Below are 45566 nucleotides of genomic sequence, written 5' to 3' on the forward strand. Positions count from 1 at the left end.
TCTTTAAAAAGATACAATCTTCTATTTATATTATATAGCAAATGCAGACAAAGTGTACAATCATGATTTTCTTTTTAGCTCTTCTTCTAATTCTTCTACTTGCTGTAATGTATCTCCTTTTATTAACGAGAAATCTGTTATATCTTCAACTCCTACCTGGAATTCTCTCTTTTTTATTTTTGTTAATTATCATAAAATTACCAATATTAATCTACTATTTAATAATAATATTTGATATTATATAAAAGTAGATTTTAATGGAATTTTCATCTAATATATTTTTGGTTAAAATAATTTTTCATACAAGGAGATTAACCATATTGAATATCATCGTGACTCCAGAATTATTAGAATCTTCCGTTAACAAGTTTAAAAGTGCTCAAGAGCAAGCACAAGTACAATTTACTAACCTTCGACAAGATATCTCATATCTTGAATCAATTTGGTATGGTTCTACCAAAGAAAAATTTTATTATGATTTTCAACAATCTAGCCAAGTAATGAATAAATATATTCACTGCCTTCAACAGATTGAAATTCAACTAAAAAGAGCGGCCGAAAAATTCAGAAAAGTAGATAATGAAACAGGAGCTGAGTTATCTACAAATGAGGGAAGTTTGCTCGAATCTCTCAAAAAGGGATTGATGACCTCATTATCTCCCACCGTTAAATTAGGTATAATGGCAGGTGTATTAAATGTTCTTCCTAACAAAAAAAGAAATGATTTAGTGGATATCGTCACTCGTAAATGGGTTAATGGTAAGGCAGGAGAAATATGGAATAAATTAATTCCCTTAAAAGACTTTTCAACATTAGAAAAAACTGCTGCATCATTAGGGAAATTAGATAAATCTTTTTCCCAATGGCTATTAACTCGAAATATAATAAATGATTCCTTTGATATAACCTATTTAACCAAAAATCTTTTCGAAAATGAAATAGCAAAACTAATAAAAGATTAATCCTTTCAGATGGGAGTATATTTATATTGAATAAACAACAGCATTCTAGCAAAAAAAAAGAAGGCTTTTTCGAAAATAGGATATTACCTATCATCACTGTTCTTTCAGGTGTCATTCTACTAGTGTACAAAGGGTTAGAATTTATTTCAAAGTATGTATTAATTTTAATCTTATTTACCCTAATTATTGCTTCGTTATACTTATTGTTTATGAAAGAAATAGTTGGTGCTGCTATTGGATTCATTTTTGCATCCCTTGGGTATTATATGTATAAAATCATTTTTAAACAAAAAAAAGAAATGACGCATAAACAAATCATAAAGAGGTAATTTAAAAGAGAATGTTTTTACGCATTCTCTTTTATATACTTATATGGAATTGCCTCTACAAATTTTTCTAATCGATTTACATTTTCCGTTAATGCACCTTTCACAAGAGAGAAATCTGTATTTAGTTCTTCTTTTTTTTCTTTAAAAAATGAAGACTTTTGTACATTTAATTCAGCCATCTCTTCTCCCCCTCTTTAAAAAGATACAATCTTCTATTTATATTATATAGCAAATGCAGACAAAGTGTACAATCATGATTTTCTTTTTAACTCTTCTTCTAATTCTTCTACTTGCTGTAATGTATCTCCTTTTATTAACGAGAAATCTGTCGTATCTTCATTGTCTTCTTTAAAAAAATCATTGTCATAATCTTTTATCACTACAATCACCTCTACGTGCTAGTGTAGGAATGATTGTCCGATTTTATTCAACTTTTTCCGATTTATTCCGAATTTATGTATAAAAGAGTAGGACAGAAAATTCTGTCCTACTTACTAAAATAACTATGATGTATAGTTAAATTATATACATTTTCAAAATCTCGATCTTGCAGGTTATTTTTCTTCCCATCAATAACAATGAAAACATCACTTACTATTTTTGCTGGTATAATCCCAACGTTTTCTATTTGAACAGCTTTTTGCTCATTCAACTGTTCAACGTGTTCTACGGGAACAATAATACTAAATTGCGAGCGAATACCACGAAAGTTTGTATTTAATTCCTTCGCGGCTTCAAAAACAACAATTTTCGCACCAACCTTTTCCCCATATGAATCTAAAAATGCATTTAAGCTTTTTGTATATTCCTCTTCTGTATGCCATTCCATCGTACCGAATACTGCTGGATTAACATTTTGAATAATTGTCGTGTATATTTCTCCTCTTGCTTTAGAAGCAATTAATGACCGTTTTATCGATTGAACAGTCTTGCCGATATCACTAAATTTCGCTCCCCATATTTCTGAAATATTAGGTGTTAAAATAAATGCGATATCAACGAAAATAACCATTGCAGTGAACATTAAAAGATTTTTCCAGAGGGTTAAATCAATTCCTTTTATCATGAAATATACGGTGACTGATATTATAAACAACCCATACCAGGTCTTTCTAATACGTTGCTTTTTCTCCTCGTATAACTCTTCGTTTCTCCAGTAAAAGAAAACAAGTACTAGAAAAACGATTGCTAAAATAAATAAGCCGATTCGAATGTTAGAGATCACCAATCACATCACCCTCCATTCAAAAACTACTCACGATATCATTACATGCACAAGCAGCTCTCTTTATGACAAAAGACGTGGACAAGCTTCTAAATTTAGCAATATCGCATATACATTAGAAGGTACCACGTCTTTTTATCATGAATCTACATTGTATATGTAGACAAGCACGCGTTACAAATTTTCATGTTAAAAAGAAATATGTTTCGGAATTTCCCCTTCAGGTACTTCTCCATCAATACTTAAGTAATAATGACGAATCGGACGTAAATTTTCGTCTAATTCATAAACAAGCGGAATGCTAGTTGGAATATTTAATGAAACCACTCCATCATTTGAAAGGTTGTCTAAGTATTTCACTAGCGATCGAATTGTATTACCATGAGATGAAATAATTACTTTCTCACCACTTCTTAATGACGGTGCAATTTCTGAATGCCAATAATTAAGCACTCGTTTCTCCGTATCCTCCAAACATTCAGTTAATGGGAATTCATCTTTTTGAAGTGTTTTATATCTTGGATCGTTCGCTTCATATCTAGGGTCATCTTCAGTAAGAGCAGGTGGCCTTACATCAATGCTTCTTCTCCAAATATGAACTTGTTCTTCTCCATATTTTTTTGCAGTTTCTTCTTTATTCAATCCTTGTAGTGCGCCATAATGTCTTTCATTTAGTTTCCACGATTTATGTACAGGCACCCAAGTAAGATCCATTTCATGCAGCACAATCCTTAAAGTTCGGATTGCTCGTTTTAATACAGATGTGTAAGCAACATCGAAAGTATAACCATTTTCCTTTAATATTGCTCCTGCTTCTCTTGCTTCACTTAATCCATTCTCTGATAAATCTACATCAGTCCATCCAGTAAAGCGATTTTCAAGATTCCATAAACTTTGTCCGTGACGAATAAGTACAAGTTTTATCCTTATTATTCCCCTCTCGGAAATGTGGATTTTTTTGTTCCATCGCGTACACGTATAAAGTATCTAGTAATGTAACTTTTTATCCATTCACTCTATGATTTATCCATAGTTGCCAAATGCATGGATAAAATTTGTTCTTTTTCAAACTATAAAAACAGATATATTTTCTCATTATTTTTGATCGACTGGTATTTCCCGTTTCGATATCCAAGCATCAAAACCTGATCGGCTATTTGCCATTTCATTCATAACTTGATGCCAATTTTCTTCGCATGATTCACCAAATTTTGAAAAAATAGCATCCATTTGCATCCTTTGAACATCGCTCAGTTTTTTCTCTAAATCTGTACCTTCTTCTGTTAAAGATAACTGTTTCACACGGCGGTCATGTGTAGCTTCATTACTCTCAATTAAATTCTTTTCCACAAGTTGTCGTAATGGTCCGTGTAGAGCTTGTTTACTTATTTCTAGCAGTGATAATAACTCATTTACACTTATCCCTGGAAAACGTGCAATAAAAAATAAAATTCGGTGATGTACTCGTTGTATACCGTACTCTTTTATAATTTCATCTGGCTTTTCAGTAAATGTTTTATATGCAAAGTAAAATAATGCTAATGCCTCATTCATCTGTTCTTCTTTATGCTGTGTCATCTACTTTCCCCCTGTATGTAAATTATACCACAATCTAGTATTGAATATTTTAATCAACGCATTAGAACTTATTTAGTTTATTGAAACATTCATTGCATAATTAGGAGATGATTCATTTGGAAAAACAATATACTGTAAGTACATATTTATTGGATAGACTACACGAATTAGGAATTGAACATATATTTGGGGTTCCTGGTGATTATAATCTCGCCTTTTTAGATGATGTAGTAGCACATGAAAATTTAAAGTGGATTGGCAATTGTAATGAATTAAATGCGGCATATGCTGCAGATGGATATGCTCGCATAAAAGGAATCGCTGCTCTTATTACTACTTTCGGTGTCGGAGAATTAAGCGCCATTAACGGTATTGCTGGCTCATATGCAGAAAACGTGCCAGTTATAAAAATCACGGGTACTCCACCAACAAAAGTAATGGAAAATGGAGCAATCGTCCATCATACGTTAGGCGATGGAAAGTTCGATCACTTTTCCATTATGTATCGAGAAATCACTGTGACACAAACAAATGTAACACCTGAGCATGCTGCTGGGGAAATTGACCGTTTTTACGTGCATGTTGGAATGAAAAAATGCCCTGTTCATATTAATTTGCCGATTGATGTGTATAATAAACCCATTAATAAACCTACAGAACCAATTTTATATAAACCGATTTTAAGTAATAAAGAAGCATTGGACAAAATGCTTCTACATGCCACTTCAAAAATAAATAACGCCAAAACCCTGTAATTTTAGCTGATTTTGAAGTAGATCGATTTCACGCTAAATAAAATTTACATCAATTCGTAGAAAAAACTGGGTTTCCTATCGCGACGTTAAGTATGGGAAAAGGAATATTCCCAGAAAAACCCCCTCAGTTTAAAGGGGTTTATACTGGTGATGTAAGTTCTCCGTATTTGCGAAAGAGAATTGATGAATCTGATTGTATTATTAGTATTGGTGATGGTTCTTTCCAAGTAACTGCCCAAGAGTTATCAACTATACTACGTCAAAATTTGAAACCGATTATATTTTTAATCAAGAACAACGGATACACTGTTGAACGTGCAATTTACGGCCAAAACGAATCGTATAATGACATACAAATGTGGTATTACACAAAACTCGCAAACGTATTCGGATTAGAAAAAAAAGTCTAACATGTAAGGTGGAAAATGAAATAGAGTTAGCAGAAGTCTTAACGAATATAACTTTAAATAAGAATCAACTTATCTTTATTGAAGTTGAAATGAGCCAAGCCGATCAGCCTGAATTGTTAGCTAAACTTGGAAAAAGATTCGGCCAGCAAAATTCTTAATATAAAAGCATAACCTAATTATACAATTGGTAGTGTAAAACTTGTTTTGAGAATAGTTTCGACACTCAAAATACATAAGGAAAAGGATGGAAAGCACCATCCTTTTCTATTTTAAGAGCCGTCTTCGACTAACGCCCCGTATGACAAGCAAAAATTCTTAATCCATCTTTACCTTTATAGCTTTTGTCGCAATAAAGGTTTTAATATGCTTATCTAATATCCTTGTTCCACCAAAATCATCCTCATAAAAACCTGTTATAACAAAACCAGCTTCAACTTGGCCTTGGATTTGGTCTTCTAGAGTATGCGCATATTCTATTGTTTGATTTGAATCGATGTAATCTTGAACTTCATCCTCTGGTAAATAATCCAATGTTGATGAAGGAATTGAATGTTTAACATCAAGAATACCTTTTTGTTCTTGGTTATCATCAAAAATCCATAGTAACGGATTTGTAAATCCAGAAATAAGAATACCTTTATTCTTTAAAACCCTAGAAACTTCATTCCATACAAGATGAATATCTTTTACAAACAAATTAGAAACAGGATTTACAACAATATCAAAATATTCATTCTCAAAATCACTAAGGTCTGACATATCTCCTTGTACTGTTTTTAAAGTCAAACCATCCCGTTTTGCTACCTTTTCATCTTGTTCCAATTGCTTCTTAGATATATCAGTAACTGTTACATCTGCTCCAGCAGCAGCTAGAACTGGTGCTTGTTGTCCGCCACCTGATGCTAAGCAAAGTATCTTTAATCCATCTAATGACTTTGGAAACCACTCTCTAGGAACTGATTTTTCCGTAGTCACTGTAATCTCCCATTCACCTGATTTGCTTTTCTCAATAACCTCGCTACTTACAGGCTGCGTGTATCTAGAACCTTCTTCAACCTTCTTATCCCATGCATTACTGTTTTGTTGTGTAATATCCATTGTGATTAGTCCTCCTAACAATCTAGTTGCATTTTATGTGTAAGCTTATTAACTATTTATGCTTTCCTTTTTCTATTAACCCGCCTGATAGTTAATACATAGTTGTCTATATTTATATTAACAGATAAATATTAATAATCACTAAAAATTCTAAAAAGACACAAAATTACACATCCATTCCATTCATTTAAAATAATCGTAGAATTGGTAAGTTTTAAACAACTCACTTCCACATAAAAAAAGCATTCCAAACCTGTTGACAGTTGGAACGCTTTTTTATGTTATTTAATTTTTCAAGATTTTAACTAAATCCATTAAACAAATACGCTACGCTTTTTCTTTTTTATTCAGCAAGAGTTAACTGCCAAGATACACCATACTTATCATTTAACCAGCCAAACTTTTTACTAAACGGATAAGAACCTAAAGGCATAAGAGTTGCTCCATCCTGCGCTAGTTTATGAAAGACCGTTTCAATCTCTTCTTCTGTCCCACAAGTTACATAAAGAGACATAGCTGGAGTGAATGTAAAATTATGATTTACATAGCTATCAATACACATAAACTCTTGGCCATTTAGCGTAAAAGTTGCATGAATTACGGTTCCCTCTTTACCAGGTCCATTTTCATCGTAGCGAGAAATACTTACAATTTCTGATTGATCAAATAGCGACGTATAAAAATTCATCGCTTCCTCAGCTTTGCCCTCAAACATTAAAAACGTAGTAATTTTTTGATTTGTGTTACTCATATGGAGACAGCCCCTTGTTATGTATTTATGTAAAACATACACCGGCTAACAAAAACCGAACGTATATTCTTGTAAATGTATTGTCTATAAAAACGATGAGTTTGTCAATTATCTACTTCCTTATTTCTTCTTAAATAATGCTGTCCAAAGAAATGACTCTCCAATCATAGTATTTGGTTGTTCAATTTGTTTCATCTTCCTAATTTCAATCACTTCAAACTCTTTAAATATCTCCCTTAATTTTTCATCCGAATAGGCAAGACCACCTTGTAAACTCCAACCTCTATATACGTCCCAATCTGTTATTTCTGATCCATTTCGCTCATCTAAATCACCTGCTGCAAAACATGTTAATCCGAAATAACCACCCGATTTCAATGAGTTTTTAATTAAATCCACATAATGTATCCTTCTATGTGGTGGAATATGATGTAAACAACCCGAATCGTATACAAAATCAAATTCATTTTGAACCTCTAAATTAAAAATTGAATCACAAATAAAGTGAATTCCTATTCCTTTTTCTAATGCCCTCTCTTTCGCCCAATTAATGCCTTCTATAGATAAATCCACTGCTGTTACATCAAATCCTTCAGTCACTAAATAAATTGCATTTCTTCCTGGGCCACATCCAAGTTCCAGCACTTTCCCTTTGGAAACCCATCCTGTTTCTATATATGAAACCAGATTCTCATCCGGAACATTTTCAAAAAACGGAACATCTTTTTCTCTATTCGCATAAAATTCATTCCAAAATGGTTCTGCCGATCTTAATAATGAATCGAGCATTTTAGTAATATCTTCTTGAGTATGCAAAGTTTCACTTTTCATTTATATCCCCCTAAATTTAATAGTCAGAAAATTATTATAAATATTATTGAACTTTCAAGCAAAGAAAAAACTCCTATACCCAATAGGAGTTTTTGTCTTTAAAATCCAAGTACAGCTAACCATTTTAACAACTTCTCTTCTCGCGCTTTTAAATCATCGTTCCTAAGCTTACCTAACTGTATTTCACTAACAATTTCACCGTCTGCCATAAAAAGAACTCTTTCTGTTTTCGCTGCTACCTTTACATCATGAGTTACTAACATAATAGTCGTTCCATCACGGTTAATATTTAATAATATTTGCATTACTTCTTCTGTTGATTTTAAATTTAGAGCACCAGTCGGCTCATCTGCAAAAATAACATTTGGATTATTAATAAGCGCTCTACATATAGAGACCCTTTGTAATTGCCCTCCAGATACTTCGGTTATATAATGAGACGCTATATCACTTATCCCCATTTTCCCCATTAGCTCCAGAGCACGTTGATTTACTATTTTCTTACTCTCACATTTCGCTAAATATGCAGACAAAATGATATTATCAAATAGATTCAAGTTTCTAAGAAGGTTGCTCTGCTGAAAAATAAATCCTATTTCAGTAAGGCGCAATTTGGCTAACGCTTCTTCTTTCATACAAGATATTTCTTTACTACCAATTTTCACACTTCCTGATGACATTTGATCCATTCCACTAATATTATATAGTAACGTCGATTTCCCAGAACCAGAAGGCCCCATAACCGATACAAATTCTCCCTCATAAACCTCTAAATCTATATTTTTTAGCACGTGATAATTTGCATTTCCATCTATTGAATATGTTTTGTTTAATTGCCTTACTTCTAAATTTTTTTTCAAGTGATACACCCCTACTCCCCATTTGACTTTACATCGTTTGTTTGCTTCATAGTAAAACTACTGAAAATTGTTGTTGCAGTCACAGATATAAATAAAATAGCTGGACATATTACATAAGAAACGATGGGATTTACGACAAACTTTATATGAGCTGCTCCCATAAATGAGCCTAACCAACTTACTAACATTTCACTAAGTGTAGCAGCTATACATGTCCCTGTCACAATGCCTAATAATACAATGACGATAGAACGTGTTATATACTGTATACGAATATCTTTTCTAGAAAAACCAATACTTTTCATTATTAATATTTGGGAGGAGTCTTTTGCTAATAACATTTTAAAAAACATCGCAGTAATTAAAACTGATATCAATATCGCAATCAAAATAGCCACTTGAGTCACGAGTCTTAATTGTTTAATTGTCTCTCCTAAAGTTTGCGTTAAATAATCATCCGTATCTGTTATTTTTGCAGAATTAAAATTTTGTTTATACTCCTTCACTTTTTCTTGCAGATTCACAGTAGGCTTCGTATCTACATTTACTACATACCATAATATATTTTCATTATTATTAGAAAAACTAGCTTTAGCTGTTTTCCCACCATTCGTTACATCTTGATACATACCACTAATCGTTAGTGTTTCTTCTTTCCCATCCACAAATAAAACGATATGATCCCCTACATTCTTTTTTAATTCATTTGCGTTCATATAAGAAAGAGCAATTTCATTTTCATTTTTTGGTGCCATACCTTGAATATAGTCTACTGGAAATTGAGTGAAGTCTCCTACTTCTATATTTAAGTTTTCATGTGTACCATCAGCGTTCACCATTTTAAATGTACTCGTTACAAATGCTGCATATTTTTCTACTTCTTCACCATTTCGTATATATGAAATTACATCCTTAAATCGTTTCTCTATATTTTCAGATTGCTGTAAATCTATTCGAATATCACTTTTTCCTGTTCCCATATAATTTACAAACTTCGGTGACTGAATCGTATACAAAAAGTTAACAGGTACAACAATCATGAACACGGCTATGATTAATACGATACTTACGCGATATAACTTAAATCGTTTTACTACATCTTGTATACCAATAAATATATTTACATTTGTAATATTAGTTTGAGAGAGAGAAAAAGAACTTTTTACCTTCCTCTTTCCTAGATTATCTTTTGATCGTAAAGCATCTATTGCTGTTATTCTCCTGAAATTCCGCAAAATGAGACGACAGAAAAGGATAACGGCTAGAAATAACAAAGCTGTGACTATTAATGGTACAACAAAATGTAAAACACTTGTATTTGCTGTCCCCATATAAAGTGAGATATTAGAGGTGAATATTTTTGAAACAAATAATGAAAGTATATATCCACATATACATCCGCTAGCAGAAATAACAACATATTTTGTTACATATAGTTTTTGAATATCTTTACTTTTAATGCCGATAGCTTTCATTACACCAATTTCCTGATAGTCTTCTTCCATTGAAGTAATAATCGTAAATCTAATACATAAAATTGCGATTATCATTAATAATGCACTTATTATGATAAGTACTGCAGCTATTATTCCATCTGTTAATGAATTGAGTGTTTTAAAGAGTGAATACGTAATAGAGGGACCTTTTTGAGGTAAGTTCGATGACTGGTATAGGTTTTCAAATTCATTTATTTTATCTACATCTGTTAGCTGGAATTCAATAAGATATTCGCTTTCTCCAAAATCCCCCTTTATTCTTTCGAAATCTTCATTGCTTATTACAAATCGTTTTGAACTAACAATTGATGGGTTCATTTGAACATCACGAACAAATGCTGAAATAGTAAATTCTAGTTCATTATTATTTTTAACAACCCATATTTTATCTCCAATATGCAAATTATATTTTTGCATATAATAAATGGGTACACCTATTTCCCCTTTCCTAACATCGACCACTTCATTATTCAAATTTAATAAAAAGTCAAAATTACTATTTTGTTTCACGAAGCTAATGTCCATTACACTATTATGTTCCGCTTGATTTTTCTTCTTTATAAAAATGTTGGTTCCATTTATTTGAACCATTTCAGCCGTTTGCTGTTTTTTTATAATAGGCGTTCTTTTAACAAATAAATCGATTGACTTTTGATTTATTTCTCCAGCATGCATTTGTACGAAATGCGGTGCGCTTGATACTTTAAACAATTGATCCATTGAATTCAATAGATTTATAACGTTACTTGAAGCACTAGCCATTAAAAGACTTGATAACATGATAAACATAAATAAAATGGTAATTATCATTTTATTTTGAGATAAATCTCGTTTTAACATTCTCTTAATCATATGAAGCTAGTTCCCTTCATTCCATAATATTTTCTTCGTCACTATCGCTATTATTATCATTATGAAACTAATTGCTAATATAGGTAAATAAATGTTCATACTGAATTCTTCAAACATAAAACCATAAACGACTTGCCCAATTGGCGCCATAAATTGAGATACTGCTATTATAATTGCCATTACTTTTCCTAGGTTTTCATTTGGTGTTTTCTTTTGGACTACAGTAATCACATAGATGGATACACTTGTCATGATCATTGCAATTAGAATAGAAGAAAGTATAAAGAGGATAAATGATGGATAGTATCCTAAATTAAGAATAAATGGCGTAACTGATAGTGTCATTGGTATTACTAATAAAGCTATTAAAAACATCCAGTAATACAGTGTTTTCATCTGTAGTTTTTTCGCAAAAAAACCTATTGATAATGCACCTAAAATAGTAGCAAAATCGATCAACCCCATTCCAATTCCATACCAAGTATCGCTACTTTCCATTGTTATTCTTATAATAATTGGAGCACCAACTACAAATAGCGGTGTTAGTATTAAATTTAGTAATGCGGCTAAAAGCATAGATTTCAAAATAAATGGTTGTTTTAAAACGTATATAAACCCTTCTTTCATATCCTTTACAATTGTCGGTATGATATGGCTTTCTTGCGCTCTTTTTATAAAAGGTATTGTAATAAACAATTCTAAAATCGCAGATAAAAAGAAAGCGAAGCAACTTATTATTACGAGCATTTTCAAACCAATTATGCCGTACAATATTCCACCTAATACAGGCGCAACTATATTAGATAGTGCTTGCACACCATTTACGATACCGTTCGCTTGTTCTAACTTTTTCTCAGGAACTAATTGCGGAATACTTGCCATTACAACTGGTGAGTACATTGCACTAATAACTGCTAGTAAAAACATAATTGTCCCAATCAATATAATAGATACAGATCCAGTAAATAATAAAACTATAAAGCTTAATACAATCGCAGCGTTAATAAAATCAAAAATGACCATTACATTACGGCGATTGAAACGATCTGCTATCGCTCCGCCAACAGGGGCTAACAAAAACGGAATACTCGTAACAGCATATAATCCTGCGAATATATCAGCACGCCCTGTTATATCTAGCACATATAACGACAGAGCAAAACGTAAAAGTGTTGATCCTAAAATAGTAATAATTTGCCCACTCACCATTAAGTGAAAATCTTTCATCGAAGATTTTATACTTGCTGGCATCTTCATCACACCCTTCATTCAAATTTAGACCGACTGCCGGTCTATAATACCCAAACAGAAAAAAGCTATTTCTGTTTCATTAAAACCTCGATCATATAATCAAAGGATCCTTCTTTCGCTCCAACAGATACTTCCATCATTTTAATATAAGCTTTCGCTCTTCTCATCATTTCTTCCGGCTTCCACTGGAATAAACCTTCATCAAATATGACTTGTGCTGAAGAGAGTAATAATTCAATCGTTTCTTGTGGGTATGGTGTAGAAAATACGCCTTCATCGATTCCTTGTTCTAAAATTTCCGCTAAAACAGGAGATAAATGTATAATGGATTGTACTAAACTTTTTTGATGCATTTCTGCATTATTGGGTTGATGAAATTGTTCAATCATTTTATCTTTTATGTCACCTGATTTTGGCGATTGCTCCATTAAAACTCGAAATAACTTTTCTAAAACTGGGATATTTGGATTAGAGATGATTACTTTCGCTTTAGCAACATCCGCTTTAATAATCCTCATAATGATTTCATCCATCACTTCTTCTTTCGACTTAAAATAATGATAAAACGTCCCCTTTGCTATCCCTATCTCTTTTAAAATGTCATTTACTGTTGTTTTCGTATATCCTTTAGTAACAAATAAACGTTCAGCAGTTTCTAAAATTTCCTTTCTGCGCTCCTCATACTCCTTTACAATTCGCATTCAAGTTCCCCTTCCCACCAGACCGACTGTCGGTCTATTTAAATTATATGTTTAGTTAATAAAAAGTTTCCTAATTATTGTACATATACAACATCCTACTTTTGATTTCCTTTATGAATTCTTAATTTTTCAATTCGGTGAATGAAATTTTAAAAATTACTTCTGTGCACCACCCTTGTACTTATATCGACTTCATTGTATAAAAACAAAAAAGAGCCGCAACGCATTGCGACTCTTTTAGAATAATAACTATTTAACGGCCACGTCTTTGCTGACCTTGTTTTGTACTACTTTTCTTATTACTTGGCTTATTAAATGATCGATTGTTATCATTTCTCGAACTATTTCTTGAATCGTTTCTTGGACCACCTTTTGAACCACTTCTAGAACCTTCACGGCTATCTCTTTGACGATATTGACCTGATTTCTTTGGAGCCGGCTTTGGTAACGGTTTTCCATTTTCATCAACACGTTTTATCTTCGGTTGTTCAATTATTTCTCTTTTCAGTGGTGCACCAAGCGTTTTTTCAATTTCTTCTAAATGTTTTTCATCTTTCGCTGCAACGAATGTAATTGCAAGACCTGATCCACCTGCACGTCCTGTTCGGCCAATGCGGTGAATATAGCTTTCTACATCTTCTGGAATATCAAAGTTAAATACGTGCGTTACACCATCTACATCAAGTCCACGAGCTGCTACATCAGTCGCAATTAAGTACTGAATTTTAGCTTCGCGGAAACTCTTCATAACTCTTTCACGTTTCGCTTGAGGTATATCACCATGAAGTTCAGCACAATTATAACCTAGTCCTTTTAAATTATCATAAAGCTTACTTGCTCTAACCTTTGTACGACAGAAAATAACAGCTAAAAATGGCTGATCACGATCCATAACAAAACGAAGTGCATCTGGCTTTGCACGATCTGTCGTCTCAATGACACGCTGTTCAATTGTATCTACCGTTACTTCTTCACTTTGTACTTGAATCATTTGCGGCTCATCCATATAACGTTTCGCCAATTTTTTAATATCTTTTGGCATCGTTGCTGAGAATAGCATCGTTTGTTTACTATCAGGTGTCTCATCTAAAATATCTTCAATATCATATAAGAAACCGAAATAAAGCATTTGATCAGCTTCATCTAGTACAATCGTTGAAAGATTACTTAAATCAATTGTTTCACGTCGTATATGATCTAATAGTCGTCCTGGTGTCGCTACAACAATATGTGTATTACCTTTTAATTTTCTCAATTGTTGCGCTACATCTTGCCCGCCATAAATCGCTAGTACATTAATATCTTCTCTTTGAACAAGCATTTTTTTAATTTCAGTTGTAATTTGCAGTGCTAGTTCCCTTGTTGGCGCAACAATTAAAGCCTGAACATCACTAGATTTTGGATCGATTTTTTCTAAAATCGGTAACACGAATGCAAGTGTTTTACCTGTTCCAGTTTTTGCTTGACCAATTATATCTTTACCAGACAGTATTACCGGAATTGCTTTCTCTTGAATTGGTGTTGCTTCTGTAATTCCATTTTCACGTAATGTATGATTAAAAGTTTCACTAATTCCTAATTCTAAAAAGTTTTTCAAATAGACCACTTCTTTTCCTTATTTTTCACATTAGCTTTCATTGTACCATTTGTTTGGCCAAATATGAAAAATAAAAAAATTCTTATCTTCTTTTTTTATATTCCTCGTGTACTAGATGAATAAATTCTTTTTGTTTTTCCTCCGAATTTATTAATGCTTCCATGTTAGTAGAAGACAAAATGAACTTTTTAATTTTTCTATTACTCCAAATTAATCTCGTATACTTTGTATCTTCGTGTAGCCTTCGAAACCACTCAAATTCACTTAATTTGGCAATATGATGTTTTAATTTCATGTCATTTCGAGGGTAAAATAAAATTATATCCATTATTACATCAAGCAATAAACTCATCTTCTCTCCTCCTATACATATATATTTCAAATTTATGGAAAGATAGTTATATGATAATAAAATTAACTACTACATTCATAAAAATTTTTTGCTTATTTTTCTTACTATATTTTCAATCCACCACAATTATAATGGCGAAATCTCAAACAGATGTAATCAGTGAATTCAAACATGCTTTACTCAAAAATGATAAAAAATTAATGCAGTCATATGTAACAGAAGGAGTTGAACTACCTACTTTCCAAAAGGAAAAACCTATTCATGAAATTAAAATAGTACCATCTCCAAAAGAAGATACTACAATTCTTATTTCTTATTTCAAAGGCACTAATGATGAATTTACTATCGGTTTCATTTTAGAAATAGTAACAAAAAATAATAAAATATCTCAAATGAATCAAATTTATGATGGTACCAATCCACTTATGAAAGAAGCTACTATCGTAAAAGAATATGAAATGAAGTATAAGGAACATATACTTACTCCTACAAAATTCCCGTTCGAAATTCACGAATTTCAAGGGTACATCTATAACGATTACTTAAACCTCCAATACTACAATGAAGATATTAATGGGATTTTTAAAATCACTGTTTCACCAGTTCAAAACAAATTAGGCTTCTATGTACATAGGGGAGCTACGTTCTACAGCTTAAAAAATAATATAAAAGCATTATATAATCCTCATTTTGATTCAGCATATGAACTTATCTTTCAGAAGAATGGTTTTCAATATACAATTGCAATTGGTAACAAACGCTATATACAAGGAAAATATAACGTAAAGGATTTAATCCAAATTGCAGAATCTATGAATTAAAAAAACGATTTTTTCGATATAGGAAAGATCGTTTTTTTATTATTTTAAACAGTAAGTTTCCCTCCATGATAACAATAATAAGTTACAGCTTTAAGGTTTTTAATCCTCTTTAAAGACTCTTCCGCTTTTTCTAAATCTAAACAAAAATTCAGATTAGCTATAACTAATTCACGATTCTCTTGAACCGCTGCATCTCCCGTAATTACACAGTTTAAATTCGGAAAATATAATGAAATATGCCCCGAAGTATGTCCTGGCGTCGCTACTATTTGACATTCATTATTCAAAATCATTTGGCCATCATTTACTTTTTCATCGACGGAAATATGTCTTATATTTTTTAGCTGTTGTATAAACCATTTACCAAATTCTTTTTCTCCATTTGGCATACATTCTAACATTTCTTCAGCTTGGACTAGTCTCTCCGATTTTATTTCACCATTAATGTAGTTAGATTCAATTTCACTAGCAATAATATTAATGTGAGGATATTTCATTTTGAAATCATATAAAGATCCTATATGATCATCATCATAATGAGTAATAATTATATTTTTTAAGTTTTCCATCTCATACCCAAGTTTTACAATTGCATCTTCAATTAAAGGTAAAAAGTTTATATAACCTGTATCTACTAAAGTTAATTCATTGTTTACTATAAGTAAGCTCGGATAAATACATTGTTTTGCCTCATTAAATTCAAATTCAATTGGTAGTTCTATTATCTTCATTTTTCTTCCCCCATACCCTTTATTCAATTTTTAATAATAAATAAATCATCCACATACATTTTACTGTACATACTTATGTAACAAAACACTGTGAGTCGTTACATAACCAACATTCTATTATTTTGAACAGGTAATTCCCTATTTTTATGGAATATACAATAAGAAAAACAATAAAATTGATTATTTCCCTACTTCTTTGTCTATCCTTTTAAAAAATCGATGTTTTTGTAAAAGGAGTGTTTATATGGAGAAACAGACACTTTGGAAAAAGTTCAAAAAAAGCTCAGCAAACCTTGGGAAATCAAGCGTATATGAAAGTATTATTTTATACTACACAATGAGAAAAAAAGGGTTACCTACTAAAGCGAAGTTCATAATATTAGCCGCTTTATCCTATTACGTATTAACTATTGATTTCATTCCAGATATTGCTGCTATTATTGGGATTGGCTTATTAGATGATGTTTTAGCAATCGCTGTAGCGCATAAATATGTTATGAGACACGCAGATGCTGAAATTCGAGAGAAGAGCAAAGTAAAAATGGAGTCATTATTTTCTTCAGCACAGGCATAATTAAAAAGAGCTAAGATCATTCCTCTTAGCTCCTTGTTCATAAAACAATTTTTTAAAATACTACTTCACTTCATTCGCCACAAAAAATTGCTCACAAACACTCGAAATACGCTGTAAGTCTACGTTCCCACCAGATATTACCGCTACTACTTTTTTCCCTTTAATATATTGATCAACTTTCCCTGCCAGTAGAGCAGCAGTAGCTAATGCACCCGCACCTTCTACAACAGCCTTTCCACGTTGTAATAAATCTTTCATCGCTACTTCCAGCTCTTTTTCTGATACTGTTACAATATCATCTACTAATTCTTTTACAACTTCAAAAGTTAAATTTCCTGGTATTTTAACCGCGCAACCATCTGCTATAGTAGGTGCCTCATAATGTTCTACAATTGTACCTTTGTCATAAGATGCCTTCATCCCATGAACATTATCTGCTTGGACACCAATTATATTAATGGATGGATTAAAAGATTTTAATGCAACAGCAATACCAGAAATAATTCCGCCTCCGCCGATTGGTACAATAACAGTATCAACATCCCACATATCATCCAGAATGTCTAATCCAATTGTACCTTGACCAGCCATTACCTCTACATCATCATATGGATGTAAGTATGTTTCACCTGTTTCCCTTGTAATCTCCTCACATTTTGCCTTTGCATCATCAAAAGTTTCACCATGTAAAATCACTTCAGATCCATATCCTTTAGTTGCTTCAACTTTCGCCTGTGGTGCAGAAATTGGCATAACAATTTTACTCTTAATACCAAGTAAATGTGCAGATAATGCAACTCCTTGCGCATGATTACCTGCTGAACATGCAATTACGCCTCGTTCTTTTTCTTGATCCGTGAGCTGCGACATTTTATTAAATGCGCCACGGAATTTAAAAGAACCTGTTAATTGCATATTTTCTAATTTCAAGTGAATTTCTCCGCCCGTTTTACTAGTCAAATAAAAAGATTTTACTAATGGGGTTTTACGAGCATTTCTATCTAGAATATTTTGAGCTTTTTTAATATCGTCTATATGTAATGGTAGTTTTTTAGTTATCATAATAACACCTCTTCCAATGATCTATTCTAAGTTTTCGTATGCAGTAGCTCCTTTATACGAATCCATCTATGTTAAGAAAAAGTTTTTATATATGTACCCCATTCTGTAATACACACATTTGCAAACAATTTAACATCCTCTTCATATCACGTTCTTTATAATGATTTAAACATGCAATTTGGATCCAATTATTTGTTTGTAAATAAGATGACTCATAATGAACAATATATCCTTGTAATGCTAACGCATCACCTACTGCTTTAGAAGAAAGACCTTTATTTAATTGAATGGTAAGTATAATTGATGCAGCATGTTCTTTAGGTGAAACAAGTTTTAAACTCATAGTAGTAATAGCTTGTTCAATATATGCATACGTCTCTTTTATTTTTTCAAATGCCATTTCATCTTCGAATCTTTTTAATGCTTCTTGCAATGCATACATTAAATTCCATGAATGAGAATATGGAATACTTTCATTTTCTTCGTACATACCAATGTCCATATAGGCCGGTAATGTCTCATTTACTTTCACATTGTGATTATAAAAAACGAAAGATAATCCAGTAAACGATTTAATTGCCTTTCCGCTAACGCCGCTTGCAAAATATACATCCTTTAAATTTATCGGTATTGCTCCAATCGAACTGATACAATCTACACATAATTTCATTTGACGCTTGTTACAAAGAGTATTTAGCCCGTCTAAATCATTTAACATTCCAGTTGACGTTTCATGGTGAACAAACCAAAGCCATTCATAATTGCCAGTTTCCATTATTTTTTCTAATTCTGTATAAATAAACGGTTCTCCCAATTCTTTTTTATACGTATCAAAATGTAATTGTGCGCGTGTTGCATGTCCAACTAATCTATTACCAAATTCCCCATTTGTTAATACTAGTCCCTTCCCTTTTATAGAACGTAACTGTAAAGCAATCGAATCATTCGCGAATGTCCCTGTTCCTAACATGATTTGCACACGTTTTGCTTTTGTCATTTGCAGTAAACGTTTTTTCACATTTTCCATCGTCACTTGAAATGACTTAGAACGATGCGAAGTAGGCTTAGTAGAAAATGCCTTTCGAACATTCTCTTCAATATCGACTGGACCAGGTAAAAACGTATATTCCTTCGTCATAATACCCCCAACATTCGACGCTTCAAACATAGCAGGGGTAACATACATTGGCTGGAAGGCTGCTTCTTCTGTTCCAACTAACGTATGGAAAGATTTGAATCCCATTTGCTCATATAAAGGTAGTTCACGAGTTGTAGCAGAAATGAGCGCCAATTCATATCCATTTAGAAGCAAATAACGATGTAAAAAGCGAATTAAACCTAACAATGCTCTTCCATTTCGATATGCACGTTCTACTGAAAGCAAACGAATTTCATATACATTTTCTCCATGTTCTTGCAAATAAAAATCTAGATTTGAAATTTTATAGTCTAACGAGAATGGTCGTTTTCCTCGCAACGCAACCATACCTACTACTTTATTATCGTCTAAACAAATTAAATATGTATTTTCTTCATGGAAACGATCTATACGAACACGCTCTTTCGTTTCTTCATGTTGCGGAATTTCTTCTACAAATGTTTTATAATTCAATTCATGTATACGTTCAAATTCCCAAGCTTGATCAGCAACTTTATAAATTAACCCCATGTTGTATCTCCTTTATGTATTTAATAAAAATTATAAGTGGAGATTAACTCCACTTATTACAAGTTCATTTCATTCTCGATTTACATATAAAATAAGTACAATGATAAGAGCACTTAAAATAGTCGTAACAATAGAGTAAGAATACAAAATCATGCAAACCGGTAAACAAGCGATTGTAATTAAGCCTGGCTTAGTAAATCCTTTAAAGATTAAATAAAATATAATGAAAACAGCAATAAGAGTAAGCGCTATCAAATAATCAAATGCGATTAATCCTCCAATAAATGTTGAAATGCCTTTTCCGCCCTTGCCTTTAAATACAATTGGGTAAATATGTCCAAGTAAAACAGCTAGTAAAGCTAACATTACAAATGTAGAATTTTCAAAAAGGTATTTTGCAATAGAAACTACGATTGCCCCTTTAATTGCATCACCTAAAAATGTAGCGACGAAATACCCTTTACCATATACGCGCCCCATATTTCTTGCGCCAGGATTACCGCTTCCTTCATCTCGAATATCAACGTTATGTCTCCATTTCGTTACTATATAAGCGGTCAATATGTTTCCAAATAAATAAGAAGCCACCAAATACAAAAATTGCATACTATTAATCATGTTATCATTCACTTTCTACATGGGAATACATATACAATATTCAAGAACTATGTATATTGTACTTTTTTATCCACATCCCTTTATATATTTTAACATCATATATTTACAATTCATACAAAAATTCTCATACAACTATTCTTAAAAGTATCTATCCTTCATTAAATAATATGTTCCTTTCACTGCCATTTCTGTTTGTGATACAAATGTAATCTCTTCCATACTTTCTTCACAGCACTTCTTGAATAATGCATATATTTCAGGAACTAAACGCAATATGCTGCCACTTACTGCAATTGGAGTTGGGTGCTTAAATTTCAGCTTGTTATAAACATTTACTGTAATCCTAGCTAATTCCTTTCCAGCTTGTATAATTATTTCACGTGCGTCATCATTCCCATTTCTCGCTTCCTCAATAATGAATGGTGCAATTGCTGCAACTTTATTTTTTGAAGAGCTATATACTAGTCTTTTTATATGAGACGATGTCAAAAGTTGAAACTCGTCTTGAATACTTAAGCTTAATGGGCAAAGTGCAGCTCCTTGATCAAATTGATTTGCTATTCTCTTTAAACCTTGTAACGCAATCCAATATCCGCTTCCTTCATCACCTAAAATATGCCCCCATCCACCGCTATACTCGTACACTTCTCCTTTCTTTCCAAGACAAATCGCGCCTGTACCGCCAATCGTTATAATTCCATCCTTCCCCTTTAAAGCAGCTGCATGCGCTATCATTGCGTCATTAAAAACTTCAATTTGTGTTCCATACTTCTGTTTTAGACGTAATGTTAATTCATTTGTATTTGCTCCACTTATACCCGCTAATCCTAAACAAATACAAACGCAATTCTCTTTCACTACACTTTTCTGGCATTGATCAATCGCTTCCATAATATGAAAAAGTGCTTCTTTAAAATCTATTAAAATGTTTCCAAATCCACTTGTAGCTCTTACAAGTTCGTTTCCATCTTTATCAAATACAATTGCTTCTGTCTTAGATCCACCGCCGTCTACTCCAATCATATACTTCATATGTTCACCTCATTTTCATCTTCTTATTGGAGGGAATGTTGTATTCCCTAAAACTACAGATTTCTTTGCACCTGTTGCGCTCGGTACATTACTCGGATTACGATGATGCGTTTCGTTTGCTAAAATAGCAAATGCGATTGCTTCTTTCGCCTCTGAAGAATAGCCTATATCTTCTTGAATGAATATTGCACATTTTTCTTCTTTCAATCCATTCCGTATCATTTCAACAAGTGTATCATTATAACTTCCACCACCACCTAGAATTACCTCATCGATTTCATAATATGGAAGAATAAACTTCTTATAATGTTGAACAATTGAACTTGCTGTAAACATCGTTACAGTCGTCAAAAGATTTTCTTTACCATGCTTTCCAAACCGCTTCAATAATTCACTTACAAATTCTTCTCCAAACTGTTCTCTACCAGTTGATTTCGGTGGATTCATTTTCAAAAATGGATGGTTCATACAATATGTCAAAATTTCATCTACAACTACTCCTTGTTTTGCAATCCTACCATTTTGATCATATGGTAACTGAAATAATCTTTGACATACATCATCCATTACCATATTCCCTGGACCAGTATCAAAAGCAATAACGCTCTCATTACTTTGTTTACTTGGAATCACTGTAACATTGCCGATCCCGCCAATATTTTGTAGTAGTCTATTTTTAGTTTGATGACGATACAAAATGACCTCTGAATATGGCACAAGTGGTGCACCTTGTCCCCCTGCTGCCATATCCATCGTTCGAAAATTAGAGATAACCGTAGTGTTCGTTTCATATGCTATAACTGCTGGCTCTCCAATTTGTAATGTTGAGGGAATCATATTACCATCTTGCTTTGGCTGATGATAAATCGTTTGTCCGTGAGAACCTATTAAATCTAATTTTTCCAATGAAATATTTGACTCTTTACAAACTTCCTTTACAGCGTTGGCGAAGCATAAACCGAGTTTGAAATTTAAACTGCATATGAGTTGGACATTTGAATTTTCTATTGATAATGCCTGCTGGATCTCATTTTTCATATCATTATAAAATGGCACAGTAGTAAAATGGATGAGTTCAACTTTAGAACCTACACCGCTTCCTTCTATATGAACGAGTGCTACATCTATTCCGTCTAACGAAGTACCGGACATTACCCCTGCAATATACATAACATGCATAACCTCCTATTTACTAAAAAACAATCATGTAAGTTACAAACGTACAGCCAATTGAAAATATTATAAATCTAAAAAACAACTGCACTTTTGATGTAAACGACCCATCAATGAAAGAAACAACTACTGTAAGCAAAATACTTGCCGCAATGCTTGTAACGAGCCATATACTATGCATTTGTGATAGATTTAGCATTCTTAATAAAGGTACAAATAGTAAATTCGCACATATCACTCCAAATAGTAATAAAAATACACCTTTATAACTAAATTTTATATTCATTCCATTTCACCCTCTCTGGACTTCATGTGAAAGAAGTGATAGGCAAAATACCTATCACTCATAAATACAGTATAAAAATCACGGATTAACAGATTCTCCGTCTCCATTCTTTTCAATTTCAAGCATATTTTTGTCGTACATTTTAAAGAATGGTAGATAAATAAGGAATGATATTGCTATATTTATGAAAACTAATACAATTGCACGCCAATCTCCGCCTGTAGCTAAATACGCACCAATTGGAGCTGGTAATGTCCACGGTGGCATAATATGTGTTGGCGTTACAAATCCCATCGCAGTTGCTGAATATGCAACAGTTGCTGTTACAAGTGGTGTAATGATAAATGGGATAATTAAAATTGGATTTAGTACAATCGGTAATCCGAATATGACTGGTTCATTAATATTAAAAATACCCGGAACAATACAAGTTCTTGATAATGCTTTCGAATATTTTGATCGACCAAATACAATCATAGCTAATACAAGTCCTAACGTCGCACCAGAACCGCCAATCCATATAAACCATTGATATAACGGCTCTGGTGAAATGAATGGCAACTGATCTGCTCCACTAGCAACTGCTTCGCCATTTTTCCCTAGGTATACTTCCCATAATGGCCGAGCAACAGTTCCAACAACCGACACACCATGGATTCCGAATGACCAAAAAAACGTAATTAAAAACACTGGAATGATTACACCGAAGTAACTATCCCCAGCTTTTACTAATGGTGCTGCTAATTTATCAACAACATGGTGTAAATCAATGCTAAAAACGACAGTTACTAGACTCATTATAATAATAACGAATGCAGCAGGTATAAGTGCTTCAAACGAACGTGAAACAGACGGCGGTACTTGTTCTGGCATTTTAATCATTACATTTTTCGTCTTACAAAATCTTAAAATCTCTACTGATAAAATAGATACGATCATCGTTACGAATAATCCATGCCCCCCGAGATTTGTCATCGGAAGCATAAATCCTTTTTTATCGATTAATTCAGGCGTCAATGTTAAAAGTAGTGAGCATACTGCTAACTGCGCCCCTGATAAAGCATCTAACTTATAACTTTTGGCTAAATTATATCCTATTCCAAATGCTATATATAAAGACATAATAAACATTGTTAAACGATATGGTATTAATATACTTGTTTGATTCTTTAATGCCCAAACGGATATGAAACTATCTTTCGGTAATGGCGGAAATGCTACGATTAAAAAGAAACTTCCTACGATAATAAATGGTAACGCCGAAATAACTCCATCACGGATTGCTTGTAAATGCCTCTGTTCAGAAAGCCTTGCCATCGGTCCAGATAAGTTTTTATCAAGAAACGTGACAAACTTATTCATAACGCTTCCCCCTAACTAATTAATTCATTTACAGTTTTCAATAATGTTGGTCCACCAAGCGGTGTGTATGCTTTCGGCGGAATGATACCGCAAGGAACAGATTCCTCTTCTGCAAGTTTTTTTACTGAATCAAATCGATGTCTAATTTGAGGTGCAACCATTACAACATCCCAACCATTCTTTACTTCTTTCTCCACCTCACTTGTTCCAATTGCATGTACTTCCATGTTCATACCATTTTTCTCCGCTTCTTTTTTTAAAGCGTTTACAACAATTGCGCTGGACATTCCTCCAGAACAAACAAATAAAACCTTCATTTATTAATCCTCCTATACTTATGAATTATCCCCTTCGAATGAAAGGAAGTTTCACTTTACTAACAAGCATATGAAGTAGTGAAAGAATTTAGTTGTGATGAAAGTAAATTTCACTAAAAATATTTTTCCTATTAAATTAATGTTTCAATATTCATTTTTCTCAATTGTAAGAACAACCTCACCTCAGATATTATTTTAGTTAACCATATAATAAGGAGGCGTATAAATGATCTTGAAACGTTTATTAATGATATGTTGTATCGTCATCTTTTTTATTCCTTTCTCTTTCATTCCCCCTCACTCTACTTATGCTGAAGTTAATACTACGTACAAAAAACATGAATTACGTGCAGTATGGATTGCATCAGTTCTTAATATTGATTGGCCCTCAAAAACTGGCTTACCTATTGAAAAGCAGAAACAAGAATTTATAAGATTGCTAGACGATGTAAAAAGCACTGGCATGAATGCAGTAGTTGTACAAATTAAACCCACTGCTGATGCTTTTTATCCTTCCAAATACGGTCCTTGGTCTGAATACATTACGGGCACACAAGGAAAAGACCCTGGATACGATCCACTCGCATTTATGGTTGAAGAAGCACATAAAAGAAATATAGAATTTCACGCATGGATTAACCCATACCGAATAACGATGAATCACACTGATATAAATCGATTATCAAATAATCACCCTGCAAGACAACATCCCGATTGGGTTGTACCTTACGGCGGGAAATTATATTACAATCCCGGTATTCCAGAAGTAAAAAAATTCATAACAGAAGGCGCTTTAGAAATCGTGCAAAATTATGACATTGATGCCCTTCATATGGATGATTATTTTTATCCATATAAAGTAGTTGGTGAAGAATTCCCTGATCAAAAAACGTACGAAACGTATAATAACGGTAGATTTACAAATATAGAGGATTGGCGACGTGACAATGTAAATGAACTTGTCAAAGGTTTAAATGCTGCTATTAAACAAGAAAAGTCATATGTGAAATTTGGCATTAGTCCATTCGGCGTGTGGCGAAATATAGCCGACGATCCTACTGGCTCTAACACAACCGCCGGACAAAGAAACTATGATGATCTTTATGCTGACACACGTGAGTGGATACAAAAAGGTTATATTGACTACATTACACCGCAAATATATTGGAATATTGGTTTCACACCCGCAGCATATGACATATTAGTAGACTGGTGGGTAAAAGAAACAAATAATAAACCGATTCACCTATACATCGGTCAGGCTGCCTATAAAATTAATAATAACTCTGCCCCCGCTTGGTCTGATCCTGAAGAATACCCAAGACAAATTGTATTAAACCGGCTATATCCTCAAATAAAAGGTAGTATGCATTTTAGCTTAAAAGATATTAATAATAATCCACTTGGAGTGAAAGATAGACTCTCAAAAGACATATATAAACACCCTGCATTAATCCCGCCTATGCCTTGGATTGATCATGATCCACCAAAACAACCGACTTTAAAAGGTGCTATTCCAAGAGAGGAAGGTATTGCTGTAGGTATCATTGGTGATAGAGAGAATGATTCTGCTTATTACGCCATTTACCGTGTAAATGGAAAAAATGAAGTAGATATACAAAACCCAAAAAATTTACTTACTACTGTAAGAAAAACAAAACTTGGAGAAATTTATGTAGATAAAACAGCTATTTCTGGAGAAACGTATACGTATGTAGTAACTGCAGTTGATCGATTGCATAATGAAAGTATTGCTTCTAGTCATACTACCGTTAAAGCAAAATAACAGCTAATAAAAAAGCGCCTTAAAAGCTAAAAACTATAGCTTTAAGGCGCTTTTATTATTTATTCTTAAACTTCTCAGTCGCTGCTCTCATCTTCACATTTAAATCGTGATCAATCGAGTCGCGGATATCTCGCTCTACTACTTCCATTTCTTTTTGGAAATTTTGCAAGTAGATTTTCAGTTCTTCTTCCTTCTCTGGTCTTTGTGAAGGTGGTAATTGTACTACCAACGATAGCATCGCTGTTAAATCTTTCATTAAGAACGTTTCAAGTTTATGTTGTTGTTCAAACATACGTTGTTCTTGATAATATGGAAGTGCATTTAATACTGAAATTGTAATCTCATCAACCGTTCTTTGTAGTGAAGGATTAATCGAGCGTTTATATGCTTGAATTGTATTTAATGCATCTGGATATCGATCATAGAAATACAATTTATAAAACGATAAGTCTGTCGGTTTTACAGTTTGTTGTGATTCTTGTCTCAAGAAATCTTTCACTTTCATTGTTGCGATATCAATATCTTCATTCGTAAGCTTTTTCGTTGTTTTTGCCATCACATGCACTTTTTTCTGCTTTTCTTTCGGTAACATTGAGAAAACTTGCTCTCTCGTACGTTGGCCTGAAGTACAGAAAAGAGTGTTTAAAGTATTTTGTTCTTTTTTCCCTTCTGTACGAACCCAGCGATAAAAGAGTGGATGCTGCGTAAATTCTTGTAAAAACGGTGTTGATTTGTTTGATAATTTCTCAATGGAATCTTGTGCTCTCTTATATGGTTTCGTCCATGAAAAATAAAGTTTACGTCCGAAGTATACAACTAGAACAACGACAGTAAATGCGATTAAAAGTAATGATCCTAATAGTAATAATACTCCTTGAATGAAACTCATTTTTTCACCTCCTCTAAAAGTCTGTTATTTCCTTGGACGCTGAATGAGTTTCTGCTTCATCTCATCATTAAATGTATCTAGTTCAATTACAAATTTCTTACTAGACTCAATAATACGTTCTGACGATTTCTCAGATGCTTCAATAGCGGCAAATACATTTTGGAATGATTCACGTAATTTATCCATACTAATTGCAGGATTTTCAAGAAGTTTTGTTGTTTCTTCTGTATTTTGTTTTAATGCTTGTGAGTTACTTAATACCATTGATTCAATTGCTTCATTTGTCGCATTTACGGCATCAATTGTTTTACGTTGATTCGTTAACGCTAGCTGGATAGCAGCTGAAACTGTTACAACGTTTTGCGTCATCGTAATTGCATTACGAATTGCCTCTGATAGCTTTTCATTATTTTTCTTAATGATGTCTACAGATGCGATAGATTGTAATAATACACTTTTTGCTTGCTGCATATTACGTGTACGTACAAGTATTTTTTCTAATGCATCATTTATTAACGGGATATCCCTTTGACGTTCTGGGTTTTGTTTCTCGGCTTCAAGCATGCCTGCAAGTTTTCTTCCTAAGTATACTTGTTTATCAAGAGCGTGAATTTTATCGTGCGATTGTTCTTTAAGCATTTCAAGACCAACTGTATCTTCTTGTAAGTTGTCACGACCAATGAGAAGGGATCTTATAATCTCCTCAATTTGCTTATCTATAGATTGATATTTATGCACGTATGTTTCAAGTGGATTTTTCTTGAATACTTTAAACATAATTTTCTTCATACCACTTGCTTTTAATGAATTCGGATCAAGCTCTGATACCACTTTGCGTAATTCTAACAATGTATTTGGAATTTCTTCATTCTTTCCATTCATCATCGCTGTCACAGGACGTTTTAAAGCTGATAGCGTTTGTCCTGCCGCTTGTTGCTCTTTATCTCCTAAGTCTCCAAGCTGCGACAATACTTTTGATAAATCTGTATTTTGCTCGCTATTTAACTTTTGTACATACAGATCAGCTTCTTTATTTAATTCTTCAAGTTCTGCATCTTTTATTACTGTATCCACTACTACTTCTACATTATTATCTTTCACAATCGATACAGGTTCTTTTTTCTCGAGTTCAGTCAACAAAATCGCTCCTTTATTTATATGTGCGAATTTATATGCACTATATTTCATCTAACATATCGTATTTCATACACATTTTGCTTGCTTGAAATCGATTTTTCAAGAAATACCTGCTTATGCAGTCATTCCCTGTTTCATAGTATAAGTATACCTGTTCTCTTCATTATTTTCCTCAGACTTAAGACCTAGAGAGGAACATGCTGAAGGCGGATTCTTTACGAATCCCATTATTTATTACCTCTCCATTCTAATTTGAAATTCAATTGGTCAATCTCCTTCAAATCATACAGCACTTAATCTTTTGACATTTGTTATCTTTCAATGTGATAATTATGTCATGCTCACTTCTACTTATTTTTTCGAGCAACGAATGCTCCCTTTTGAAAAGCTAATAACGCCGTTTCATACGTATCATCTTCTTCAATCATCTTGATAAACTCCGCTAATTCTTCTGTATGTGAAGTTGCATTATCAATAACAAGCAAACCTTTTGGCTCTAAAATACGTTTTATATGTTCCCACCACCACATGTATTGTGTACGTTCTGAATCTAGGAAAATAAAATCAAATGAATGATTTAATTGCGAATCTAAAAACGCCCCTGCTTCTTGATTATGGACATCAATTCTTTGTACAAGGTTCGCCTTTTCAAAGTTTACAATTGCCTCTCCAACCCGTTCTGAAGAAAGCTCTACAGTTGTTACATTTCCATTTGTTTCTTCTACCGCATTAGCTAACCACAATGTAGAATAACCATTAGAAGTTCCAATTTCTAAAATGTTTTTTGCATTACACCCTTTTACTAAAATTGATAAAAATTGCCCCATCTCACGAGAAATATTCCGTAACTTCTCTTCCCGCGTTTTTTTATTTCGATCATGCTCTTCTCCATATTGTTCAAGTTGAGATAATAATGAATCTACAGTATCCATCCTTTTCATCGCCTTTCAAAAAGCAATATGATGAAAAATCTCTTGTTGCCCGTCTACTTTCATTATATGCGAAACGAAAACCTTTTTCTCGTTATATGACAAAGTTTTAAATTTTTTTATAGCATATTGTTTCGTTTTTTGGTAAAGTTAATTTCTACGTGCAATTATTCCATTCATACTATTTTTAATTAAATTGCAGTTATTAAATAATATAAACCCCATTTAAATGAATCGGTATTTCAAATTCAATTAAGCGCCCTTTCCGGACGCATTTTCTTTTGTTTATATATTTCTAGAAGAAAGGATGCTTACAATGAACGTGATTAGCTTAGATGCCGCTAGAAAGCGAAAACAGCATAAAAAATTAATGATTACTATACCGATTATTTCACGTATTTATGAAGAAGACGGGGAAATTAAATTTGAGGTAGCCGGCGAAAAAGATGTACCTCTTGAAATGTTAGAAAAATAAAAAAAAGACGCACTTCTAAAGAAATGCGTCTTTTTTATACTATTACATTTAAATGCATAAGTTTTTCAGGGTTAACCATCATATAAATGTTTGAAATTTTCTCATCCTCAAATGCGAATGAAATTACATACGTCACTTTATTATTTATTGTAACTATAACGCCTGGTGCACCATTTACTATTTTGAAATCAACACTATACTTTTCTGGCAATCGTTTTGCAATTCCAAAGAACAAACGTATAATTTTATCTGCAGAATAAATCGGATTAATAGCAGTTGTAACTTTACCACCACCATCTGCTTTAAATATCGCATCTGTTTTTAATACTTCTAACATGCCTTGCGCATCCCCACACTGTAATGATGATACAAACTTTTCCACATAGGTAGCCATTTTCTTCGTACTTAGTGTTGATTGCTTCGGCTTATCTAAAATACTTTTTCGTGCGCGTTGAAAGATCTTCCGGCAATTCACACTACTCTTATCAACAATTGAAGCTATTTCCTCGTAGTCATAACTGAAAACCTCTCTTAATATGAAAACAACCCTTTCTACCTCAGACAGTTGTTGTAAAAGTAATAAATATGCCGTAGAAATGGATTCTTTCATTACAAACGACTCTGCTGGCTCATCAGACTCTTCCACAAATGGCTCTGGTAACCACATTCCTACATATACATTACGTTTATGCGCTGCCGAACGTAATTTATCAATTGAACGATTTGTCGCCATTTTACACAAATATGCTTTCATATTTTCTATAGATTGAACATCCTCTATATTATTTAGCGCGATAAATACGTCATGAACGATATCTTCAGCGTCCATAACACTCCCAAGGATTCTATATGCTAATGAAAATAATAATGGTTGGTAGGCTTCATATAATTGCTCCGTTTCCATGATGAACTGCCTCGCTTTCTAATTGCTTTAAAATGTGTAACGCTACACGTTTCCCGCTTGCTACCGCAGCATCAGCTAATATTTCATCATGCCCAGCCCAATCTCCTGCAACGTAAACACCTGGCATTTCAGGTATATTAGGGCCCGGTTTTTCAACACGGTCAATATGATGAAAATCATGTACTACCGTTATTTTCGGTAAATATTGCTTTGCAACAACTTCTCTTTTCCAATTAGGATGTAGCAACTCCATCGTACTTTCCAACTGTTCTTTATCTTCATGAAAATGATTTATCTCTAGCATAGGATTATGGTACTTAATTAAACTCACTACAATTGCTCCATCTTCACTTAATTTGGCTGCTCTTGATTGATTCGTGAAAAATACAGGTTGATCTAATCCCAATGCGAAATGATGTATAGGATTGGTTAAACGTCTCAAACCAATATCTAATGCAGCAACGGTAACCGGTACCGATTGTTCACTCCATCTATACAGACGTGTCCCTTCTGCACCTTTTATTATTTTACAAGCTTCTTTAGGTGGAGTAGTCACGACAACTGCATCAACTTCAAATACTTCATCATCCGAACAACGAATTTTTTGTATACCTTCACAATGTTCTACTTCCAAAACATGCTTACTAGCTAGAAATTGCACACCAACATCATTCGCTAAATCCCTTAATTTTGTTATTATCGTCTCCCAACCACCATCTACGTAAAATACTCCTTCTTTCATAGAAAGCTGTATTTGCTTTAGTACAGATGATGCTAATTGTATTGTAGGAGCATACGTGTATGTTGTTGTTCGGCATAGTGCATAAAATATATTTCGCACCATTGGATCTTTTATTTCATTTTCTGCCCATGTAGTTAGACTCATTTTGGGGACTTCTCCTACATCTACATTCCTTAAATGAATCATAAGACGTGAGAATTGTACTTTTGCAGACCAAGAAAGTAGTGGTGTTGATAAAATTGAGCGAAAATCTGTTGGGATGGTGAATATATCCCCTTTCCATATTCCATGCGCTTTTGTAGATGGCATTCCACCTGGAAGATTCAAACCAAGCTCATTAAAAGTTATAAACGCTGCCCCACCTCTATATAAAGCATGTGCACCAAGATTCAAACAAATGCCATTTTTATTTATAGTCATCCCTCGACCACCGAAGCGACTGGATTTTTCCAATACAATAACTTTCCTTCCAGCTTTCGCTAAATATATAGATGCTGTTAACCCCGCAAGCCCACCGCCAACAATTGCTACGTCAAATGTATTCATATTAAAATCCCTCCTTATCGTTCTACATACAAGACGAACGATTTAGGAGGGATGTGACATAAAAATAAATTTTTATTTATCTACTTTATTTCTTTTTTGTATTCGGTCATATTGCATACGAAATAACTCAATTGCGAATGCAATATCCTCTTCACTCTTTATATAATAACTTATCCATCCTGATTCAGGTAATACGTGATGTGGTTTCACTAACCCTTCGTTCACTAATTCATCTCGCTTTACCTTCGGAAATGGTAAATCAACTAACTTTTCAACATGAAGATGACCAAGTTCTTTCTTACCATAATTTATTTCAATACCACCAAATCGATGCGGTTTTTCAGAAACACCCGCCCAGCTGAGCACTTCATTTCTAATCATTTCACTAAATGACATGAACATTCACTCCTTATTATTGATTGATGTAATTTTAAATTAACACGTTCATTACTTTTTTCCATCAATCCAAAGTATGAATGCGAATACGAATATAGTTTAATCTCAATATACTTTATTTTTTTAAACAATAATTACAATTTCAAAAGGTCTTTATCATATTATATAGAATTATTATTAAAAATAATTTTAAAGGATGGATATATATGTTCAAGGTATTATTACGAAAGGCGAATTATCTTCAATCTGAGGAATTAACACTATTTAAAAAAGCTATAAAGTTTGCAGAGCAAGCACACGATGGACAATACCGTCAAACTGGAGAACCATACATCATGCATCCTTTCGCGGTTACAGAAATATTACTAAATTATAAAGCTGACGTCACAACATTAGTTGCTGCGTTATTACACGATGTTGTAGAAGATACAGAGCATTCTCTAGAAGAAGTTAAGTTATATTTTGGTGCGACCGTTCAATATATTGTAGATGGGCTAACAAAAGTTAAAAAACAATGTGGTCAAAAGAAAGCATTATACGAAGCAATTAATTTTAAAAAGTTATTACTAGCCTCTCAAACAGATATACGTGTTGGCATTATAAAAGTTATAGACCGCCTTCATAACATTAAAACATTGAGTGTTAAAAAGCCTGCAAAACAAGTAGCTTATGCAAATGAAACACTAACACTCTTTGCACCACTTGCAGAGCGATTCGGTTTATATTCAATCCAGAATGAATTAGAAAACCTTTCTTTTCAATATCTACATAAGGAAAGATATAATAAAATACATAATCTTCTAACGGAATATGTACCACGCATTCAAAACAATATAACGAATTTAAGAAAAGGCATACTTTCTTTTTATGATACTACCCTTTCATTTGAAATAAGTTATGAACTCAGCCCCATTTACTCTGCTTACTCACAACTACAAGAATCTCAAAACGTATCAAGTGTTTCACGAATATGTATCACCACTACAAGTGTGCTAGATTGCTATAAAATTCTTGGAATGATTCATCAATTATACAAACCAACTATAAACTCTTTCGAAGATAATATCGCTCTTGAAAATAGCCATTTTAATAACAATTTAAAAACTAAAATAAATATGAATGATACTGAACAAACAATTATCATTCAAACACAATCAGCAAAAATATTAAAAGATAATGGTATTTTTTATTTATTGAATAGTAGAACTGTAGATGTTCAAGTAATATCTTATAAAATAATGAATGATACCATTGTGAATAACAATTTATTAACTACAGATCCAGTCGTCTTCCACAATTTAGTATCGTATGAACTATTCGAAAATACCATTACGGCTTATACTACAGATTTACAACCTATTTATTTACCAGATGGTGCTACAATTATTGATTTTTCTTTCTCTGCATTTCCAAAAATTGCACATAACATGAAAAAAGCAAAAGTAAATGGGATGCCTGTTCCACTTAAAACAAAGGTATCTCATTTTGACATCATCGAAATCAATTTCGATTTAAAACAAAACTTGGAATTAGAGTGGCTAAATTACGCCAATACTGCTAAAGCACAATTAATGATTCATCAAAAACTCTCTTAAATAAAAGGCCAATTCCTTTCTATAAGGCATTGGTCTTTTCATATAACGTAACCATTAAAATCTACGAAATAAATTTTAATATTTTTACTCCTAACCTAACATCAATAATTCCGACTTTCATTAGTTCGCTCTAATTTTTATCCGTATTAACATTATGAGAAATAAGAAGCACAACCTATATTCTTTATAAAACAAGTGAATTTATTATGATACAGACAAATGCACATAACTAACACTAGGCACATATCCTAAAGTTGTATCCATACTTACCTATAGAAAGGCAGGTAATACGATTGACTTCTACTATTGACTACACCTCTCCTTCAACCAACTTTACTCATGATTTAAGTAAAAGTAATTTTTTTAAGAAAGATGCCCAAAATTATATAAATGTACTTGGCATGAAACAATTAAACACTTTAGAAAGCACTTCTTTATTAGATATTTATTTAAGTACAGGGAACGTTGTAGAACCACATATTCATCAAAATGCAGCTGAACTCGTTTACTGTATTTCAGGATCTGCTGTTGTTTCTTTACTTAATCCATTTACGAATCAAATATTAAACTTACCAATAAAACCAGGCCAAGTTGCCAATATTCCACAAGCGTGGTGGCATTATGAAATTGCTTCAGCAGATCATACTCATTTATTAGCTATTTTCGATGCCCCTACCCCAGAAGTTATTTTCGGCTCTGATATTTTAAGATTAACTCCGGCTAATATGATGGCTCATACTTATTGTCTCAATGAACAACAATGGAAACAAGCAGTATCCCCAATTCAATCCACTACTGTAATTGGTCCTCCCGCAAACTGTAATCAAAACCGCGACATGATAAATCAGTCAACTCAGCCCCCTACTCAACAACAAAATCTATATTACCAAGATTCTTATTACTTCCCTCTTTACTGGGGGTATTAATTAGTATCATTTTAATAGAACCATCATTTATCTCCTTGGAAAATACCAAGGAGATTTTTTATCGTAACAATTAATAGAGTTCATACATATAATATTTATATAATTAATTGGAGGTGATAGTACTATGAGTAATTATAACTATCGAAAAAACTACTCTAATAATAAAAATAGTAGCTCGTCAGCATCCTCTCAGTCTTCGAATTCTCAATCTTCCGATTCCCAATCACAAAGAGATTTAGCCGAGCAAGGCTATGTAAAGAAAAAAGGATGTAACTGTAATAAAAATAAATAGTTTATTACTAATTTGAGCAATGACATTTCACCACTCATGATTAACAATTTAACCCACTAGTATATAGTTTATTTAATGGATGAATTCTGTTTTAAATGGAATTCATCTTCTTTGTTTATGGGGAATTTTTCAAACAATATAACTTATTCCATGAACTATAAAGTGTAAAACATAAATTTTTCTTTTATACCAACTTAACAAAGAGTAAATTTTCAATTGGTTTATTACTTATTTTCCATAAAATGAAACTTTAATCAGTGGGGGTTTTGTTCATCCCCCACTGATTACCAGCCCGACTCCCACTTAACTTCTTTGTTCCACCTGAATTTTGAGGTAGAAGTTTTACTGCCCGTTAATGCGGGATAAAAAATATAACCCTTCCTAATATTATTAGGAAGGGTTATATACAAATACCAGTTTAATTTCCCACTAAACATTGTAACGAATTAAACGATATTAAGACCTGCACTTACAAATCCTTCAAGTGTAGCTATTGGACTAGCTCCTGTTAATGAAACATATACTAGTATTTTATCCCCAGCGGCTACTGGAATATTAAGAGGTTCGATTCCTGATGCTGTAGCACCAACCACTATTCCGGAAAATGTTGGTAATAATACAAGAGGTGCTCCCACTGGTGAAAACGTATTACTTGCTGCAGATGCAATTAATATTTGCATTTGAACTTGAGTAGGTCCAAATAATGAAACTCCCGCTGTTACACTAAAGAAACCTGCTAATGACGTAATAGTCCCTGCGCGTGGTGCTACAAATGCATAATCACCTATACCTAGTGCTAATGTGATATCGCCTCCACCCAATAAAGATACGCCAGGCTGACTAAAACCAAATCCAAGGAGAGTTCCTGTACCAATAGTTCCTGCTAACACGTTAACTAACACAGCTGGTGTTGTACCTGAAGCATATGGAATAATAGCTCCGCCACCTGTTGCTCCTGTTTCTCCTGTCGCTCCTGTTGCCCCTGTTGCTCCTGTTGCTCCTGTTTCTCCTGTCGCTCCTGCTCCTGTTGCTCCTGTTGCTCCTGTTGCTCCTGTTGCTCCTGTTGGACCCGTTGGACCTGTTGGACCTGTTGCTCCTGTTGGACCCGTTGGACCTGTTGGACCTGTTGCTCCGCCTCCTGGAGTAGCACCAATTAGTTGTGTTAATAAGTTTAATAGAAGTTGTAAACTCGCAGGATCAATAATTAAAGAGAAGAAGAATGGTGCAAGAGCACTGTAGAATTGTTGTAATAGGGAAAGTAATTTACTTAAGTCTGGATTAGGTGATTGTAGTACATTGATAATACTTTGAATTAATTGTTTTAAATAATTACCTTCTGGAGAAGGTGGTAATTCATTTAGCAAATTCAATAGTTGAGTAAACAAATTGAGTAAAGCCAATCTGTTTGCATCACTTGGATTTGCAAAAAACGCTGCAATAGCCGAAATTAAAGAATTTAGTAAAGTGATTAATCGTCCTAATTGCTCGCTATTAATTGGGACTGTTTGTGGATTATTACAACAATCTGGTGTAAAAACTATCGGATTGCAGTTATTATGACCAAAACAATTATTATGTGTCATTTATTTCCTCCTTACTTTTCTTATATTTGAGTATTTTCCTATTATAAGAAACATAAAATTGTAAAAAGAGTTGTGTTATATATTCACTTAATATAGGAAACATGAATTATAATTAAACTTTAAAATGTTATTTAATTATGTTCATGACTCACATATTAATTATATGTTTTTAATAATTAACTGCTTAGATTAAACACCTAAACTTAAGAGTTTATTTTATTTTTCCACGTTTATCTATTAGGTCCAAAAGAACATTTTCATTTAAAAATTAAAACACAAATAAATCATTAGCATATATTCCGCAAGTAACAACATCTTTTTTTCAGATAATTAACAATGATATCTTTACTAATCTTGTGTTCCCTCTATAATCATGAAACCGTTTCTATTATAAAAAACTTTCATACAATATAGTGGACAAGTTATTCTATACTTCGTTAAAAAAAATAATTAAAGGAGTGAAAATTAATCGCCAATCATTCAACCATTCATGGCTTCTAGGAGATTTACATCTACACTAGGAGCTGGAACAGGTGTAGCTTTTGCGATTGCTGCAACAGCTTGCTTAAATGATGCCGGCACTACTGCAACTGCCTTTCAGACTTTTACGTATTACAATCTCTATATAAACGGCATAATTCAACCTAGCGTGAACTCCAGTATCACCACAGATCCTACTGGTGCTATTACAATTCCTGGCGGAGATGCATTAGACGATGGAATCCCAATAACAATTGAATTTATCGTCACTTAATTTTAACTAATGTAATTTAGAACAAAAAAAGACAGATTCCTTTTTCCATTAAGAATCTGTCTTTTTAATTAATAATAATAAATTGTAATATTATTGATGACCTTGCGATGGTGGTTGATTATCCAATATAGTAAGTTGACCAGTACTAACTTGATATAATGGTTGCGGTTGAAGTATTCCATTAATCAACAAATTAATATATGAAACCTCACTAGGAGATAATATGTTAGTTGTACCATATTGAGCTATCCCATCTGTATCTGTAAATATAAGTTTCTCTCCATCTGCAAAAGTATAATATAATAAAGTGAAACTTTAATCAGTGGGGGTTTTGTTCATCCCCCACTGATTATTAGCCCGCACCAATCGGGCTTTTACGGGCAGCCCGACCCCCACCTAACTTCTTTGCTTTCGCTGAATTTTGAGGTGGGGGTCTTACTGCCCGATAATGCGGGATTAATTGGTTGTTGTTATGGGGCCAATAACCTCAAATTCTCCGGTCGATCCTGTTAGACCTGTTGGTCCCGTTGGAATATAAATTGGGGGAAGAAATAGAAATGTAGGTCCAATATTTCCAGGTTCTATCATAGCTTCATTTATTGATAATTTATCATCACGCTTCAATTATTCGGCATATTATCCATCGTTAATTTAGTTGAAGGTGGTTCAACAGGTACCTCTCTAACAAGTATACGAATCGATTAAAAAATGATTCATTCTTTTTTAATAAACATTTTTAGATACTAAACTAGTAACTTTCACGACAGTGATTAAGAAACAAAATCACATCGCACTATATTCATAGTAGTAACTATCTTTACTAAATTTTCCGTATATATATTATCAATTTACACTGCACCCATGCTGATGTTACATTAAATAAGAAGACAATTTCTCCTTTACGAACCATCTCAATACGTATTTGAGAAATATTCTCCAATCCTATACGCGAGGGCAATACTGTGTTGACACTCAAATGAGTGTCTTTTTTTGTAAATTGTAAAAAGTAAAACCATCACTTTTAGATGGTTTTATCAAAACATATCTCTTTATATTCTAAATAAAATAGCAAGTTTATGAAGCTGGATAATAAATGGTCATACTTAACCGAGTTACTATTCTTCCTGAATTTTTATAAGTGTGAGGTCTATCCGCCTTAAAGCGAATTGAATCTCCGCTATTTAATTTGTATTGACAATCATTTATTTCAATTGTCAATTCTCCTTCAAACACCGTTATAAATTCTTCCGCTCCTTCTTTATGCGCTTCCGAACTTAATTTCCCTTCTGTTTCAATTTCAACCGTATAGATTTCAAAGTTTCTTTCATCTTGAAAAGGAAAAGAAGGATACACTTTATATCTCCCATTGTCTTCAGACAATACTTGCACATCATTTCGTAAAACTACTTTCGTATCAGCCTGTGGATTATTGATTAAAGAGGTAAAAGACACTTTTAAACCATTCGCAATCTTCCATATTGTTGTTAGTGTCGGGCTTGAATCTCCTCTTTCAATTTGTCCAATCATGGTTTTACTCACACCTGTTAATTGGGAAACCTTTTCTAAACTTAATTTTTCTTTCTCACGTATTGCTTTTATATTTTTCGCCAAAATAAGTTGAATTTCTTCCATAAAAAAACACCCCTACACTATATACAATATAACGACCGTTATGTATAATAAAAAGCACACGTTATATTGTTCTTTTTGGTCATTATAACACACGAAAAATACTTAGGGGGTTTTGAAATGCCTATATTTTCTTTTTTAATATTTGTTTTTATAAGTAGCTTCACACCCGGCCCTAACAATTTTTTAGCTATGACATACGCAAATCAACTTGGTTTGAAAAGGAGCATGCAATTTTGCTTTGGAGTAGCTTTCGGTTTTTTCCTCCTCACTTCTTTATGTAGTTTCTTTAATATCGTACTAATTAATATTTTGCCCAAAATCGAATTACCTTTAAAAATTTTAGGAGTAGCATACATGCTATATTTAGCTTTTAAAATACTCACTAGTAAAGGTAGTACAGATCCCGATGAAAAAGATAATAAAAACTTATTTACAGTGGGGATTTTTCTTCAGTTTGTTAACCCGAAAGGGATATTATTCGGACTGACTGTAGTTTCTACTTTTATTCTCCCTTACTACAATTCATATTCCAGTTTTCTACTTTTTTCATTATTTCTAGGTGTAGTCGGTTTAATGAGTACATGTAGTTGGAGCCTGTTTGGTTCAATGTTCCAAAAACTATTATTAAAACATACTCAATTATTTAACATCATTATGGCTGTTTTATTGGTTTTCAGTGCTATATCAATCGTTATAAACTAGCTCTATACTCCTTCTGGTTACTTATAAACTATCTTTCTATATATTATTAAAACTTAGATTGTTTTTAATAGTAATATTTCATAGTTCTAATTCATTCATGGGATGGGGTGATACTCTATATACCATTTATGACATATCGAAACGCACCAATTCTGATATGTCATAAATGCTTAAAGTTTTTACCTAGTCAGCTCAAATCTCCCACCTATTTATTGAACTCTGTTCTATTCACTCCTTAAGGGGGGAGTTTTCTGCAAAAAAAATAATAACGTATAGCTTTAATCAAAGCGGATTTTTGTTCATTTCCCACTAAATATAAGCTGAAACCAAACTGATTTTCCCCAAAAATAACAAAGCAACAAACACCGAACCAATCTTGCTTCAAATTTACACAACTTCATAACACCAGCCTTTATAATCAGGCCAAACTCTTTTCACCTAGTCTGCAAAAGGACGCTGTTAAAACATTTAGTGAAAGACTTTTCGGGTGGCAATGTTTGCAAATATAAAAAAATGAGGTTTCTCTTTTCTAGAGAAACCTCATTTATTATATTTTAAACTGACTCGTATACAGCTCAAAGTAAAATCCTTTATCTTCCATGAGAGTTTCATGATTTCCACTCTCTAAAATACTTCCATCTTTTACTACAAGTATTTGATCTGCTTTTTCAATCGTTTTCAGTCGATGAGCGATTACAAAGCTCGTTCGCCCTCTCATTAAATTATTTAATCCTGCTTGAATTTGTAATTCTGTTCTCGTATCAATATTAGATGTCGCTTCATCGAGAATTAATATATCTGCATCTGCTAAAATTGCTCGTGCAATCGCAAGAAGTTGTTTTTGCCCTTGACTTAAATTTGAACCTTCTGAAACAATTTCTGTTTCATATTGATCCGGTAAATGTTTAATAAAAGAATGCGCCGATGCTGCCTTAGCTGCATTAATTACTTCTTCATCACTTGCATCTAATCGTCCATAACGGATATTATCCATAATCGTCCCAGCAAATAAATACGTATCCTGTAAAACAACCCCTATTTTACTCCGTAAAGAATTAATATCATAATCCTTTATATCTTTTTCATCAATACTAATTTGTCCTTTTGAAATATCATAAAAGCGAGTTAGCAAATTTATAATTGTTGTTTTTCCTGATCCAGTTGGACCGACTAAAGCGATTGTTTCCCCCGGATTCGCATCAAGACTCACATCTTTTAAAATCATGTTGTCCTGTTCGTATCCAAATGAAACGTTCTCAAGCGTAACGCGCCCTTGTAAATTTTGTACAAGTACTGCGTCTTTTTTATTTTGAATCTCTGGTACTTCATCCATAATTTCGAAGACACGTTCTCCGCCAGCAACTGCCGCTTGAATCGTATTCATTAACGTTGCAAATTGACTAAGCGGTCTTGCGAACTGACGAGAATAGTTAATAAAAGCAGCAATGACACCTACTGTTGTCATTCCGTTTAATACCATAACTGATCCAGCTCCAATTACAAGCCCCATTCCTAAGTTATTAATAAAGTTCATACTCGGAAAAATAAATGCTGAAAAGGTTTCAGCCTTCGTTGCTGAAATTCTTAGCTGTTCGTTAATTTCATTGAAGTTATGTACGGTTTCTTTTTCTTTTCCATATAACGTAGTTACGTCTGCACCTGTAATAGCTTCCTCAATAAATCCATTTAATTCTCCTAAATCCCTTTGACGCTTCGCAAAGTTTTTCCCACTATAAGCAACAAGTTTTTTTGTAACGAAAAACATAATAGGTACCGTAATTAAAGTGACAATTGCTAAAATCCAATCTAATGAAAACATCGCAATTGTTACACCTATAAACGTTAACGCTGATGAAATGATTTGCACAACACTTTGTGTCAAAGCTTGATTTAAGTTATCAATATCATTTGTCACACGGCTCATTAAATCACCTTGAGAACGTACATCAAAGAATCGTAGAGAAAGTGTTTGGATTTTCTCAAAAATATCTTGTCGTATTTTTTGTATTGTTTTTAATGCAACATTAATCATGACAAATGTTTGTAACCATGTTAACAATACGGTTATCCCATATATTGCAATGAGTAGCATGCACATTCTCGCTGTCCCGCTTAAATCCTTCGGTACAATATATTCATCAATGATGACCCCCATATAATATGGCCCAAGTAAACCGAGTAATGTCGTGATGAATACAAGAATAATAACGAACATAAGTGATGCTTTTTGATACCCCATATAGTTCCATACTCGCATTATAGTTCCTTTAGTATTCTTTGCTTTTCCCTTTTTCGGATTATTACGTCCACCTTTATTTCCAAATTGTCCTTGAAAATTACGCACGCTCTTCCCCTCCTTCTTGCTGCAGGTTACCACCTTGGGAAAGATAAATTTCCTGATACACTTCACAAGTTGCCAATAAAGCCTCATGCGTACCACTTCCAACTAATTCACCGTTATCCAGAACGAGAATTTTATCAGCATCTATAATAGAGGATATTTTTGATGCGATTAAAAATGTCGTTGTGCCACTATATCTCGACCTTAATGCTTCTTGTATTACAGATTCTGACTTCGCATCAACTGCCGATGTAGAATCGTCTAATACAAGAATAGATGGTTTTCTCACTAAGGCTCTTGCAATAGATATACGTTGTTTTTGACCGCCAGATAGATTGGTTGCACCTTGTGTTAAGTTATATTGATAAGAGTCTTCCAGCTTATTGATAAACTCAGTCGCACAAGCAGATGAAGACGCTAATTCCAATTCATCATAAGTGGCATCTTCTTTTCCATAACGTAAATTCTCTTCTATACTGCCTGAAAAGAGAAGTGCCTTTTGTGGAACGAAGCCAATTGAAGCACGAAGTTTTTGCAAATCGTACGCTTTCACATTGACATCATCTATACATATTTCACCTTGATCAACATCGTAAAGTCGCGGCAATAGTTTCGCCAATGTAGATTTACCACTTCCAGTAGATCCAATAATCCCTATTTTTTCACCTTTACGTACAGTAAATGAAATATCTTTTAAAACATATTCATTATTTTTCGTATAACTATAACTAACATTTTTAAACTCTACATTACCATCCACTTGCTTTGGTTCATATACGTCGCCTTCAGTTGTAATGTCAACTTCAGTATGTAAAACTTGTTGTACACGATCCGCTGATGGAAAAGCACGGGCAATTTGAATAAATACCATACTAATAGACATAAGTGACATTAAAATGATATTTAAATAATTAATGAAAGCTAAAATGGCCCCTACTTGGAGTGTACCATTAAAAACTTTCTCGCCACCAATCCATAAAGTTGCTACAATCCCGCCATTTACAACTAGCATAATAATTGGCATCATCAATGAAATAATTTGTATAGCACGAATATTTATTCCAGTTAAATTTTTATTTACTTTCTCAAACTGTGAGATTTCATATTTTTGTCTTACATATGCTTTTATAACACGTACACCGGATAAATTTTCTTGTAGCTTTGTGTTTACTTTATCTAATGCTTCTTGTACTCGTCTAAATGAACCGCTCGCTTGACTTGCAATCAATACAATTGCAACTAATAAAACGGGTACGACAACAAGTAAAATAGGAAATAGGTCTCTCGCTGTTACGAAGACTATAATGATACTTCCAATAAATAATAACGGTCCACGGACAAGCACACGTAACGTCATCGTCATCGCCGATTGAATGGATGTAATATCATTTGTAACAATCGTTAATAATTTTCCTGTTCCAAATGAATCACGATTTTTGCTAGAAAATGTTTCTATTTTCGCAAACACATCTTTTCGTATGTCTGTAGCGAAATTAACAGCAGCTTTTGTAGAATACATCATACAACCAAGTCCTCCAACTAAACCGATCGCTGCTGCTCCTATCATAAGAAGCCCCATTTTTATTACATAATTCAAATCCCGATTTGCAATTCCAACATCAATAATATGTTGCATAATTGTCGGTTGAATTAAGTCCATCGCAACCTCAAGTACCATAAATAGCGGTCCAATAATAGCGAAGAACATGTATGGTTTTAAATACTGTAACAACTTGCGAAATGATTTCATACATAATCTCCTTTTTTATGAAATTACCATTGAATAATTCATATTCCTCCTTATCTAAACGATATAGTCTAGAATTTCTTCATTACTTCTATTATATTATGCAAATTAATATTTAACATTATTAAATGATAAGCACTAAAGACTTTCCGGTCAATAAATGTGCTTTATCTTACGTAAATACAAAAACCGCATTCTAAAGAAAAAGAATGCGGTTCTTTATTTATATTTGTTTAATTGTAAAACTCAATCTTAAACCTATTATTTTCAGATGGATTCCACATGTAAAATCTTATTTTAATACGATTATTACCTTTATCCTTCATCAAAATCATCTAAATGAACATTTAAAAATCCGTTAAAACTGGGAATCTATACCCTTTTAAATCTAATTCTTTATTACTCCGAACCATTAAATACTTACTAGACTGTAATTCTGTATATTGTACCTCATCAATCCCTAATTGATCTGGGCAAAAGTAAAATTCAACCTCTGTAAATGATTCAGAGATTTCCTCACATAATTCATCTAAAATCGGAAGTACTGGAGCAAATACTCCATATAACTTTAGCTTTTCATTTTCTACTTCATAAACGATCATCGCATCTAGTTTCTTAGAATAATACAATTTCTCATTCCACTTTAAGTCATACATTTTCAAATAAAACGAAGATCGATAATTTATTGTCGAAAACATATTAGAAAGCCTTTGACCATTTTCAATTATTTCATTTATTAAATTTCTATCCTCTTCATTATAAAAATCTAACTTTCTAAGTATAGAATCTTTATTATTCTTTTTATCATGTGGTATAGTCATCAGATATTCCTGCACAATTTGAAATCCAAATGGTTTATATAGTTCAGGGGTTTCTGTAAACAAGAAAGCACATTCACATTGCTTATCAATTTCTTCTATCATCTTATTAAGCAATTGTGTCATTAGTCCTTGTCTACGAAAATCCGGATGTGTCATTACTGATTGAATACCCGCTGCATTTATTTTTTCACCATTAATTAGTAACGGAAGTGAAAACGCCGCAACATTTGCAATCACTTTATCATCTTGTATAAATGATAAAGCTTTATATGTATAATCCCAATATCCTTTCTTTGAAAAATCATGTAATGTTTGACTTGTAATCCCAAACACTTCTTCAAATAAAGGAAATAACTGCTCTCTTTTCGGTTCTTCTAATAGAAGATTTGCAATTTTTTCAATACTCCCCATGTTGTACCTCCATATGTCGATTCCATTAAATTAGATAAACTTATAAGACCTACCCATAAAATAATAGGCCTTACAAATCAATATAGTATCATAAAACATAAAAAAAGAATCTAATTAATTTTATGTTTTGACTCTTTAAAAATAAGTCGAATAAACCAATATTAAGTTTTTTTGAATATTAATAAGTTTATTATATAAAAATAGCGCTTTCTAATGAGTTTTTAATAATAGATGTCTATTATACACATATCCGAGCCAACGAGAG

Annotated in this window: 45 protein-coding genes and 2 pseudogenes; 11 read left to right on the forward strand and 36 right to left on the reverse strand. The window is 33.0% G+C overall.

Features of this window, described 5'->3' with window-relative positions:
* Window positions 1-320: 320 nt before the first annotated feature.
* Both JDS80_RS25370 and JDS80_RS25375 read left to right on the forward strand, forming a co-directional pair.
* Complete coding sequence (locus JDS80_RS25370) at window positions 321-962, forward strand: WXG100 family type VII secretion target (protein ID WP_199640242.1); 642 nt, start codon at window positions 321-323, stop codon at window positions 960-962.
* A 26-nt stretch (window positions 963-988) separates the two neighbouring features.
* Window positions 989-1291 carry a hypothetical protein gene (locus JDS80_RS25375; protein WP_071745936.1) on the forward strand — a complete coding sequence of 101 codons (303 nt, stop codon included), beginning with the start codon at window positions 989-991 and terminating at the stop codon, window positions 1289-1291.
* Window positions 1292-1308: 17 nt separating this feature from the next.
* On the opposite strand, the gene JDS80_RS25380 is transcribed toward JDS80_RS25375, so the two are convergent.
* The 5 genes from JDS80_RS25380 to JDS80_RS25400 form a co-directional block, all read right to left on the reverse strand.
* Window positions 1309-1470, reverse strand: coding sequence for a hypothetical protein (locus tag JDS80_RS25380; RefSeq protein ID WP_071745935.1), 162 nt, complete (start codon window positions 1468-1470; stop codon window positions 1309-1311).
* A gap of 72 nt (window positions 1471-1542) precedes the next feature.
* Window positions 1543-1671: a hypothetical protein gene (locus JDS80_RS25385; protein WP_029438356.1), complete on the reverse strand. Its 129-nt coding sequence runs from the start codon at window positions 1669-1671 to the stop codon at window positions 1543-1545.
* Between the two features lie 107 nt (window positions 1672-1778).
* Window positions 1779-2516: a type II toxin-antitoxin system SpoIISA family toxin gene (locus JDS80_RS25390; RefSeq protein WP_116733469.1), complete on the reverse strand. Its 738-nt coding sequence runs from the start codon at window positions 2514-2516 to the stop codon at window positions 1779-1781.
* 189 nt (window positions 2517-2705) lie between these two features.
* Window positions 2706-3440, reverse strand: coding sequence for a 2,3-diphosphoglycerate-dependent phosphoglycerate mutase (gpmA, locus tag JDS80_RS25395; protein WP_199640249.1), 735 nt, complete (start codon window positions 3438-3440; stop codon window positions 2706-2708).
* Window positions 3441-3611: 171 nt separating this feature from the next.
* Complete coding sequence (locus tag JDS80_RS25400; RefSeq protein WP_071745932.1) at window positions 3612-4094, reverse strand: MarR family winged helix-turn-helix transcriptional regulator; 483 nt, start codon at window positions 4092-4094, stop codon at window positions 3612-3614.
* Window positions 4095-4201: 107 nt separating this feature from the next.
* Between JDS80_RS25400 and JDS80_RS25405 the strand changes: the two are divergent.
* A pseudogene (locus tag JDS80_RS25405) lies at window positions 4202-5417 on the forward strand (alpha-keto acid decarboxylase family protein).
* Between the two features lie 157 nt (window positions 5418-5574).
* On the opposite strand, the gene JDS80_RS25410 reads toward JDS80_RS25405, so the two are convergent.
* From JDS80_RS25410 to JDS80_RS25450, 9 genes are all read right to left on the reverse strand, one after another.
* Window positions 5575-6357, reverse strand: a complete 783-nt coding sequence (locus tag JDS80_RS25410) for a class I SAM-dependent methyltransferase (RefSeq protein WP_071745931.1) — start codon at window positions 6355-6357, stop codon at window positions 5575-5577.
* Window positions 6358-6700: 343 nt separating this feature from the next.
* On the reverse strand, window positions 6701-7108 hold the full coding sequence (locus JDS80_RS25415; RefSeq protein ID WP_071745930.1) for a VOC family protein: 408 nt from the start codon (window positions 7106-7108) through the stop codon (window positions 6701-6703).
* Window positions 7109-7228: 120 nt separating this feature from the next.
* On the reverse strand, window positions 7229-7939 hold the full coding sequence (locus JDS80_RS25420) for a class I SAM-dependent methyltransferase (protein ID WP_199640243.1): 711 nt from the start codon (window positions 7937-7939) through the stop codon (window positions 7229-7231).
* A 98-nt stretch (window positions 7940-8037) separates the two neighbouring features.
* Window positions 8038-8799, reverse strand: a complete 762-nt coding sequence (locus JDS80_RS25425; protein WP_071746265.1) for an ABC transporter ATP-binding protein — start codon at window positions 8797-8799, stop codon at window positions 8038-8040.
* Window positions 8800-8810: 11 nt separating this feature from the next.
* Window positions 8811-11147, reverse strand: coding sequence for an ABC transporter permease (locus tag JDS80_RS25430; RefSeq protein ID WP_199640244.1), 2337 nt, complete (start codon window positions 11145-11147; stop codon window positions 8811-8813).
* Between the two features lie 6 nt (window positions 11148-11153).
* Window positions 11154-12416 carry an MFS transporter gene (locus tag JDS80_RS25435; protein ID WP_274605848.1) on the reverse strand — a complete coding sequence of 421 codons (1263 nt, stop codon included), beginning with the start codon at window positions 12414-12416 and terminating at the stop codon, window positions 11154-11156.
* A gap of 47 nt (window positions 12417-12463) precedes the next feature.
* Window positions 12464-13099: a TetR/AcrR family transcriptional regulator gene (locus JDS80_RS25440; RefSeq protein WP_071772510.1), complete on the reverse strand. Its 636-nt coding sequence runs from the start codon at window positions 13097-13099 to the stop codon at window positions 12464-12466.
* Window positions 13100-13352: 253 nt separating this feature from the next.
* Window positions 13353-14705: a DEAD/DEAH box helicase gene (locus tag JDS80_RS25445; RefSeq protein ID WP_071745926.1), complete on the reverse strand. Its 1353-nt coding sequence runs from the start codon at window positions 14703-14705 to the stop codon at window positions 13353-13355.
* Window positions 14706-14778: 73 nt separating this feature from the next.
* A complete protein-coding gene (locus tag JDS80_RS25450) occupies window positions 14779-15048 on the reverse strand; it encodes a hypothetical protein (RefSeq protein ID WP_071745925.1) in 270 nt (89 codons plus the stop codon).
* A gap of 50 nt (window positions 15049-15098) precedes the next feature.
* Here JDS80_RS25450 and JDS80_RS25455 point away from each other — a divergent pair, with 50 nt between their 5' ends.
* The gene (locus tag JDS80_RS25455) at window positions 15099-15869 is read left to right on the forward strand and encodes a hypothetical protein (RefSeq protein WP_199640245.1); all 771 of its coding nucleotides are present in this window, start codon (window positions 15099-15101) and stop codon (window positions 15867-15869) included.
* 44 nt (window positions 15870-15913) lie between these two features.
* On the opposite strand, the gene JDS80_RS25460 is transcribed toward JDS80_RS25455, so the two are convergent.
* Window positions 15914-16600, reverse strand: coding sequence for an MBL fold metallo-hydrolase (locus JDS80_RS25460; protein ID WP_199640246.1), 687 nt, complete (start codon window positions 16598-16600; stop codon window positions 15914-15916).
* 244 nt (window positions 16601-16844) lie between these two features.
* On the opposite strand from JDS80_RS25460, the gene JDS80_RS25465 reads away from it, so the two are divergent.
* Window positions 16845-17174: a YkvA family protein gene (locus JDS80_RS25465; RefSeq protein WP_071745922.1), complete on the forward strand. Its 330-nt coding sequence runs from the start codon at window positions 16845-16847 to the stop codon at window positions 17172-17174.
* Between the two features lie 60 nt (window positions 17175-17234).
* Here the strand turns inward: JDS80_RS25465 and tdcB are convergent, their stop codons facing one another.
* The 8 genes from tdcB to JDS80_RS25505 all read right to left on the reverse strand — a co-directional run bounded on the left by tdcB (window position 17235) and on the right by JDS80_RS25505 (window position 24693).
* On the reverse strand, window positions 17235-18236 hold the full coding sequence (gene tdcB, locus JDS80_RS25470) for a bifunctional threonine ammonia-lyase/L-serine ammonia-lyase TdcB (RefSeq protein WP_071745921.1): 1002 nt from the start codon (window positions 18234-18236) through the stop codon (window positions 17235-17237).
* Window positions 18237-18321: 85 nt separating this feature from the next.
* Window positions 18322-19905, reverse strand: a complete 1584-nt coding sequence (locus JDS80_RS25475; RefSeq protein WP_071745920.1) for an aminotransferase class V-fold PLP-dependent enzyme — start codon at window positions 19903-19905, stop codon at window positions 18322-18324.
* 69 nt (window positions 19906-19974) lie between these two features.
* On the reverse strand, window positions 19975-20523 hold the full coding sequence (gene plsY / locus JDS80_RS25480; RefSeq protein ID WP_071745919.1) for a glycerol-3-phosphate 1-O-acyltransferase PlsY: 549 nt from the start codon (window positions 20521-20523) through the stop codon (window positions 19975-19977).
* A gap of 138 nt (window positions 20524-20661) precedes the next feature.
* Window positions 20662-21555: a BadF/BadG/BcrA/BcrD ATPase family protein gene (locus JDS80_RS25485; protein WP_071745918.1), complete on the reverse strand. Its 894-nt coding sequence runs from the start codon at window positions 21553-21555 to the stop codon at window positions 20662-20664.
* A gap of 15 nt (window positions 21556-21570) precedes the next feature.
* Window positions 21571-22725: an anhydro-N-acetylmuramic acid kinase AnmK gene (anmK, locus tag JDS80_RS25490; protein WP_071745917.1), complete on the reverse strand. Its 1155-nt coding sequence runs from the start codon at window positions 22723-22725 to the stop codon at window positions 21571-21573.
* A 22-nt stretch (window positions 22726-22747) separates the two neighbouring features.
* A complete protein-coding gene (locus JDS80_RS25495) occupies window positions 22748-23014 on the reverse strand; it encodes a hypothetical protein (protein WP_071745916.1) in 267 nt (88 codons plus the stop codon).
* A 78-nt stretch (window positions 23015-23092) separates the two neighbouring features.
* Window positions 23093-24376 (reverse strand): PTS sugar transporter subunit IIC, encoded by a 1284-nt coding sequence (locus tag JDS80_RS25500; RefSeq protein WP_071745915.1) that lies wholly within the window; start codon window positions 24374-24376, stop codon window positions 23093-23095.
* Between the two features lie 11 nt (window positions 24377-24387).
* The gene (locus JDS80_RS25505) at window positions 24388-24693 is read right to left on the reverse strand and encodes a PTS sugar transporter subunit IIB (RefSeq protein ID WP_071745914.1); all 306 of its coding nucleotides are present in this window, start codon (window positions 24691-24693) and stop codon (window positions 24388-24390) included.
* 226 nt (window positions 24694-24919) lie between these two features.
* Between JDS80_RS25505 and JDS80_RS25510 the strand changes: the two genes are divergently transcribed.
* Entirely contained in the window at window positions 24920-26479 is a 1560-nt protein-coding gene (locus JDS80_RS25510; RefSeq protein WP_098889761.1) for a glycoside hydrolase family 10-like protein, read from the forward strand.
* A gap of 55 nt (window positions 26480-26534) precedes the next feature.
* Here the strand turns inward: JDS80_RS25510 and JDS80_RS25515 are convergent, their stop codons facing one another.
* The 3 genes from JDS80_RS25515 to JDS80_RS25525 all read right to left on the reverse strand — a co-directional run bounded on the left by JDS80_RS25515 (window position 26535) and on the right by JDS80_RS25525 (window position 29446).
* Window positions 26535-27368 carry a DUF3974 domain-containing protein gene (locus JDS80_RS25515; RefSeq protein ID WP_071772501.1) on the reverse strand — a complete coding sequence of 278 codons (834 nt, stop codon included), beginning with the start codon at window positions 27366-27368 and terminating at the stop codon, window positions 26535-26537.
* A gap of 24 nt (window positions 27369-27392) precedes the next feature.
* Window positions 27393-28505 carry a toxic anion resistance protein gene (locus tag JDS80_RS25520; protein WP_071745911.1) on the reverse strand — a complete coding sequence of 371 codons (1113 nt, stop codon included), beginning with the start codon at window positions 28503-28505 and terminating at the stop codon, window positions 27393-27395.
* A 347-nt stretch (window positions 28506-28852) separates the two neighbouring features.
* Window positions 28853-29446 (reverse strand): O-methyltransferase, encoded by a 594-nt coding sequence (locus JDS80_RS25525; RefSeq protein WP_071745910.1) that lies wholly within the window; start codon window positions 29444-29446, stop codon window positions 28853-28855.
* 304 nt (window positions 29447-29750) lie between these two features.
* On the opposite strand from JDS80_RS25525, the gene JDS80_RS25530 reads away from it, so the two are divergent.
* Window positions 29751-29909 (forward strand): hypothetical protein, encoded by a 159-nt coding sequence (locus tag JDS80_RS25530; protein ID WP_001100983.1) that lies wholly within the window; start codon window positions 29751-29753, stop codon window positions 29907-29909.
* 34 nt (window positions 29910-29943) lie between these two features.
* Here the strand turns inward: JDS80_RS25530 and JDS80_RS25535 are convergent, their stop codons facing one another.
* The 3 genes from JDS80_RS25535 to JDS80_RS25545 form a co-directional block, all read right to left on the reverse strand.
* Window positions 29944-30813, reverse strand: a complete 870-nt coding sequence (locus JDS80_RS25535) for a sigma-70 family RNA polymerase sigma factor (RefSeq protein ID WP_199640247.1) — start codon at window positions 30811-30813, stop codon at window positions 29944-29946.
* Window positions 30791-32101, reverse strand: coding sequence for a phytoene desaturase family protein (locus JDS80_RS25540; protein WP_071745908.1), 1311 nt, complete (start codon window positions 32099-32101; stop codon window positions 30791-30793). The genes JDS80_RS25535 and JDS80_RS25540 overlap by 23 nt, the downstream gene beginning before the upstream one ends.
* A 72-nt stretch (window positions 32102-32173) precedes the next feature.
* Window positions 32174-32497: a luciferase domain-containing protein gene (locus tag JDS80_RS25545; RefSeq protein ID WP_071745907.1), complete on the reverse strand. Its 324-nt coding sequence runs from the start codon at window positions 32495-32497 to the stop codon at window positions 32174-32176.
* A gap of 206 nt (window positions 32498-32703) precedes the next feature.
* Between JDS80_RS25545 and JDS80_RS25550 the strand changes: the two genes are divergently transcribed.
* Both JDS80_RS25550 and JDS80_RS25555 read left to right on the forward strand, forming a co-directional pair.
* Window positions 32704-34092 (forward strand): HD domain-containing protein, encoded by a 1389-nt coding sequence (locus tag JDS80_RS25550; RefSeq protein WP_071745906.1) that lies wholly within the window; start codon window positions 32704-32706, stop codon window positions 34090-34092.
* A 293-nt stretch (window positions 34093-34385) separates the two neighbouring features.
* Window positions 34386-35018: a cupin domain-containing protein gene (locus JDS80_RS25555; protein WP_098889757.1), complete on the forward strand. Its 633-nt coding sequence runs from the start codon at window positions 34386-34388 to the stop codon at window positions 35016-35018.
* A 738-nt stretch (window positions 35019-35756) separates the two neighbouring features.
* On the opposite strand, the gene JDS80_RS25560 is transcribed toward JDS80_RS25555, so the two are convergent.
* A complete protein-coding gene (locus JDS80_RS25560) occupies window positions 35757-36893 on the reverse strand; it encodes an exosporium glycoprotein BclB-related protein (RefSeq protein ID WP_199640248.1) in 1137 nt (378 codons plus the stop codon).
* A gap of 490 nt (window positions 36894-37383) precedes the next feature.
* On the opposite strand from JDS80_RS25560, the gene JDS80_RS25565 reads away from it, so the two are divergent.
* Complete coding sequence (locus tag JDS80_RS25565; protein ID WP_071745903.1) at window positions 37384-37647, forward strand: DUF4183 domain-containing protein; 264 nt, start codon at window positions 37384-37386, stop codon at window positions 37645-37647.
* 64 nt (window positions 37648-37711) lie between these two features.
* Here JDS80_RS25565 and JDS80_RS32390 read toward each other — a convergent pair.
* The 3 genes and pseudogenes from JDS80_RS32390 to JDS80_RS25575 all read right to left on the reverse strand — a co-directional run.
* A pseudogene (locus JDS80_RS32390) lies at window positions 37712-37953 on the reverse strand (DUF4183 domain-containing protein); the annotation flags it as partial.
* Window positions 37954-38103: 150 nt separating this feature from the next.
* Window positions 38104-38235, reverse strand: a complete 132-nt coding sequence (locus JDS80_RS32395; RefSeq protein ID WP_412676985.1) for an exosporium leader peptide-containing protein — start codon at window positions 38233-38235, stop codon at window positions 38104-38106.
* Between the two features lie 486 nt (window positions 38236-38721).
* On the reverse strand, window positions 38722-39279 hold the full coding sequence (locus tag JDS80_RS25575) for a helix-turn-helix domain-containing protein (protein WP_071745902.1): 558 nt from the start codon (window positions 39277-39279) through the stop codon (window positions 38722-38724).
* A 117-nt stretch (window positions 39280-39396) separates the two neighbouring features.
* Here JDS80_RS25575 and JDS80_RS25580 point away from each other — a divergent pair, with 117 nt between their 5' ends.
* Entirely contained in the window at window positions 39397-39981 is a 585-nt protein-coding gene (locus JDS80_RS25580; RefSeq protein ID WP_071745901.1) for a LysE family translocator, read from the forward strand.
* A gap of 547 nt (window positions 39982-40528) precedes the next feature.
* Here JDS80_RS25580 and JDS80_RS25585 read toward each other — a convergent pair.
* The 3 genes from JDS80_RS25585 to JDS80_RS25595 all read right to left on the reverse strand — a co-directional run bounded on the left by JDS80_RS25585 (window position 40529) and on the right by JDS80_RS25595 (window position 45301).
* Entirely contained in the window at window positions 40529-42325 is a 1797-nt protein-coding gene (locus JDS80_RS25585; RefSeq protein WP_071772403.1) for an ABC transporter ATP-binding protein, read from the reverse strand.
* Entirely contained in the window at window positions 42318-44072 is a 1755-nt protein-coding gene (locus tag JDS80_RS25590) for an ABC transporter ATP-binding protein (RefSeq protein ID WP_071745899.1), read from the reverse strand. The genes JDS80_RS25585 and JDS80_RS25590 overlap by 8 nt, the downstream gene beginning before the upstream one ends.
* Window positions 44073-44416: 344 nt before the next feature.
* Entirely contained in the window at window positions 44417-45301 is an 885-nt protein-coding gene (locus JDS80_RS25595; RefSeq protein WP_071745898.1) for a GNAT family N-acetyltransferase, read from the reverse strand.
* Window positions 45302-45566: the final 265 nt, after the last annotated feature.

This window comes from Bacillus cereus group sp. N8, from assembly GCF_016483685.1.
Taxonomy (GTDB): Bacteria; Bacillota; Bacilli; order Bacillales; family Bacillaceae_G; genus Bacillus_A; species Bacillus_A proteolyticus.

Excerpts from the sequence above, each read along its gene's own strand:
- JDS80_RS25380 (WP_071745935.1), bottom strand. The coding sequence starts at position 1,470 with ATGGCTGAATTAAATGTACAAAAGTCTTCATTTTTTAAAGAAAAAAAA.
- JDS80_RS25400 (WP_071745932.1), bottom strand. The coding sequence starts at position 4,094 with ATGACACAGCATAAAGAAGAACAGATGAATGAGGCATTAGCATTATTT.
- JDS80_RS25410 (WP_071745931.1), bottom strand. The coding sequence starts at position 6,357 with ATGGATATTACACAACAAAACAGTAATGCATGGGATAAGAAGGTTGAA.
- JDS80_RS25415 (WP_071745930.1), bottom strand. The coding sequence starts at position 7,108 with ATGAGTAACACAAATCAAAAAATTACTACGTTTTTAATGTTTGAGGGC.
- JDS80_RS25420 (WP_199640243.1), bottom strand. The coding sequence starts at position 7,939 with ATGAAAAGTGAAACTTTGCATACTCAAGAAGATATTACTAAAATGCTC.
- JDS80_RS25430 (WP_199640244.1), bottom strand. The coding sequence starts at position 11,147 with ATGATTAAGAGAATGTTAAAACGAGATTTATCTCAAAATAAAATGATA.
- JDS80_RS25435 (WP_274605848.1), bottom strand. The coding sequence starts at position 12,416 with ATGAAGGGTGTGATGAAGATGCCAGCAAGTATAAAATCTTCGATGAAA.
- JDS80_RS25440 (WP_071772510.1), bottom strand. The coding sequence starts at position 13,099 with ATGCGAATTGTAAAGGAGTATGAGGAGCGCAGAAAGGAAATTTTAGAA.
- JDS80_RS25450 (WP_071745925.1), bottom strand. The coding sequence starts at position 15,048 with ATGAGTTTATTGCTTGATGTAATAATGGATATAATTTTATTTTACCCT.
- JDS80_RS25455 (WP_199640245.1), top strand. The coding sequence starts at position 15,099 with ATGATAATAAAATTAACTACTACATTCATAAAAATTTTTTGCTTATTT.
- JDS80_RS25460 (WP_199640246.1), bottom strand. The coding sequence starts at position 16,600 with ATGAAGATAATAGAACTACCAATTGAATTTGAATTTAATGAGGCAAAA.
- JDS80_RS25465 (WP_071745922.1), top strand. The coding sequence starts at position 16,845 with ATGGAGAAACAGACACTTTGGAAAAAGTTCAAAAAAAGCTCAGCAAAC.
- tdcB (WP_071745921.1), bottom strand. The coding sequence starts at position 18,236 with ATGATAACTAAAAAACTACCATTACATATAGACGATATTAAAAAAGCT.
- JDS80_RS25475 (WP_071745920.1), bottom strand. The coding sequence starts at position 19,905 with ATGGGGTTAATTTATAAAGTTGCTGATCAAGCTTGGGAATTTGAACGT.
- plsY (WP_071745919.1), bottom strand. The coding sequence starts at position 20,523 with ATGATTAATAGTATGCAATTTTTGTATTTGGTGGCTTCTTATTTATTT.
- JDS80_RS25485 (WP_071745918.1), bottom strand. The coding sequence starts at position 21,555 with ATGAAGTATATGATTGGAGTAGACGGCGGTGGATCTAAGACAGAAGCA.
- anmK (WP_071745917.1), bottom strand. The coding sequence starts at position 22,725 with ATGTATATTGCAGGGGTAATGTCCGGTACTTCGTTAGACGGAATAGAT.
- JDS80_RS25495 (WP_071745916.1), bottom strand. The coding sequence starts at position 23,014 with ATGAATATAAAATTTAGTTATAAAGGTGTATTTTTATTACTATTTGGA.
- JDS80_RS25500 (WP_071745915.1), bottom strand. The coding sequence starts at position 24,376 with ATGAATAAGTTTGTCACGTTTCTTGATAAAAACTTATCTGGACCGATG.
- JDS80_RS25505 (WP_071745914.1), bottom strand. The coding sequence starts at position 24,693 with ATGAAGGTTTTATTTGTTTGTTCTGGAGGAATGTCCAGCGCAATTGTT.
- JDS80_RS25510 (WP_098889761.1), top strand. The coding sequence starts at position 24,920 with ATGATCTTGAAACGTTTATTAATGATATGTTGTATCGTCATCTTTTTT.
- JDS80_RS25515 (WP_071772501.1), bottom strand. The coding sequence starts at position 27,368 with ATGAGTTTCATTCAAGGAGTATTATTACTATTAGGATCATTACTTTTA.
- JDS80_RS25525 (WP_071745910.1), bottom strand. The coding sequence starts at position 29,446 with ATGAAAAGGATGGATACTGTAGATTCATTATTATCTCAACTTGAACAA.
- JDS80_RS25530 (WP_001100983.1), top strand. The coding sequence starts at position 29,751 with ATGAACGTGATTAGCTTAGATGCCGCTAGAAAGCGAAAACAGCATAAA.
- JDS80_RS25535 (WP_199640247.1), bottom strand. The coding sequence starts at position 30,813 with ATGGAAACGGAGCAATTATATGAAGCCTACCAACCATTATTATTTTCA.
- JDS80_RS25540 (WP_071745908.1), bottom strand. The coding sequence starts at position 32,101 with ATGAATACATTTGACGTAGCAATTGTTGGCGGTGGGCTTGCGGGGTTA.
- JDS80_RS25545 (WP_071745907.1), bottom strand. The coding sequence starts at position 32,497 with ATGTCATTTAGTGAAATGATTAGAAATGAAGTGCTCAGCTGGGCGGGT.
- JDS80_RS25550 (WP_071745906.1), top strand. The coding sequence starts at position 32,704 with ATGTTCAAGGTATTATTACGAAAGGCGAATTATCTTCAATCTGAGGAA.
- JDS80_RS25560 (WP_199640248.1), bottom strand. The coding sequence starts at position 36,893 with ATGACACATAATAATTGTTTTGGTCATAATAACTGCAATCCGATAGTT.
- JDS80_RS25565 (WP_071745903.1), top strand. The coding sequence starts at position 37,384 with ATGGCTTCTAGGAGATTTACATCTACACTAGGAGCTGGAACAGGTGTA.
- JDS80_RS32395 (WP_412676985.1), bottom strand. The coding sequence starts at position 38,235 with ATGATAGAACCTGGAAATATTGGACCTACATTTCTATTTCTTCCCCCA.
- JDS80_RS25575 (WP_071745902.1), bottom strand. The coding sequence starts at position 39,279 with ATGGAAGAAATTCAACTTATTTTGGCGAAAAATATAAAAGCAATACGT.
- JDS80_RS25580 (WP_071745901.1), top strand. The coding sequence starts at position 39,397 with ATGCCTATATTTTCTTTTTTAATATTTGTTTTTATAAGTAGCTTCACA.
- JDS80_RS25590 (WP_071745899.1), bottom strand. The coding sequence starts at position 44,072 with ATGAAATCATTTCGCAAGTTGTTACAGTATTTAAAACCATACATGTTC.
- JDS80_RS25595 (WP_071745898.1), bottom strand. The coding sequence starts at position 45,301 with ATGGGGAGTATTGAAAAAATTGCAAATCTTCTATTAGAAGAACCGAAA.